This window comes from Amycolatopsis endophytica (assembly GCF_013410405.1).
Lineage (GTDB): Bacteria > Actinomycetota > Actinomycetes > Mycobacteriales > Pseudonocardiaceae > Amycolatopsis_E > Amycolatopsis_E endophytica.
Map to the genome: position 1 here is coordinate 4634173 of NZ_JACCFK010000001.1, position 54042 is coordinate 4688214.

The window sequence follows — 54042 nt, forward strand, 5'->3', positions numbered from 1 at the left end:
ACTCGGGGTTATGCGCAACGTTCTGCCCGGCGCCGCCGGTTTCCCACTCGGCTGTGCGGCCGCCACGGTCGCGGTGATGGTCGCGGTCTTCGCCGGTGCCACCACCCATCCGGGGGTTTCCCTCGCCGCGCTGCTCGCGGTGGCCGCCGTGCTGGCCGCGTTGACGACGGTCGCCGCGGCGCTCGGGACCGCGGTCGTGGGCTGGGGACTGCATTCCGGGTTCGTGCTCGGCAGGGCGGGCGCGCTCGTGTTCACCGGTCCGGCGTGGATCGCGCTCGCCGCCCTGACGGGGACGGTCCCGACCGTGGCGCTGGTGGCAGCGGTCGTCGATCACCGGCGGCGCGCGCTACCGGCGGGTAAGGTGACGGCATGGGTGTCGCCGCCGAGGAACGTCGTCAGTTGAGCCTGCTGCTGGACCGGACCGGGCCCGACGCGCCCACCCTGTGCGAGGGGTGGCTGACCCGGGACCTGGCCGCGCACCTGGTCGTGCGCGAGAGCCGCCCGGACGCCGCGCTCGGCATTCTCCTCCCGCCGCTGGCCGCCTACACCCAGCGCGTGCAGGACGGGATTGCCGCGCAGCCGTGGGCCCGGCTCGTCGACCGCGTCCGCAGGGGGCCCGCGTGGTACTGGCCGACGTCGATCGGCGCACTGGACGAACTCACCAACAGCGCCGAGTTCCTGGTGCACCACGAGGACGTCCGCCGCGGCCGGCCCGGCTGGGAACCACGTCCGGCCGACCCGGTCCGCGACGCCGCCGCCTGGAACGCCGCCCGCCGCACGGGCAAACTGAGCCTGCGCAAGGTGCCGGTCGGCGTCCGGCTGCGCACCACCGACGGACGGGAGACGGTCGCCAAGAGCGGCGCCGAGGAGGTCACGGTCACCGGCGATCCGGTCGAGCTGCTGCTGTTCGTCTTCGGCCGCGACGCGGTGCAGGTCTCCTTCGACGGCGATCCGGGTGCCGTCGACCGCCTGCAGGCCGCGGGGCGCGGGATCTAGCGCTGACCCGCGGCCGGCGCCCGTTCCAGCAGGTGTTCCAGCAGCGTCGACAGCACGTTCTTCGCCGGTTCGCGACGGCGGGCGTCGCAGTGGATCACGGGGATCCGGTCGTCCAGGTCGAGTGCCTCGCGGACCTCGCGTGCGCTGTAGAGCGGGGCGTTGTCGAAGCAGTTGACGCCGACCACGAACGGCAGGCCGCGGTGCTCGAAGAAGTCCACGGCGGGGAAACTGCTGTCCAGCCGCCGCGTATCGGCCAGCACCACCGCGCCCAGCGCGCCCCGCGCGAGCTCGTCCCACATGAACCAGAACCGCTGCTGCCCCGGCGTGCCGAACAGGTACAGCACGAGGTCCGCGTTCAGGGTGATCCGCCCGAAGTCGATCGCCACCGTGGTGGTGGTCTTGTCCGCCAGTCCATCCAGATCGTCCACACCGGACGAGAGGTCGGACAGGACCTCTTCGGTGCGCAGCGGGCGGATTTCGCTGACCGCCCCCACGAGCGTCGTCTTGCCGACGCCGAACCCGCCCGCGACGAGGATCTTCACCGCCGAACCCAGCCGGGGGTCACAGTCTTCGGATGCCATCAAGGACCGCCTGGAGGAGTTCCCGGTTCGGGGCCGCCGTCGCCGGAGGCGGTGGCCGGTGGATGAGGTAGCCACGGTCGATCAGGTCGGACAACATCACCTTCACCACCATCAGCGGCAGGTTCATCAGCGCGGACACCTCCGCCACCGAGCACGGCCGCGTGCACAGCCGTACGATCCGCGCGTGTTCGGGGCTCACGGCCTCGCGCACGCGGTCGGTGACCGCGACCACGAGCGTGATCAGTTCCAGATCGCCACGGGCCGGCCTGCTGCGGCCGCCGGTGAGGAAGTACGGCCGGACAAGGGGGCCGGCCGCGTCGTCGGGACTCATCGCGGACCTGCTCATCGCGAGTCATGGGCCCCGCCGTTCACGGCCTCGGCGACGGGACGCGGCGGCGCCGACAGGGTGGTGCCGACGCGTTTGACCAGGCGGTTCATCTCGTAGGCGACCAGGCCCAGATCGGCCTCGCGCTCCGCGAGCGTGGCCAGGCAGGCGCCCCGCCCCGCCGCCATCACGAACAGGAACACGTTGTCCATCTCGATCAGCGTCTGCCGCACGCCGCCCCCGTCGAAGTGGCGCGCGGTGCCGCGGGACAGGCTCTGGAACGCCGAGGCCACGGCGGACAGGTGCTCACCGTCCTCATCGGACAGATCACGGGATCGGCCCATCAGCAGCCCGTCGGCGGACAGCAGCACCGCCCGGTCGACGGGGGCCACCCGGCCGACGAAGTCGTCGAGCAGCCAGTTGAGGTCCTGGGTCCTACTGGGATGGTCCACTTCTCGTTTCTCCTCTCGCGGGCCACGGGTCGTCGTCGGCACGCCCGCGCCGGGTGCCGTCCTGGTAGGCCGTCATCAGGTTCCGCGCGCGCACGGCCGTGGTCTCGGTGTCGCCCGCGCCAGTGTCCGGTTCCGGTTCGGTGAGCAGCTGCGGGGCGAGACTCGCTCGGCGGCGCCGTTTCGGCAGCGGCGGCCGTTCACCGTCGGCGGGTGGTTCGGCCGCGGGCCAGTTCCGCCGCGGCGGCGGTTCCGGTTCCGCGCTGCGGCTTTCCGGTACGGCCACCGGCAGATGGTCGAACCACTCGGCGGGCGGGTTGCCGTCACCCGCGGCGAGCGCCGAGTTGGGGATCAGCACGACCGCGCGGATCCCGCCGTAGGAGGACTCCACCAGCGACACCCGGATCGAGTGCCGCCGCGCGAGGCGGGCCACCACGAAGAATCCGATGCGTGTGTCCGACGTCAGCGCCATCACGCCGAAGTCGGGCGGATCGCGGAACATCGCGTTGAGGCGGGCGCACTCCTCCTCCGGCATGCCCAGCCCCTGATCGTCGATCTCCACGACCGCGCCCTTGCCGACCGGGTTGCCGCGCACCTCGATGCGCGATTCCGGCGGCGAGAACGAGATCGCGTTGTCGGCCAGTTCGGCGAGCAGGTGCACGAGGTCGGCGACCGCCCGGCCGAGCACCGGCAGCTCGGGCACGGTGCCGAAGGTGATCCGGTTGTACTGCTCGGTTTCGGCGACCGCGCTGCGCACGATGTCCAGCAGCGGCACCGGGTCCCGCCACTGGCGGGTCAGCTGCCCGCCGCCGAGGATGATCAGGTTCTCGGCGTTGCGGCGCTCACGCGTGCTCAGGTGGTCCAGCTGGTAGAGCAGCTCCACCTGGTCCGGGTCGTCGGCGCCGCGCTCGGCCCGGTCGAGCACCTGCAGCTGCCGGTGCACGACGGCCTGGCTGCGCCGTGCGATGTTGAGGAACACCTGGTTGGTGCCCTCCCGCAGGCGCGCCTCGGCAACGGCGGCCGCGACCGCGCTGCGCTGGGCTGTGCCGAACGCGGTGGCGACCTCGCCGACCTCGTCGCCGCCGTAGTCCAGCGCCGGGACCTCGCGTGTCACGTCGACCTGCTCACCGAGCCGGATCCGGTCCAGCACGCGCGGCAGACGGCGGTCGGCCTCGACGGTGTCACGGTGCAGGCGGCGCAGGCGACGGACCAGATCGTTGCCCATCCGCACGGCCAGCAGCAGCACGACGAGCGCGAGCAGCAGGCTCGCGGCCGCGATCACGATCGACCGGAGCAGCGCGTCATCGGCCGAAACCCGTTCCGTGCCCGCGGCCAGCGCGCCGAGGTCACCGAGCCCGAGCGCGCTGATCGCGGCCGAGGAGCGCTGGGCGGCGCCGGTCCACTCCCGCGCGGTCACCGGCAGGGAGGGCGCGGTGGTCGCCGAGGCCGAGCGCGGGTCGAAGCCCTGCCGGATCACCGAATCCTCGACGCGTCCGAGCAGCGCCCACTCCGGTGAGGCGAGCAGCGCCGTGACCTTGTCGCGCTGGGCCTGCGGCAGCCGGTCCCGCAGGGCGAGCAAATCGACGTGGTAGGCGCGGGTGAGCAGGTTGAACTCATCGAGTTCGGCGGCGGTCAGACCATTGTCCTGGTAGGCCGCCGACGCGAGGGCGTGGCTGCGTTCGAGCCAGTCGGACACCGCCATCAGCGCCGAGGCGGTGGAGCGCTGCAGCGCGACGTCCCGGTAGGTCGAGTCCTGGCCGATGGCGTCGGCGGCGACGATCATCGCGTCGGCGATCGAGTTGTAGGTCGCGGAGACCTCCTCGCGGGAGGACTGGCCCTCGTCGAGGCGCTGCCGGATCACCGGCACCTGGCCCATGGACGCGACGAACCGCCCGATGGCGGCACGCGCCCGCGGCGGCACCGCGCCGGCGACCTCGGTCGAGATGGCCCCGAACCGCGTCATCAGCTGCGTGAACCCGGCGCGGGCGCGGTCCAGGGCGGCCCGGTTCTCGACGGTCGGCGCCGCGGCGACGGCCAGGCTGGCGCGGCGCTCCTCGGTCATCAGCGGCATGAACGGCACGGCCATGCTGTACCCGCGGCTGAGCAGCTCCGCGTCCTCGCGTTGCTGCACCGCACGCAGGATCAGGAACGTGTTGATGCCGATGCCCGCGGCCAGCAGCACCACGCTCGGAATGAGCGCGATCGTCAGCACGCGCACCCGCAGGGAAATGCGTTTCGATGATTTTCTCGACAATGATCCGGGCACTTCTTGGCCTTTCGACAACGGCCCCGGAAAGGTGCCGCCGTCGTGCGATCGGAGGAGTCTCAGGGGGTCGAACGGTGTACAGGTCTATCCCACGGATGCCGTCCGAGTCCAGACTTCCGACCCAGTTGCCCCCCTGCTACTTTGCGCTACCGGAATTGCGGAGACTATTTCGGAAAAGAAATGCGCGGTCTTCCCTCGCGGGGGCGCCGCGTCCGTGTCAGCGGGACAACTGGTCGTTGATCTCGGCGATCTGGGCCTGCTGTTCCCGCACGATCTCTCCGGCGAGCGCACGGGTTTCCGCGTGCTCGCCGCGGGAAAGCACGGCGCGGGCCATTTCCACGCCCGCGCCCAGGTGCTGGGCCATGGTGGTGAGCCAGCCGCGGTCGAACTCGGCGCCGTAGGTGTCCTCCAGCGCGGTGATCGTGGTGTCGGGGAGCATGCCGGGCATGGGGTGACCGGCATGCCCGCTCGTTTCGGCGTGCCAGGCCCGCAGCCAGCCGTTCATCCGCGCGATTTCGGCGGTCTCCTCCTCGGCGATCTCGTGCGCGGTGGTGCGTACGAACTCCGACTCGGCCCGCTGTTCGGCGAGCCGGGCCAGCCGCACCGACTGTTCGTGGTGGGGAACCATTTCCTGCGCGAAGCGGATGTCGGCCGCGTTGCCGCCGGTGCTCGCCGGAGCGGTCCCGCAGGCGACGAGCACGAGTCCGAGCAGCACGATCAATGAACGCATCAGTCCTCCGTCGTCGGGGTCGACGGGGGATACGGCTCACCTCCGTAGGCGGTTCACCGTTCTAGAAACCGAAATCCTGCGTCCAGTACCAGCCCGAAGTCGCGACGCCCACACCGAGCTTGTGGTAGGAGCAGTTGAGGATGTTGCGCCGGTGCCCGTCGGAGTTCATCCACATCCGCATGGTCTGCTCGGCCGTCGTGGAGCCCTTCGCGATGTTCTCCGCGCCCGGGCTCGGGTAGCCGGCGGCTGTGATCCGGTCGGCGAAACTCGTGCCTTCCGGTGTGGTGTGGGAGAAGTACCCGCGCGCGGACATGTCGTCGCTGTGTTTCCGGGCGGCCGTGGCGAGCCGGGAGTCGGCGGTGAGCGCGGCGCATCCGGCGGCGGCGCGTTCCTGGTTGACCAGCGCGAGAACCTGGCCTGCCGCGGAGGTGCCGGCTTTCGTGGTGGTCGTGGCACGTTTCGAGGTCGTGCCCGGCCGCGGGGGAGGGGGAGTGGTGGTGCTCGGCGGAGGCGGCGGAGTCGTCGTGGTGGGCGGCGGCGGCGGTGGTGGCGGCGGGGTGGTCGTCGTCGTGGGTGGCGTGCTGCTCGGGACCGGAGGCGGAGCGGGACTCCGCACGGCGGCGGCGTGCACCGGCTGCTCGTCACCGCCGGGAAGGCCATCGAAGGCGAGCACAGCGCCCGCCGCGAGCGCGACGCCGGCCAGCACCGCGAGGGCCACGAACACGGGTCTGCGCCGGAGAATTCGGGGGGACACGAGCGAAGAAATTATCACGGAACGGTAACGGAAAAGCCCTCCGAGTGACGCAACTCCGTTGCTCCGTCCGGCCCCACACCGCCGTGCCCGGCCTCCGCTCCGGCCCGGCGTAGGGTCGGGACGGTGGAGCGGACGGGTGAAAGCGCAGGAAGCCAAGACGCGGCTGTCACATGGTTGGCGGTGGACAGGCTTCCGGTGACGGACGAGCACGGTCTGCTCGCGGGCTCCCTGGAGTGGGAGGACCGGAATCCGTTCGACCGGATGACCGCCGCGCAGTGCAGGAGGGAATCACTGCCGTTGGCAACCGCCGACGAAGCGTTCCGGTCCCTGTCGAAAGTTCAGGTGCTCTGGTGATCGTCCCGCGTGGCGCATCCAGCCCCGGCGGGATCCCGCCGGAGGCGCGGTTGTTCGCGATCCTGCCGGGACAGTGGACGATCAGCCGGACGCTGCCCGGCGTGGGCGGCATGACCGGCGTCGCCCGGTTCCGCGCCGCCGGGCCGGATTTGCTGCACTACCGGGAGGACGGGCACCTCACCCGGCACGACGGGCCGCCCCTGGAAGTCTTCCGCGAGTACCATTACCGCCTGGAGCCGGGCCTGATCCGCATCTGCTTCGCCGAACCCGGACCGCCCCGGACCTTCCACGTGCTGCGCATGGACGGCAAGGTCGCCTCGGACGTGCACCTGTGCGGCCAGGACACCTATACCGGGCACTACGAGTTCCCGGACGACGACCACTTCGCCGTCCGGATGCGGGTCTGCGGGCCCCGCAAGGACTATTCGATCGAGACGACCTACCAGCGCGCCCGGTGACGGTCACAGCGCGCGGGCGAGCAGCATCGTTCCCATCGCCAGCATGGTCGCCGCGACCAGGGCGTCCAGCACGCGCCATGCCCCCGGACGGGACAGCACCCCACTGAGCAGGCGCGCGCCGTAGCCGAGACTCGTGAACCAGGCGAGGCTCGCGGCCATCGCGCCGAGCCCGAAGACCCACCGCAGACCGCCGCGCTCGGCCGCGACCGAACCGACCAGCAGGACGGTGTCCAGGTACACGTGCGGGTTCAGCCAGGTCATCGCCAGGCAGGTGAGCACGGCCGTGCCGGGCGAAGCGGCCGTGGAACCCGCCGTTGTCAGCCCGTGGCCCACCGGCCGGAGCGCGCGCCGCCCGGCGAGAACGCCGTAGCAGATCAGGAAACCGCCACCGGCCAGGCCCACCACGGTGAGGGCGGCGGGCCAGGCGGTGACCGCCGCGCCCAGCCCGGCCACGCCGAGTGCGATGAGCACCGCGTCCGAGGCGGCGCAGATGACGATGACGGCGGCGACGGCGTGCCTTCGCGCGCCCTGGCGCAGGACGAACGCGTTCTGCGCGCCGATGGCGACGATGAGCGACAACCCGGTGCCGAACCCGGCCAGACCGGCCGAAAGGACGTTCACGACCTCCACGGTAAGCAGCGGCATTTGTCCAGAACAGCTAAAGATTTTTACGTATCATTAGCGCTCGTGATGACCGAGTTGCCCGTCGACCAGGTGCGCACGCTGCTCGCGGTCGTCGACGAGGGCACCTTCGACGCCGCGGCCGCGGCCCTGCACGTGACACCTTCGGCGGTCAGCCAGCGGATCAAGACCCTCGAACAGCGGATCGGCCGCGTGCTGCTGATGCGCACCAAACCGGTTCGCCCGACCGCCTCCGGCCAGGTCGTCGTGCGGTTCGCGCGCCAGCTGGCCGCTCTGGACCAGGACGCGCAGCGCGAACTGGGGATCACCGGCGAGTCCGGTCCGGCGCGGCTGTCCATCGCGGTCAACGCCGATTCGCTGGCCACCTGGTTCCTGCCCGCCCTGACGCGGGTGCCGCGGATGTCCGAGGTGTGCTTCGAGCTGTACCGCGAGGACGAGACGCAGACCGCTGAACTGCTGCGCGAAGGGCGGGTGATGGCCGCGGTGACCTCGTCGCCTGCCGCGGTCACCGGCTGCCTCGTGCGCCCGCTGGGGCTCGCGCGCTACCTGCCCGCGGCGAGCCCGGACTTCGTCGACCGCCACCGGACCGGGCCGCTCCGGCGGTGGCTGCCCGGCGCGCCGGTGATCGTCTTCGACCAGCACGACGAACTGCAGGACCGCTTCGTGCGATCACTGGCCCGCGCGGACGCCGCCCGCCACCGCCACTCTGTCCCGACGTCGGAAGGTTTCCGCGACGCCGTGGCGGCCGGCCTCGGCTGGGGGCTGGTGCCGGAACCGCAGGCGCGGCCGCTCCTGGAGTCCGGCGCCCTCGTCGAACTCGACCCGGGACGGCACTGGGACGTGCCGTTGTACTGGCAGCAGTGGAAACTGGACGTGCGGGCCCTCTCGCTCGTCGCGGACACGATCACCTCCGCGGCCGCGGAGGCGCTGCACCCTTTGCCGTCCTGAATGGACGATTTGAACGCCACCAATGCCACGCCGGTGGCGCCGGACGCTACGAATGCGGCATGGCGGAACCGGCGTCAGGGGGACGCCAGGCGGGGTCGCGGCCGATGAACGCGATCAGCTGCTCCTGCGGAGAGGCGTCGCCGGGCACCGGAACCGCCGGGCCGTACTGCCCGCTGTCGCGCAGGAGCGTTTCGATCGGCCGCATGCCCGCGAGGGTGACGGCGCACCGTTCCCGGCCGAGGTCGATGTCGCGGCCGAGTGCCGTGGCCAGGTCCCAGGAGTGCATCCAGACATCGGCGGTGTAGAACTGATCGATCGCCTCGTCCACCGGTTTGTCGCCGGTGTGCGGGTTGCTGAGCACGCGCCCGGCGGGGTCGTCCAGGATGGCCTGGATGTCGGCGACGTGCTGCTTCCAGGCGGCGGCCGGGTCGGCGTCGACGTCCAGGGCGGGCAACTCGATGCCGGCGCCGGTCAGGAAGCCGCGGGGCCATCCGACGAGGTGCTTCACGACATCGAGGGCCGTCCACGCCGGGACCGGGCTGGGCCGCGCCCAGTCGCCGGGTGCGGCGGACTCGACCAGGCCGGTGAACCGGGCCGCGTCGTGCGCGTGCTGCTGGGCGGGCGTCACGTCAGATGCCGTTCGCGAGCAGTTCGTCGAGCTTCTCGTAGCCCTCGTTGACCCCGGTGTCCATTCCGCTGGACAGCATCCCGTCGCGGGTCTCGAAGTCCTTGACCACGCTCAGGGTCGTCAACCGCGTGCGTTCGCCGTCGAGTGCTTCGAAGGTCAGCGTCTCCAGTGCGACCCCGTCCGGCTCGCCGTCGTAGGTGAAGGTCCACACGATCCGCTCGTCCGGCCGGACTTCGTGGAAGCTGCCGTGGAAGGCGGCGATCTCCTGGCCGCCACGGTCGTTGGCGAACGCCCATTCGCCGCCGGTGCGGGCGTCCCACCTGGTGATCCTCGTGGTGAGCGAGCGTGGCCCGATCCACTGCGCGTAGAGCGCGGGGTCGACGTGAGCGCGGAACACGTGCCCGGGCGGCGCGGCGAACTCACGCACGATTTCGATGGTCGGGACCTTTTCGTCCGCCACGATGCGGGTTTCCTGCTGCGATGCGGTCATGATGCGTCCTCCTGCGTCTGGTCCTGGTCGGCGGTCAGGTGGGACAGCACGGCGTCCAGGCGCCGGTACCGTTCCTCGGCTGTGCGGCGGTAGCGTTCGATCCACTTCGTCATCAGGTCGAACACCTCCGCGTCCAGGTGGACGGGCCGCCGCTGGGCCACCTTGGTGCGCGTGACGAGCCCGGCGTCTTCGAGCACTTTCACGTGCTTGGAAACCGCCTGAAGGCTCATGTCGTACGGTTCGGCCAGCTCGCCCACGGACGCGTCCGCGGCGGCCAGCCGGGCCACCAGATCGCGCCGGGTCGGATCGGCCAGCGCCGCGAACACGCGGTTCAGCCGGTCAGTGTCGTCGTCCACCCTGCTTCCTCAACTACTTGATTGAGAAGGACCGTAGGCCCCTCGTCGCGGTGTTGTCAACCAGTAGGTTGATGACGGCTATCCCGCGACGCTCGCCACCGAGAACGCGTCGGCAGGCATCGGACGCTGGAGCCGCCAGGTGATCGCGATCGGCCGTTCACCCCGGTGCTCCACGTACGACGCGGGACCCAGGCACAGGAACGGCGCCGCCCCCAGATCGTCGGTCTTCGTGTCGCGGACGAAGAGCACCACGTGACTGCCCCGGGCGCGGTGGTGCAGGTACCGCTGACCGGTGGGAGAGTCCGGTGCGATGGCGTTCTGCGACTCCCAGTGGAACAACCCGGGGCTGATCGCGTAATCGCGGTACATCGTCGTCGGCGAGAAGTCCTTTTCGCTCTTGCGCAGGTTGATCAGCAGCGCGTCGGTGGCGGTGTCCTCGCACCACGCGACGCCGGACACGTGGTTGCCCGGCACCCGCTTGAGCGTCGCGTAGCCCAGCGCGGCGAGGATCTCCTCGCGGCGGTAGTGGCTGTGGGCGGACAGCGGCACGTGCTGCAACCCCTCGCCCAGGGAGGCCGGGACGTGCCGGGCGCGGTCCAGTCCGAGCGCGACCAGCTCGGCGATCTCCGCGCAGACGGCCGGATGCCGGCGCAGGTGCTCCAGGCCCGCGCGGTAGGACGGGAAAGCGCCCCGCTTCGGCCACACCGTGAACAGCAGCATCCGCGCCAGCCGCTGCTGCCGCTCGCTGAGTTCCTCGTAGTCCGGGCCGTCCGCGGCCACCAGCCGCCGGTACACCTCGGCCCGCTCCGGATCGTCGACGTGCGTGAACGCCGCCATTCGCCGCAGCAGCGGACCTTCGTCCGGGCCGGCGGCTGGAGCGGGCAGCCCCGCGTCCCGCCGCAACCCGGTCCACGAACCGCCGCCGCGGTAGACCTCGACCAGTTCGCGATCGGCCGCGTCCAGGTACGCGGCCAGCGCCAGATCCCCGTGCGAGCGCAGATCGGCGGCCAGCTGAGTCCGGGTGAAGCGCAGCTGGGTGCGGACGTTGTCGAGCACGATCCGCTGCGCCACCCGGTCCAGCACCACCTGGGAACCGGCGGGCAGGAACGGAAAACCCTGCTCGATCTGCCGCTGCAACCCGCGGCGGCTCGCCCCGGTCAGTGCTCGGTACCGCGTGTCGAACCGGAACTCCTTGCGGTGCCTGCCGATGAAGTCCAGCACGGTCAGCACGGCCTTGCCCGGGGCGCGGCGCAGACCACGGCCGAGCTGCTGCAGGAACACCGTCGCACTGTCGGTGGGACGCAGGAACAGCACGGTGTCGACCTCGGGGATGTCCAGGCCCTCGTTGAACAGGTCGACCGCGAACAACGCGGTGACGTCACGGGCCCGCAGCGCCGCGATGGCGCGCTCGCGCTCTCCCGCTGAGCTGTTGCCGGACACCGCCAGCGCGTTGATCCCGGCCTCCCGGAACACTCGCGCCATGTACTCGGCGTGCGCGATGCTCACGCAGAACCCGAGTGCACGCATGGCGCCCACATCGGTCACTTTGTCCCGCAGTTCTTTCAGGACCCGGGCCGCTCGCGCGTCATTGCCGGTGTAGAGGCGTTCCAGGCCCGTGACGTCGTACCGGCCACGCTTCCACTCCACACCGGCCAGATCGATCCCGTCCGCGACGCCGAAGTAGTGGAAGGGGATCAGCAGGTCGGCCGAGAGGGCTTCCCACAGGGGCAGTTCGAACGCCGTCCGCCCGCCGAACATCTCCCGCACGTCACCACCGGTGCTGCGCTCGGGTGTCGCGGTCAGGCCGAGCAGTTCCCTGGGCCGCAGGTGGTTGAGCAACCGCTGGTAGGTCGCCGCCTCGGCGTGGTGGAACTCGTCGACCACGACGACGTCGAAGTGCTCCGGCGGCAGCTTGTCGATCCCGTGCGCGTGCAGGCCCTGGATGCTGGCGAACACGTGACGCCACCGCTCCGGCCGCGCACCACCGACGTAGGTCTCGCCGAACGTCTCATCGATCAGCGTCTCGCGGTAGACGCGCAGCGCCTGCTGCAGGATCTCCTTGCGGTGCGCGACGAACAGCAGGGTCGGATCGCCGTTCCCGCGCAGCTGCCGGTAGTCCAGGGCAGCGATCACTGTCTTGCCGGTGCCGGTCGCGGCCACCACGAGGTTGCGGTGGCGGTCGTGGACCTGGCGCTCCGAATCGAGCGCCTCGAGGATTTCCTGCTGGTGCGGCAGCGGCCGGACCTCCAGCCCGGCGAGGCTGATCGCGGCCGGTGCGGCGCCACGGCGCCCGGCCTGGCGGAGTGCGTCGTCGAAGCGGTCGGCGTCGGTGTCCGGGTCGTAGGGGACGAAGGCGCTGGACTCCCAGTACGTGTCGAAGGTGGCCTCGAACTTGCGCAGCAGGTCGGGAGTGGCGACGCCGGAGAGCCGGACGTTCCACTCCAGGCCTTCGACCAGCGCCGAACGGGACAGGTTCGAACTGCCCACGAAGGCCGTGTCGTAGCCGGAGTTCCGGCGGAACAGCCACGCCTTGGCGTGCAGCCGGGTCGACTGGGTTTCGTAGCTGACCCGGACGTCGGCGCCGAACTGCCGTACCAGCCGGTCGATCGCGGGACGCTCGGTCGCCCCGACGTACGTCGTGGTCAGCACGCGGAACGGGACGCCACGGTCCCGCAGGTCGAGCAGGACCTCCTCGAGCAGGCGGAGCCCGGGCCAGCGGATGAACGCGCACAGCAGGTCGACCCGGTCCGCGCTGGCGAGTTCGGCACGCAGCTCGGCGGACAGGCTGGGCTCCTCCTTGGCGTTGGTGAGCAGCGCCGCCTGGGAGAGCGGGGTGACGGGCCGGATGTGCTTGCGGGCGCCGGTGCCGCTGACCTCGCTCAACGCGATGAGCTGCTGGACCGTGCCGGTGAGCCGGTCGTCCTCGGCGGCCAGCTGACCCAGCACCCGGTTGACCAGCTCCACCCGCCGGGCGCCGTCGGACTCGCCGGCGATCACCCGGCGCACGGCCTCGGCCACGTGACGGGCGATCACCTCCGGAGCGTCCGCCTCGTCGACGATGCCGAACTCCGGGTGCAGCCGCTCGCGCACCGCGTCGAGCGCCCGGTCCAGACGATGCGTCCGGACGGCTTCGTACACCCCGTCGGCCAGCGGCTCCATGGTGATCACTCTGCCACGGGCCGGCGGCGCGAGGGGGTCACTCGGCGAAGATGACCGTGTCGCTCAATGCCTTCGAGGTGTCCAGTTCCATGCCGAGCCCCGGCGACTCCGGCACGCCCAGCTCACCCCGCACCGGGTTCACCGGTGTCCGCAGGAACAGCTGGTGCACCCGGTTCCACTTCACCAGATCCTCCTGGTACGGCGTGTGCACCGGCGACTGGGTCAGCGAGAAGTGCAGCGTCGCCGCGGCGGAGTGCCCGTGGGGGATCGTGATCAGGTCGTGCGCGGTCGCGTGGGCGGCGATCTTGAGGGTTTCCGACAGGCCGCCGCACCAGTAGATGTCGGGCTGGAGCACATCCAGGGCGCCCGCGTCGACGAACCGGCGCAAACCCCATCGCGTGTACTCGTGCTCGGCGCCCGCCAGCGGGATGGTCAACCGCGACCGCAGCAGCGCGTAGCTGTCGATCCGGTCGGGCATCGCGCATTCTTCCAGCCAGCGCGGCCGGTACTCGCCGATCCGCGACGCCAGCTCGGTCACGTACGTGACGTCCATCGACTGCCAGCAGTCGAACATGATGTCGTAGTCGTCGCCGACCGCCTCGCGCACCGTGCGCACCAGTTCGACGTTGCGCCGCAAGCCTTCGTGACCGCTCGCGGGCCCGAAGCGGAAGAACCACTTCTGCGCCCGGTAGCCGAGTTCCTTGAACTCCTTCGCCCGCGCGTGCACCAGCGCCGGGTCGGTCACCGAAAACCCCAGCATCGAGGCGTACGCCGGCACGGACCCGCGCGTCGGACCGCCCAGCAGGCGGAACACCGGCTGCCCCAGCCATTTCCCGCGCAGGTCCCACAGCGCGCAGTCGACGGCGCTGATCGCCAGCATCGTGTTCCCGGCCCGGCCGTGCACCTGGCTGCGGTGCATCTGGTCCCACAGCTTCTCGCCTGCGACCGGGTCCGCGCCGACGAGCAGGCGCCGCAGGTCCTTCGCGACCACGTACGCCACCTGCTCGGGCACCGGCCCGCCCCGGCCCACGAGACCGTCATCGGTCTCGATCTCCACGAAGTGCGACACGAGACGGAACCCGTCCGGGGTCTGCACACCGCCCTCGTGGTCGTCGACGTCCCGGTACTCGGGGTAGACGTCGAGCGGCCGCACCAGCCGCTCCTCCCACAGGTCGCCGTCGGTGGGCAGCACACCCTCCAGACGGCGCAGCCGGACCTCAGCGATGCGCATCCAGGTTCCCCTCCACGGCGGCCGCGGTGACCCGGCGTTCCGCCGAACCCCACAGCCGCACGATGACGGTCAGCACGACGATCGCGAGCACCCCCATCAACGCCAGCCACAGCAGACCGCCGTTGAAGTCACCGGTGCGGTCCCTGATCACGCCGATCACCGCCGGATTGACCACACTGGACAGATTGCCCAGCGCGTTGATGAGCGCGATGCTCCCGGCCGCGGCGGTTCCGGCCAGCAGCGCCGTGGGCAGCCCCCAGAACCCGGGCAGCACCCCGAACACGCCGAAACTGGCCAGGCACAGGGCGATCAGCTTCACCACCGGCTGGTCGATCAGCGCCGCCGCGCTCAACCCGGCCACCGAGATCACCAGCGCCAGGTACAACGCCGCGCTCCGCCGCCCAGGGCGGTCGGCCAGCCGTCCGATGAGGAGCATCCCGGCCAGGCCGAACGCGTAGGGGACCGCCGCGACGAACGTGGTCGCCGTGTCGCTCATCCCGAACGGCTTGAGGATCTGCGGCAGGAACGTGCTGACCGCGCCGTTGAGGTTGGTCAGGCAGTAGTAGCAGAGCGCGAACACCAGGACCTTGGGGCTCAGCAACGACTTCCACAGGCTGTGCTTGCCCGGCGCGACGGCCTCCCGCGCGAGTCGTTCCCGCTCCAGGGTTCCGGTGAGCCACGACTTCTCCTGCGTGGTCAGGAACTTCGCGTCCTCGATGCGCCGCGGCAGCAGAAACGGGACGGCGAGCCCGAGCAGGATCGCGGGCACCGCCTCGATGACGTACATCCACTGCCAGCCGTGCAGGCCCAGCCACCCGTCGAGGTTGAGCAGCAGCCCGGACAGCGGTGTGCCGATCACCAGCGCGATCGGGATGCCCGCGGTGAACCCGGCCAGGATCTTGCCGCGGTGGCCCGCCGGGAACCACTGGGTGAGGAAGAAGATCACGCCGGGGAAGAACCCGGCCTCGGCCGCGCCGAGCAGCGCGCGGGCGACGTAGAGGGACTCGGCGTTCCAGACCAGCGCGTGCAGGCCGGAGATGACGCCCCAGGTGATCATGATCCGGGTGATCCACAGCGGCGCGCCGAAGCGCTGCAGCGCCAGATTCGAGGGCACCTCCAGCAGCACGTACGGCACGAAGAAGACGCTCGCCGCGACCCCGAACGCCGCGGCGCTCAGGCCCAGGTCGGCGTTCATGGTCAGCGCGGCCACGCCCAAATTGGCGCGGTCCAGTATCGCGATCAGGTACCCCGCGACCAGCACGGGCAGCAGGCGGAAGCTCAGCTTCCGCATCACGGCGCTCGGCATCGCAGCAGTCTGGGTCAAGGTGCCCTCCGTTGGACCGGACAGTGTCCGTAAACGTTTCCGGACACGCTGGGCCGGAACGGTACCGGAAACGTTTACGGATCGTCAACGCCCGCTATCATCACCCTGTGGCGGACGTGCGGACCGGGGGGAAGTCAGGGCGGGCGGTCGGCATCAAGGACGTGGCCCGCGAGCTGGGCATGTCGATCGCCACGGTGTCCCGCGCCATGAACGCGCGCGGCGAGGTCAGCGAGGCCACCCGCAGGCTGGTGCTGGAGACCGCCGCCTCGCTCGGGTACTCCGCCAACCAGTCCGGGCGCAGCCTCCGGCGCGGTCGCACCGGCACGGTCGCGCTCGTGATGCCGATCCAGACCGCTCGCACGCAGTCCGGCGAGACGTTCTTCCTCAACGTCTCCAACGGTCTGCAGGAAACGCTGCTCGGCCACGGGCTGAACCTGGTGATCCTGCCCTTCGGCTCGGCCGTGCGGCAGGAGCAGTTCCTGCGGGACGTGGTCGACCGGCACGTCGCCGACGCCTACGTGCTCGCCGACACCCAGCGCGCCGACCCGCGGGTGGACTACCTGCTCGCGCAGCGGGTGCCGTTCGTCAGCCTCGGCCGCACCCGTGCGGACGGGTACTCGTGGCTGGACCTCGACTTCGCCGGGGTCGCGGAGCGGTCGGTGCGGCGGCTGGCCGAACGCGGGCACCGGCGCATCGCCGTCGCCACGGCGGACCGGGACGTCAACAGTGACGCCGAGTTCCTGCGCGGCTACCGGGACGCGGTGACCACGCTCGACGTGGACGACGATGACGCCCTCGTGGTGCGGCTGCCCGACAGCCGCGACAACGGCGACCTCCTCGGCGACCGGCTGCTGGCGATGCCGGACCGGCCGACGGCGGTCGTGCTCGCGCAGGAGACGCTGGCGCCCGGGCTGTACCGGTCACTGCGCGGCCACGGCGTGGAGCCCGGCCGGGATCTCGCGGTGATCGGGTTCCGCGAAAATCCGGTGTGCGCACACCTCGTGCCGGCACTGACCTGTTTCCACGTGTCACTGGAGGATTACGGACGGCGGCTGGGCGAGATCGTCCTGGAACGGTTGTCCGCGGCTCCGCCGGCACCGACCCAGGAAGTGTGGCCGATGGAATTGGTGCCGAAAGAAAGCGATCCGGCGCTGCCTTTCTGATCTCAAAACGGCCCGCGGGCAGGGGAGTAGCAATACTGTCACGAAGCGACAGAAATGCTGCTGGGCCTGCTGAAAGTCTCGGGTTCGAAGATCGGCGCGGACCCCGTTAAACTGTGGCTCTGGTCACCGTTTGGTGATATCCCCGTTGCCCGTTCGTAATCTGGCTTAGGCCTTGCGGAGACGAGGAATCCCCCGTTCTCGTCATCGTGTGCGCCCCCATCGGTCGGCCCCCGACGACCGGTGCGGATGAACGTCGAACAAGGAGACTCCCCCTCAATGGGAAGCCATAATTCAACATCGCGTGTTCCCCGGAAGGTGGCCCTGTTTCCCCCGAACAGGAGCCGCACACGGCACGCGGTGAAACCCCGAAATCTGAACCGGTTCGGTGCGCGCACGTCCGTTTCCGCCGGTCTGCTGATGATGTCCGTGGCAGGCTCCGCGAGCCCGCTCGCCATGGCCAGCACCAACGACGACGCCGCCCAGCCGGCGCCGGCCACCGAGGCGGCCCCGGCCGCCGCTGCCGCTGCCGTCGCGGCGCCGTTGCCGGTCCTCGGCCCGCCGTCGACGTGGGTGGTGACACCACCGGCGCCGCTCCTGACCATCCCCGCCGCCCCCGACCCGGGTTCGGCCGAACCCGCGGCGGCGGAGCCCGCGGCGGCCGAACCCGCCGCTGCGGCGCCGGAGGTCTTCGACACCACCGGTGACCGGCTCGCCGGCTGGATCAACGAGGCCATCCACGTCATGCGCGACAACGGCGTGCCGGTGTCCGGAAAGGACGTCCGGGCGATCCGCACCGTGGTCGACAAGGAGTCCAACGGCGATCCGACGGCCGTGAACCGGTGGGACAGCAACTGGCGCGCCGGCCACCCGTCGAAGGGCCTGATGCAGTGCATCGACTCGACCTTCCGGGCGCACAAGCTGCCGGGACACGACGACATCATGAACCCGGTGGACAACATCATCGCCGGGACCCGCTACACGATCAGCCGCTACGGCGGTTTCGACAAGCACCCGGGCCTGAAGTCCATTCTGAAGGGCAACGGCTACCGCGGCTACTGACGCACACCGCGGGTCCGTCCACACCGGACGGGCCCGCGGTGTCCGGTGCGGGATTTCGTGCTCCGCACCGCCTTCGCCTCGACGGCGACTCCGCTGCGCGTCGAAAAGGACGTCGGCGAGGGACGGATCGAGGCGCGCGACCACCGGCGGCACGGCCACGAGGCGATGTGCGACCTGCTCGCCGAAGTGGGCGGGCACCTGTCGTGCCGCACCGAGCTGCTCTAGCCGCCGTAAGGTTTGGTGATGATCTCCAGCCGGTGGCCGTTCGGGTCGTTCCAGTAGACGCCCCGGCCGCCGTCGTTGTGGTTGATGCGGCCCGGCTCCCGCCCGTACGGATCGGCCCAGTAGTCCAGCGACCGCGCCGTGATCCGCTCGAAGATGCGGTCGAACTCCTCGTCGTCGACGAGGAAGGCGTAGTGCTGCGGGTGCACCGGCTCGTCGGTGCCGATCACGTCCAGCGACACCTCGTTGGAGGTCTGCACGACGAGGAACGGGCCGTAGGGCACCGCGTCCGGCAGGCCGAGGACGTCGGTCAGGAACTTCGCCGTCTCCTCCCTGTCCCGTGCCTCGACGATCGTGTGGTTCAGCTGCACGGCCATGTCCGTTCCCTCCCGCGCGGTTCCGGTGTGACACCGAATGTAGCGCGGTCCGGGCCGACGGGATGACCATCGAGCGTCCCGCGGTTTCGCGCTGCGCCGACGCGTCAACGGCTTGACCTTCGAGCCGGTCGAAGCCCCACGATGAGGGCTCGACCACGAAGGAGAAGCTCATGCGCACCGACCCGATCATGGACGCCATCGGCCACGCCGTCACCGACGGCAGGGCGGGCGACGCCGCCGGCGCCCGCCGCAGGCTCCTCGGCCTGTGGTCCACGATCGGTGTCCTGGGGGACCCGCTGCACCGTTGCACGCTCGCGCACTACCTGGCTGATTTGTGCGACCACCCCGCCGAGGCCCTGACCTGGGACGTCCGGGCACTGGACGCCGCCGACGCGGTCAGCGAGCAGCGCGTGCAGGAGCACCAGGCGGACCTGCACATCGCCGGCTTCTACCCGTCACTGCACCTCAACCTGGCCGACAACCACCGCAGGCTGCACTCGTTCCCCGCGGCGGCCGACCACATCGAGGCAGCACGACGGCACGCGCCGGACCTCCCCGAAGGCCCCTACGGTGACCTCCTCCGCGGGGCCATCGACGAGGTCGCCGAGGCGATCACCCGGCGCGACGCGACGAAGCGAGCGCCGGCGCCCGCGGCGGGGTAGCGGTCAGAACTCGTCGCCGGCCGAGAGTTCCTTTTCGAAGGCGTCGGCCTGCGCCACGATCGACAGCAGGGGCCGCTCGAACTCCTCCCGCAGGTGCAGCGACGTCAGCGGCACGGTGTGCTTGATCAGCGCCACGCGGTCCACGATCGCGGCGCCGCCCACCGTCGCGCGGCCCGCCAGTTCCAGCAGGCGGCGCAGGTCGATCTTGTCGGCCCAGCCCACCGCCGACGAGATCTCCGCCCATTCGGCGCCGTCGTGGTCGGGCAGGTGGTGCACGGTCACCTGCTGCGTGCGGCCGCCGTCCGTGTCCAGCCGGAACCGCAGCCAGTCCTCGCTCTCTTCGAGCACCTCGTACCGGATGCGCACGTAGTTGATCACGTCGGTCCAGATGGTCACCCTCGCCGCCTCTCGCCGCTCGACACGGGCGCCAGCCTAGCGGTCCCCGGCGCCGGTTCGCCGGAGTCATGCCACCGGCGCCGGGGACGGGCGAGGCGGGACCGGCCGGCGCGGGGAGGGACCCCAGGACCGGGTACGGCCGTGCTCGGGCGCCGCCGCGGCCAGCCGCCGGTCCACCGTGGACTGTGGGTGTCCACCGGATCCCGTTCCGCGTGGTCTCTCCCGCACCTGCTACATGTCGTGCTCCCAGCTGCCGCGCGTGTCGACGTCCGCGGCATCCGCCAGTGCCTCCAGCTCCGCGATCTCCTCGCCGGCGAGGTCGATGCCAAGGGCTCGGACCAGCCCGTCGAGGTGACCCGCCTTCGTGACCCCGATGATCGGGGTGGTGCCCTTGGCGATGGCCCAGGCGGTGGCGACGTCGGCGGCGGACGCGCCCCGGTCCTCGCCGATCGCTGCCATCCGGTTCGTCAGCGCCCGGAGCCGGGGCAGCATGCAGTTGTACACGGCCCGGCTGCTGCCCGCCGGCATCGGATGCGCCGGACTGTACCTGCCGGTCAGCGCCCCTTGCTCGAGGACCAGGTAGGAGAAGAACCGCACGTCGTGCGCGCGGCAGTGATCGAGAATGCCCGCACGCTCGGAGCTCCGGTACAGGAGGCTGTAGTGGTTCTGGACCGCCTCCACGCGGAACCCGGCCTCGCCGAGGATCCGGTCGGTCAGCGCGATCTCCGTCAAGTTGTGGTTCGAGACGCCGACATGCCTGATCCTGCCGCTCTCCAGCAGCGGAATCAGCAGCGGCGTCCACTTGGCCAATCGAAGATCCGCTCGGTCACGTCGTCCCACGCCGCGGGCACGCAGATCCCGGCGTTGGCGACGACGACGTCCAGCCCGCCCAGCTCCGCCACCCCGGCGTCGACGGCCTCGCGCAGCTTCGCCAGGTCCCGCACGTCCGCCCGCACCCGCACGGCCCGGCGCCCGGTCTTTTCCACCAGGCTCACGGTCTCGTCGAGATCCGCGGGTGTGGGGGAGGCGTAGGCGACGCTGGGCAGCGTGTCCGCGATGTCCACCACGATCACGTCGGCGCCCTCGTGCGCCAGCCGCACCGCGTCCGCCCGGCCCTGACCGCGCGCCGCACCGGTCACCAGGGCGACCTTGCCCGCGACCCGTCCCGCCACCGTGTGTCTCCTCGTCTCCCGTGCCGTCGCGGGGCTTCGCCGAGCGTGGGCCTGAGTGAGTACTCAGTCAAGGCGCCTTGACGGTTGTCCGTGCCGGTGCGATCCTTCGACGCATATCAGGGACTCTGATGATTGGTGGTTCGATGACGCACCAGCAAGCCGTCCCCGTGCAGGACTCCGGCAGCCGCGAAGCGCGCCGGGTGGCCGTCGCGAGTTTCGTGGGCACCGCCATCGAGTGGTACGACTTCTTCCTCTACGGCGCGGCCGCCGCGCTCGTCTTCGGACCCCAGTTCTTTCCCGCGAGCGACCCTTCGATCAGCCAGCTCGCCGCCCTGACCACGTTCGCGGTCGGCTTCCTGGCCCGGCCGATCGGCGGGATCGTCGCCGGTCATTTCGGCGACCGGATCGGCCGCAAGCGGATGCTCGTCATCTCGCTGCTGATCATGGGCATGGCCACGGTGCTGGTCGGGCTCCTGCCCACCTACGCCCAGATCGGCGTCGCCGCACCGATCCTGCTCGTCGTCCTGCGGCTCGCGCAGGGTGTGGGTGTCGGCGCGGAATGGGGCGGCGCCGCGCTGATGGCGGTCGAACACGCGCCGCCGTCCCGCCGCGGGCTCTACGGCGCGGCACCGCAACTGGGCGTTCCGGCGGGGGCGATCGTGGCGAACCTCGTGCTGCTGGTGGCGTCCACGTCCACGCGGGAGGCATTCGTCGACTGGGGCTGGCGGCTGGGTTTCCTGGTCAGCTTCGTACTGGTGGTCTTCGGCCTGGTGATCCGGCGGCGCCTCACCGAAAGCCCCCTGTTCGCCGAAGCCGCCCGGCACCGGCCCGCCCGCGTGCCGCTGCTGGAGGTGCTGCGCGACCACCCGCTCGCCGTGCTGCGCTCGGTGTTCGTGACCGGCGCGTCCACCGCGATGGGCTACATCATCCTCACCTACATCCTGTCCTACGGCACGGCCGAGGTCGGGTACTCACGCAACGCGCTGCTGGTCGTCGTGATCCTCACCAGTGTCGTGCAGCTCGGCGCGATCTACGGGCTCTCCGGCATGGCCGACCGCTACGGCAGGCGCAAGGTGATCGCCGCGGGCGCGATCGCCCAGGCCGTGGTGGCGCTGCTGTTCTTCCTCGTGTTCGACACCGGGGTGTTCGTGCTGGCGCTGGTCGCGTGCGTCGTCGCGGTGATCACCGTGTCGGCCCAGTACGGGCCGCTGCCCGCGCTGCTGTCCGACCAGTTCCCCACCCGGATCCGCTACAGCGGCGTGTCGCTGGGCTACCAGCTGGGCAACGTCGTCGGCGGCGGGCTCGCGCCGGTGCTGGCGACCGCGATCTTCGCCGCGTCCGGCAGTTCCCTGCTGGTCGGCGCCTACCTGGCAGGCATGGCGCTGCTCGCGCTGGTCGCCGTCGCCTGCACCCCGAGGGCCGGCGCGTGAGCAGGCGCTACTCGCCCGCGCCGTTCGTCAGCGCGCGCTGACCGGTGGCGTAGGAGGCGAGCGACTCGTAGCCGTCCTCCAGGTCGAGGCGGAAGGCCGCGCGGCGGCGGTCGTCCATTCCGGCCAGCATGCGGGCCTCGAACCCGCGGACCAGGGGAGTGCATTCGTCCAGCACCGCGCGGCCCCGGTCGGTGAGCGCGGCGAGGAGGACGCGACGGTTGCGGGGGTCCTCCTCGCGCTGGATCAGGCCGTACTTCTCCAGCGTGAGCACCATGGTGTGCATGGTCTGCGGGCGCACGAACGAGCGGCGCGCCAGCTGCGCCGAGGACAGCCGGTTCCGGTGCCGCAACGCGGTCAGCGCGGTGTACTGCAGGGTGGTCAGCCCGAACGGCCGCAGCGCCTCGTCCATGAGCGAGCGGATCACCAGCTCCAGCCGCTTGACCAGGTAGAGCGTCAGTGGAGCGTCGTCGCCGTCCTCAGTCACCACTCCATGCTGCCACGTGTCCGGAGTGGACCCGCTGGACTGCCGGTGCCGCCTGGCGGGTACCGGACACGGGAGGAGAGGAGCCGCCATGCCGAAACCGCTGTCCGAGCAGGTGGCCGTCATCGCCGGGGCGTCGAGCGGGATCGGGCGTGCCAGTGCGCTCGCCTTCGCGCGGCGCGGAGCGCGGGTGGTGTGCGCGGCCCGCGGTGCGGAGGCCCTGGAATCGCTGGTGCGCGAGATCCGCGACGGCGGCGGGCAGGCCGTGGCCGTGCCCACCGATGTCGCCGATCCGGCGGCGGTCCGCGCACTCGCGGCGGCGGCCGAACGCGAGTTCGGGCACGTCGACACCTGGGTGAACGCCGCCGCGGTCGCCGTGTTCGGCTACGTCGAGGAGATCAGCGACGAGGAGTTCGACCGCGTGATGCGGGTCAACTTCCTCGGCCACGTGCACGGCGTCAAGGCGGCGCTGCCCGCGCTGCGCCGCGCCGGTGGCGGCGTGATCATCGGCATCGCCTCGGTCGAGGGGGTGCGGTCGGTGCCCCTGCACGCGCCCTACACGGCGAGCAAGTTCGCGTTGCGCGGCTTCTACGACACGGTCCGGGTGGAACTCGCCCAGCGCGGCGACCCGGTCACGGTGACCACGATCCTGCCCGCCGCGATCGACACCCCGTTCTTCGAACACGCCCGCAGCAAACTCGGCGCACTGCCGAAACCGCCGCCGCCGGTGTACGCCCCGGAGGGCGTCGCGGACAGCATCGTGTTCGCCGCGGAGCACCCGCGCCGCGAGATCGCGGTCGGCGGGGCGGCGCTGGCGTTCTTCCTCGGTCAGCGGCTGTCACCGGCACTGACCGACGCGGTGTTGTCGGTGCGCCGGCTCGGTTCGCAGGCGTTCCGCAACGACCGCCCGGACAACGGAGTCGACAATGTGGACACTCCGGTGGCGGAGTCCGGCCGGGTGCGGGGGAGCGGGTCCGGCCGGGTGTTCCGGGCCGGGCTGGTCAGCCGGCTGCTCGCCCGCCTGCCACGCCCCGGCGAGCTGGCCACGGCGGCGGTGTCGGGGTTGAACCGGCGGCGCTGACGGTCAGGCGCCTTCGGGTGCGCCGCCGTAGGAGATTTCGTTGCCTTCCGGATCGTGGTAGATGACTTTGCGGACCCCGTTGTCGTAGGTTTCTTGCCTTGTCGGCTGCAGCCCGCGCTCGCCGATGGCGGCGACCCGCTCGTCGAAGTCGGTGACGAACAGCGTGTGGAACGCGTGCCCCGCACGATCCGGCCGCAACTCCACGACGACCGAGCCGTGTTCGGTGACCTCCCACAGGGCCTCCGTGTCACTGACGACGTAGGTCGGCGGGCCACCGAAGAAGCACTCGTACCAGACGAGCGCGGCGGCATGATCGGCGACGGCGATACCGGCGAACAGGTCGAGTGTCATGCCGGGGGATCGTACGGCTGAGTGTCCGGTTCGCGGGCTTTTCGCTGGGCTTCGCGGATGATCTCGGGTTCCGGGACGCCATGCAGGACCAGGGGCGGGATGAGCAGGCCGGACGACCGGTGACCGGTGATCTCCTGCTTGCGCGGGTCCCCGAAGGCGATGGCGCCGGTGTGCGGAAGCTCGAACAGCGGCCGCAGCCCCACGGACAGGGCGCCGAAGTCCGTCACCGGTCCCGGCGTTGCACCCGCGATCGGGCAGACTGGGCGCATGAAGGTGATCGGCCTGCTGGGTGGCATGAGCTGGGAATCGTCGCTGGAGTACTACCGTCTCGTCAACGAGCGGGTGAAAGCGGCGCTCGGTGGGTTCCACTCCGCGCGCACCGTCCTGTACTCGGTCGACTTCGCCGAGATCGAGGCGTTGCAGGTGGCCGGACGCTGGGACGAGGCGGGGGCGGTGCTGGCACGGGCGGCGCGGGCGCTCGAAGCGGCCGGCGCGGACGTCGTCGTGGTGTGCACCAACACCATGCACAAGGTCGCCGGGGACATCGCCGCCGCGGTCGGGATTCCGCTGCTGCACCTCGCCGACGCCACGGCCGCCGCGATCGTCGCCGACGGTCACAAGCGGGCCGGGCTGCTGGGCACCCGCTTCACGATGGAACAGCCGTTCTACCGCGACCGGCTCGCCGCGCACGGGCTCGACGTGCTGGTGCCCGGGCCGGACGACCGCGACCTCGTCCACCGCGTCATCTACGACGAACTCGTCCTCGGCGTGGTGCGGGAGGAATCCCGGGCGGCCTACCGCGGCGTCATCGCGCGGCTCGTCGAGGCCGGTGCGGACGCCGTGATCTACGGCTGCACCGAGATCGAACTGCTCGTCGGGCCCGGCGACAGCGAAGCGCCGACTTTCCCGACCACGCGCCTGCACGCCGAGGCCGCCGCCGATTTCGCGCTCGGCCTGCGCCCGCTTCCCCCGTCCCCGTAAGCTTCCCGGCCCCCGGGGCAGGGCAGTCCCCGATCATGACGACGGGGAGGGGACAAGGGGTCATCACCACCGCGATCCCGTCCCGGCTGGACCGGTTGCCCTGGGCGCGGTTCAACTGGCGGGGTGCTCAAGGGACTCGGCACGGTGTGGATCCTCGACGGGCTCGAGGTGACGATCGTCGGCTCCATCGCCTCCCGCCTGACCGAACCGGGCAGCGGCGCGGGCCTGACCGAGTCCGGCGTCGGGATGGCCGCGGCGTGCTACGTCGCGGGTGCGTGCCTGGGCGCACTGCTGTTCGGTCAGCTCACCGACCGGTACGGGCGCAAGAAACTGTTCCTGGTGACCCTCGCCGTCTACGTCGCCGCGACGGTCGCGACCGCCTTCACGTTCGCGCCGTGGTTCTTCTACCTCGCCCGGTTCGTCACCGGTGCCGGGATCGGCGGCGAGTACGCCGCCATCAACTCGGCGGTCGACGAGCTGATCCCGGCGCGGGTGCGCGGGAGGGTCGACCTCGTGGTGAACGGCACCTACTGGGGCGGTTCCGCGGCCGGTTCGGCCGCCGCGTTGTTCTTCCTGGACACCGCGATCTTCCCGCCGGGCGTGGGCTGGCGGCTCGCGTTCGGGCTGGGCGCGCTACTCGGGGTGCTGATCTTCGTGGTGCGGCGGCACGTCCCGGAGAGCCCGCGGTGGTTGTTCATCCACGGCCGCGAGCCCGACGCGTCGCACATCGTCGGGTCGATCGAAGACGAGGTGCGCCGGGAAACCGGCGCCGAACTCGCCGAGCCGGAGTCGGAGATCCGCGTACGGCAGCGGCGCGCCACGCCGTTCCGCGAGATCGCGCGCACCGCCTTCCGCGACTACCCGCGCCGCACGATTCTGGGCCTGGCCCTGTTCGTCGGCCAGGCGTTCCTCTACAACGGCATCACCTTCAACGTCGGCACCCTGCTCAGCACCTACTACGGGACGTCGTCGGGATTCGTGCCGGTGCTCGTGGCGATCTACGCGGTGGGCAACATGCTGGGCCCGCTGCTGCTCGGGCCGCTGTTCGACACCGTCGGCCGCCGCACGATGATCACGGTCAGCTACCTCGGCTCGGCGCTGCTGTCGGTGCCGCTGATCTGGGTGTTCGTCTCCGGGACCGGCGGGGTGTGGGGCTTCCTGGCGCTGCTCGTGGCGACGTTCTTCCTCGCCTCCGCCGGGGCCAGCTCGGCGTACCTGACGGTCAGCGAGATCTTCCCGATGGAAACCCGCGCGCTGGCGATCGCGTTCTTCTACGTGGTCGGCACCGGGGCGGGCGGCATCGTCGGGCCGCTCCTGTTCGGTTCGCTCGTCGAGTCCGCCGACCGCGGGATGGCCGCCATCGGGTTCGCCGTCGGCGCGGGCGTGATGGCCCTGGGCGGGCTCGCGGAGCTGGCGTTCGGTGTCGATGCCGAGCGGAAATCCCTGGAGGACGTGGCGAAACCGCTCAGCGCGAGCTGACGCCGACGTGCGCGCGGGGTCACGGAGCCGGTGCGGTGCCACCGAGGTGGGCGGGCAGCCACCAGCGGTCTTCGGGGCGCGCGGGGCTCTCCGGATACTCCGCCTGGGCCTTGTCCAGCAGCAGGCTCATCCGGTTGCGCAGCTCGCGGGTCACCACGTCGGGATCGTGCGCGGGCCCGGGCCGGAGCGGCTCGCCCATCAGCACCGAGATCGGCACGTGCCGCTGAGCCAGCCTGCGCGGATGGCCCTTCGTCCACAGGCGCTGCGTGCCCCAGACCGCCATCGGGATCAGCGGCACCCCGGCCTCGGCCGCCATCCGTGCCGCGCCGGACTTGACCTCCTCGACGGTGAACGACGGGCTGATCGTGGCCTCCGGGAACACTCCGACGACCTCACCCGCCCGCAGCCGGTCGACGGCCTCGTCGTAGGCGCCCCGTCCCGCCGCGCGATCGACCGGGATGTGGCCCATGCCGCGCATCAGCGGACCGGAGATCCGGTGGTCGAACACCGGCTTCTTGGCCATGAACCGCACCAGCCGCTTCGCCGGCTGCGCACCCAGCCCGCAGAAGATGAAGTCGAGGTAGCTGACGTGGTTGCACGCGATCACGGCGCCACCGCGTGCCGGGAGGTGCTCGCTGCCCTCGACCCGCAATTTCAGGTCGAGGACCCGGAACATGGTCTTCGCGAACAGGACGACGGGCGGGTACACGAGCTCTGCCATCCCGCCAGGTTACGGGACCGTAGGTTACTTTCGCGTAGGCCCGGTGTGTGACATTCGTCTGGAGCTGGCTACAGCTGTCTCGTCAACGTGAGGTTGCCGCGCAGGGTTCCCGTCCCGTGCGCCTGCCGCTACGCGGGTTCCTCAAGCGCCGGGCTCGCAAGCTCGCAGTCGATGGTGGCCGCCCCGATTTTTGATTGTTTCTGCGCTTCGGATCGGGGTGCGGGCGGGTGGGGTGCTGGGTTGCGTTGCCGGGTGGCGGTGTGGTGGGCGGGTGGTGTCCCGGAAGGGCAAACACGCCAGCCGGAACGGCAAACACGCCAGCCGGAACGGCAAACACGCCGCGCGCGGCGGCGTGTTTGCCGCTCCGGGCGCCGTGTTTGCCGCTCCGGGCGCCGTGTTTGCTGCTCCGGGGCGCGAAACCACGTTCGCGGCCGGCGCCCGGCAGCGACAGGTGGCCCGGCGCGGTGTCTACCGGCCGTTCCTCTCCCGCAACCGATCCCCAGCCGCCACAACACTGAAAGAATCGGGTCCGGGAGACGGCAATCGGGGCGAAGTGAAGCCGGTGCTTGAGAAACCCGCGTAGCGGCTACGTCACGCGAACCGCGCTCAGGAAGTCTTCGCCCGGGCCTGCTCCACCCGCTCCGCGTGCGACGGCGGGTTCGCGGGCACGCCCTCCGGGCGCTGCGACTCCATTTCCTTGCGCAGCACCGGAACGACCTCCTCGGCCAGCAGGTCGATCTGCTCCAGCACCGTCTTCAACGGCAGTCCGGCGTGGTCGATCAGGAACAGCTGCCGCTGGTAGTCGCCCACGTCCTCGCGCATGCTCGCGTACCGGTCGATGACCTGCTGCGGGCTGCCGACCGTCAGAGGGGTCGTCGCGGTGAAGTCTTCCATCGACGGGCCGTGGCCGTAGACGGGGGCGTTGTCGAAGTAGGGCCGGAACTCGTTCCACGCGTCCTGCGAGTTCTTGCGCAGGAACGCCTGCCCGCCCAGTCCGACGATCGCCGTGCCGGCGGGGCCGTGACCGTAGTGCTCCCAGCGCTGCCGGTAGAACTGGACCATCTGCTTCGTGTGCGACATGGGCCAGAAAATGTTGTTGTGGAAAAATCCATCACCATAGTACGCGGCCTGTTCGGCGATTTCCGGGCTGCGGATCGAACCGTGCCACACGAACGGCGGGACACCGTCGAGCGGGCGCGGGGTGGCGGTGAAACCACGCAGCGGCGTGCGGAAGTTGCCCTCCCAGTCGACCACGTCCTCCTCCCACAACCGCCGCAACAGCGCGTAGTTCTCGATCGCCAGCGGGATACCCTGCCGGATGTCCTTGCCGAACCACGGGTAGACCGGGCCGGTGTTGCCGCGGCCCATCATCAGGTCCATCCGGCCGTTCGAGATGACCTGCAGCATCGCGTAGTCCTCGGCGATCTTCACCGGGTCGTTCGTGGTGATCAGCGTCGTCGAGGTGGACAGGACGATGTTCTTCGTGACGCCCGCCAGGTATCCGAGCATCGTGGTGGGTGAGGACGCGACGAACGGCGGGTTGTGGTGCTCGCCGGTCGCGAACACGTCCAGCCCGGCCTGGTCGGCGTGCTGGGCGATGGTCAGCATCGACCGCACGCGCTGGGTGTCGTCCGGCGTCTGCCCGGTCGTCGGATCCGTGGTCACGTCACTCACGGAGAAGATCCCGAACTGCATGTCAGCCTCCTGCTGATCCGGTGTCGACCGGTGAAACGTCTCGCGTGGAAGAATATTCCTCGCGAGACTACCGGAGCATCCCCAGCAGGACGTCACGCAGACCGGGCGACAGGGCGACCGTGTTCGCGGACTCCACCGTGTGGTCGCTGCCGTCGGTGTCCAGCACCAGCCCGCCGGCCTCGCGGACCAGCAGCACCCCCGCCATCGTGTCCCACGGCAGGTTCGACAGGTTCACCGTCGCGTCCAGGCGGCCGTCCGCGACCCACGCCAGATCCGCCGCGGCCGAACCGATCATGCGCACCCGCTCCGCCCGTGACCCCAGCGCCGCCAGCAGGGACAGGCGCAGCCGGTTCTTCGATCCGGCGCCCTCGCCCACGGCGAAATCGCCCACCGACACCATGGCGCGCCCGAGGTCGCGCACCCCGGACACGCCGATCCGCGTCTCGCCCGAGTAGGCGCCGTAGCCTTCGACGGCGGTGTAGACGGCGTCCAGGAACGGCAGGTCGATCGCGGCCACCACGGCGCTGGGCCCGGCGACCAGGGCCAGCGAGATCCCGGTCAGCGGGATGCCACGGGCGAAGTTCGCCGTCCCGTCCACCGGGTCCAGCACCCACCACAGCTCGCCCCGCTCACCGCCGTGCTCCTCACCGACGACCCCGATGTCCGGCGTCTCCCGCGCCAGAAATCCGCGTACTGCCTCCTCCACGGCCAGGTCGATGTCGGTCACCAGATCGCGTTCGGCCTTCTCGGTGACCGACCGCGGCGCACGCGAGGTCACGATGCGCCGCCCGAGAGCGACGGCTTCGCGGGCGACGGGGAGCAGGCCGAGGTGGTCCACGTCAGGACTCCGCGACGTCGAAGGCGTCCACCTGCGGCAGGACGTGCCCGAGCCGGTCGCGCTTCGCGGTCAGGTACCGGATGTTGTCCGCGCTCGCGGGCGCCAGCAACGGCACGCGCGCGGCCACGCGGATCCCGTGCGACTCCAGTGCCGTGATCTTGTCCGGGTTGTTCGACATCAGCCGCACCGACCGCACCCCGAGGTGCCGCAGCACCCGCGCCGCCGGGCCGTAGTCACGCACGTCCACCGGCAGGCCGAGCGTCGTGGCGGAATCGACCGTGTCCAGGCCGCCCTCGTCCTGCAGTACGTGGGTGCGGACCTTCGCCACCAGGCCGATCCCGCGTCCCTCGTGCCCGCGCAGGTACACCAGCACCCCGCTGCCCGCCTCCACGATCGCGTCCAGCGCCGCGCCCAGCTGGTCGCCGCACTCGCAGCGCACGGCGCCGAACACGTCGCCGGTGAGGCATTCCGAGTGCACGCGCACCAGCACGTCGTCGCGCCGCAACCGCCCGTACACCAGCGCCAGATGCTCGGCCCCGTCCCGGAAGGCGACGGCGCGGAACGGGCCGCGGCGCGTGCTCAGCGTGGATTCGGCGATGTCCTGTTCGCGCATGGGTTCCCCTCGTCGTCGACCGGGACCAGCTCGTTCCCGGTATACCTGAAACGATGAATCCGCTCCCGCCGGACACCACCGGCGACGTGCGCGACCGCGAGCCCGCCGTGGCGGTCCTGCCCGTCGGAAGCCTCGAACAACACGGTCCGCACCTGCCGCTGACCACCGACACGCTGATCGCCTGCGCGGTCGCGGGAGAGATCGCGCGGGAGCACGGGTTCTGGCTGCTGCCGCCGGTCACCGTGTCCTGCTCGCACGAGCACGCCGCGTGGCCGGGCACGGTCAGCATCTCGGCGACGACGCTGGTGGCCGTCGTCGAGGACATCGCGGCGTCGCTGCGCGCCTCCGGCGTCGGCAAGCTCGTGCTGGTCAACGGGCACGGCGGCAACCACGTGCTGGCCAACGTCGTGCAGTCCGCGGGCGGGGCGATGGTCCTGTTCCCCGCCTACGGCGAATGGCAGGCGGCCCGCGCCGCCGCGGGTGTGCGGACGAGCAACGACGAAGACATGCACGCCGGTGAGCTGGAGACCTCCATCCTGCTGCACGCCAGCCCGGACGTGGTGCGGCCCGGCTACGCGGACGCGGATTCGGCACCCGGCGATCTGCGCCACCTCCTTTCGCTCGGACTGGCCCCCTACACACAGTCGGGGGTGGCGGGTCATCCGTCACGCGCTTCGGCCGGAAAAGGACGCGCGGTGCTGGCGGCGCTGACCGAGTCCTTCCGCGTGCACCTGCCCGTGCTCGGCGGGTGAGGATGCCCGGCAGTGCCGCGACGAGCGTGAGCACCCCGTAGACGACCGACGTGGTGATCCCCGCGCCGGCGCCCAGCCCGGCGGCGGAGAACGCCACGGCCGAGAAGCCTTCGCGCGGGCCCCAGCCGCCGACGTTGAGCGGAACCGACATCACGACCAGCGCCCCGAGCCCGAGCGTCACGAGCGTGCCCAGCGGCGCCGCCACCCCGGCGACGCGCGCCGAGAGGACGAACATCGTGACGTGCCCGGCGATCGTCACCACCGAGAGCAGCACCACGCCCGCGCCCCGGGTTCCGCCGAACGCGCGCCGCCACGCGGGCCGCAGCGTCAGTGCGGTGGCGACGGCGACAGTCGCGGCGAGCGGCACCAGCAGCGCGGTGGTCCGGCCCAGGCCCGGCAGCAGATCCGGGCGGGCCGCCACCACGAACGCCCCGGCGGCCAGCAGCACGACCTGCCCGGCGAACCGCTCCAGCGCGACGGCCCGCACCCCGCCCGTGAGGTCCCCCTCGCGGCGCCCCTGGCCCACCGCGCGCCCGACGTCGCCGAGGACCCCGGCGGGGAGGACGGAGTTCAGCAGAATGGCGCGGTAGTAGGCCGGTACCGCCGTGGTGAGCCGCAGCGGCAGGCCGAGGGCGCGGCTGACGACACACCACCGGGCGGCGGCCGTGACGGTGGTGAGGAGCCCGAGCCCCAGCGCGAGGACGACCGCGATGGGATCGACGAGCCGCAGCCCGTCGAGGAACACACTGGCACCGGCCTGCCGCACGAGCGCGACGAGAATCGCCGCTCCCGCGATCAGCCGCACCCAGGCCCACACCCGGCGCTTCCCCGAAGCCCCGTTGGGGGAGCGTGGGGCGCGCATCAGGTGGCCCCGATCGCGAGCAGGTCGGTGTGGTGCACGATCGCGCGCAGCTCGCCCGCCTCGCAGGCTTCGAGGCGGCGGCGGACGTAGTCGCGCGTGGGGAGACGCGGGTTCTGGCGCCGGGCCGCCGCCACCCAGCCGCGGAACCACTGGGTGGTCAGCTCCTGCTCGTCCGGGCCGAGGCGCCACGGGCTGGCCGCGCGGTGCACTGTCGCGCCGCGGCGGTCGAACGCCCACGTCGCGTAGGCGACCGCGTCGGGGCCCAGCAGGTCGCCGCGCCGCTGGTGGGCGTCGAAAGCGGCGGCGATCCCGGCGTCGAGCGGGTCTTCCGGCGTCAGCTCGACCCGGCCCGCCACCGACAACGTCAACAGCGCCGGGCACCCGGCCGCCGTGCAGGCGTCCGCGAGTTCATCCACTTCGGACGGAATGAGCAGGTCGAGCAGTGCCGACGTGGTCAGCAGCGAGGTCCCGCGCAGGTCGAGACCGGTGAGGTCGCCCTGCCGCGTCTCGAACGTGACGTCCGGCTCGGTCAACCAGGCGCGGTCGAGCAGGTCCGGGTCACGGTCGTGCAGGATCCAGTGCTGCGGCACCGGCAGCCGGGGAGCCAGCCAGCGCGCCATCGCCCCGGTGCCGCACCCCAGATCCCGGACGAGGATCCGGCCACCCGGGGCATCGGCATGGTTGCTCAGGAGCCGCCGGAGCGGAGCGATCAGCTCGGTCGCCCTGGCGACGGCGTCGGCCGGTTCACGCAGGGCCAGCCAGTCCGGCGCGCATCGGCTGGTGCCGGGGCCGGCGCCGTCCCATCGATTGTCTGCCACCCTCCTCTCACGGCCCGCGGCTCACCCCGGTTCACCGAGGAGCCGGTCCATGTCACCCGCGGCGTCCTCCCAGGTCGGCAGCGAAGCACGGCGCAGGCGAGCCGAGCGGCGCAGTGACGCCCGCAGACCAGGCGAACCCAGCCAGCTCCGCAAAGCCGCGGCCAGCGCGGACACGTCCCCGGGCGGGAACAGCAGTCCGGGCACCGAACCGTCCGCGGCCCGCCCCAACGCATCCTCGCCCGCCGAAGCCAGCACCGGAATCCCCCGCGCCAGTGCTTCGGTGACCACCATCCCGTATGTCTCGGACCGCGACGGCAGCACCAGCAGACCCGCCCGGCCGTACGCGCGGTCCAGTCGCGCGCCGGTGAGGGGACCAGTCAACGTCACGCGAGAAGTCAGGTCGTGCCATGCGATCAGGTCCCGCACCCGCTCGGCGAAGGCGGGGGAGCGGCGCAGCGGCCCGGCCAGCGTGCACGTCCAGTCCAGATCGGCGACCGCCGCCAGCGCCTCGACCAGCACGTCCTGCCCCTTGTGCGGCGTCAGCGACCCCACGCACAGCAGCGCATCGCCCTCGGCGAGTGGCGCGGCGTCCGTGCCGGGAACCACCACGCGCGTGGAAGCCAGCCCGTGGTGGCGCACCAGCCACTGCGCGGTCCGCGCGCTCGTGGTCACCACCGCCCACGCCGCCCGCAGCGTCTCCCGCTCCCGCGCGTCCAGCCCCGGGTCGGCACCCGTCTCCTCGCCCAGCGGCATGTGCACCAGGACCACCAGCCGCAGCCGCCGCGCGTGCGGCACCACGACCTCCGGCACCCCGCACGCGACCAGCCCGTCGAGCACCACCAGCCCGTCCGCGTGCCGCAGCGCGCGGTCCAAGGCCGCTCGCGCGGCGGCGTCCGGATGCGGCCACGACCCCGCGACCGCGACCTGCCGCACCGAACGGCCCAGCGCCGTCAGGCCCGCGACGACCCGACGGTCGTAGACGTTGCCGCCGCTGGGCAGCTCCGGATCGTCGACGTCACCCGGCAGGACGAAGAGCACGATCGTAACTCGCCCAGGCCACGTGCGATTCGTGCAGCGTCACCGAAATCCCGGACAGGCCCCGCGCGCCCGCACCGAACGCGCCTTCGTGCACCCGGTCCGCCAGCCGGTCGGCGATCACCTTCGCCAGGAACTCCGTCGAGGTGTTGAGGCCGGCGAACGCCGGATCGTCGTCGAGGTTGCGGTGGTTGAGGTCACCGAGCACGGCGCCCAGCTGCCCGGTCGCCAGGCCGATGTCGACGACGATGCCGTCCGCGTCCAGCTCCGCGCGGCGGAACGTCGCGTCCACCACGAACGTCGCGCCGTGCAATCGTTGCGCGGGACCGAAAACCTCGCCGCGGAAACTGTGGGCGACCATCATGTGGTCGCGGACGGTGACGCTGAACAAGCGATCCTCCTACGGGTAGACGACGCGGTGGCACAGCGCGGGAAGCGCGCCGGAGGCCAGGTCCGGCAGCACCGAGGGCAGGTCCTCGAACACGCACTCGCCGGTGACCAGTGTGTCGAAGGCCGGGTCGGCGAGCAGGTCCAGCGCGAGCGCGAGCCGGTCGCCGGACGTGCGCCGCGACCGCCGGGCCGGGGAAACCATCCCGACCTGGCTGCCGCGGATCGACAACCGCCGCGAGTGGAAGAACTCACCCAGCGGCACGGTCACCCGCCGGTCGCCGTACCAGCTCAGCTCGATCACCTCGCCTTCCGGCGCGAGCAGTTCCAGTGACCGCGTCAGACCGGCGTCCGTCCCGCTGGTGTGCACGACGAGGTCGCATCCGGGTTCGGCCTCGTCCGGCAGCGCGAACCCGGCACCCAGGCGGGAAGCGACCGCGGCCCGCGCCGGATCGAGGTCGACCAGCTGCACCCGCACCGCCGGGAACCGGGCGAGCAGCGCCGCGACCGCGCAGCCGACCATGCCGCCGCCGACCACCGCGATCCGGTCGCCGATCAGCGGCGCCGCGTCCCACACCGCGTTCACCGCGGTCTCGACCGTGCCGGCCAGGATCGCCCGCCCCGCCGGCACACCGTCGGGCACCACGGTCACCGCGTTCGCGGGCACCACGAACCGGGTCTGGTGCGGGAACAGGCTGAACACCGTGCGGCCCAGCAGGTCCGGCGGCCCCTGCTCGACCACGCCCACGTTGAGGTAGCCGTACTTCACCGGCCCCGGGAAGTCGCCCTCCTGGAACGGCGCGCGCATCAGTTCGTGCTGGCTTTCCGGCACCCCGCCGCGGAAGACGAGCGTCTCGGTGCCGCGGCTCACGCCCGAGAACAGCGTGCGGACCCCGGCCTCGCCCGGCCCCGGCTCGGGCACCGTGACCTGCCGGATCTCACCCACGCCGGGTGAGCTGAACCAGAACGCCCGTGCGGCACGTGTCATGGGTCAGACCTCCGGCGAAGGGAACGCGGTCGCGATGATCGTCCAGACCCAGCGTGTCACGATTCCGGCCCGCCAGGAACTGTCCGTGGCCGCGTGCGCCCTGCTCGTGCTGCTGAACACGCTCGCGATGACCGTGGGCCTGGACCCGCTGGGCTGGCTCGCCGGCGCCGGGTACGGAATGGCGCTGTGGGCGCTGCTCGCCGCCGCGTTGCGCCGCGGCGGCCGCCCGGCGCTGAGCCCGGCCGACCACGTGACCCTGACCCGCGCCACGCTCGTCGGCGGAGTCGTCGCACTGGTGGTCACCGGAATCGCGGGCCCGGTGCTCGTCGTGCTCGCGGCGGTGGCGCTCGCGCTGGACGCCGTCGACGGTCGCGTCGCCCGCCGCACCGGAACCGCCTCGCCGCTGGGCGCGCGCTTCGACATGGAGGTCGACGCCTTCCTCATCCTCGTGCTCAGCGCCGCCGCGGCGGTGTCGCTGGGGCCATGGGTGCTGGCGATCGGCCTGATGCGCTACGCGTTCGTCGCCGCCGGATGGGCGATGCCGTGGCTGCGCGGCCCGCTGCCGCCGGACCTGGCGCGCAAAGCGGTCGCCGCCGCGCAGGGCATCGCACTGGTCGTCGTGGTCGCGGACGTGCTGACCTGGTCCTGGACCGTGGCCGCCGGAGCGCTCGCGGCGCTGGGGTGGTCGTTCGGGCGGGACGTGATCCGGCTGTGGCGCACCCGGTGATCGCGCGACGGGTGGCGGACGTCCTCGCGTGCGTGCTGGTGTTCGCCGCGCTGGTCGTGCCGGGCAACCCGCACCTGCTCGGGCCGGGAGCGTTCCTGCGGATCCCGGCGGAGGCGCTGGCCGGGATCGCGCTGGTACTGGTCCTGCCCGCGCGGGCGCGCCGGATCGTGGCCGCCGTGGCGGGCGCGTTCCTCGGCGTGCTCACCCTGGTGAAGATCGCCGACATCGGGTTCTACCGCGCCTTCGACCGGCCGTTCAGCCTGGTGTTCGACTGGTCCTTCGCCGGCCCCGCGCTGAGCCTGCTCGGTGGGGCCGCGCGGGTCGCCACCGTGGCTGGGGTGGTGCTGGCCGCCATCGCCCTCGTGGCGCTGACGACGCTCGCGGCCGTGCGGTTGGCGCGCCTGGCCGCGGACCACCGCGCGACCTCGGCGCGGATCGTCGTCGTGCTCACGGCCGGCTGGATCGCGGCCGCGCTGACCGGCGCGCCACTGGCCGCGCGCACGACCGCCGCGCTGGCCTACCGTGAAGTCCGTGCCGTCGCCTCGGATCTGGCCGACCAGCGCGAGTTCGCCGCCGAAATGGCCACCGACGCCTTCCGTGACACCCCATCGGACAGACTGCTGACCTCGTTGCGGGGCAAGGACTTCCTGCTCACCTTCGTGGAGAGCTACGGACGGGTCGCCCTCGACGACCCCGGCGTCACCGCGCTCCTCGACGCCGCGACCGTCCGCCTGCGCGCCGACGGGTTCAGCGCGCGCAGCGCCTTCCTCGCATCCCCGACGAGCGGTGGGGGCAGCTGGCTCGCACACTCCACAATGGAATCCGGGCTGTGGGTGGACAACCAGCAGCGCTACTCCACGTTCACCGCCGGCGACCGGCTGACGCTCTCCGGTGCCTTCGCCCGCGCGGGCTGGCGCACCGTGAACGTCCAGCCGGAAAACGGGACCGACTGGCCCGAGGGCGCGGTCTACGGCTTCCAGAAGATCTACGACGCGCGCAACCTCGGCTACCGCGGCCCGAACTTCTCCTACGCGACGATGCCCGACCAGTTCGCGCTCGGCGCGTTCCAGCGCGCGGAGATGACGCCGGGACACCCGCCGGTGATGGCCGAACTCGATCTGGTGTCCAGCCACTGGCCGTGGGCGCCGCTACCGGCTCCGGCCGACTGGAACTCGATGGGCGACGGCTCGGCGTTCACCCCCACGGGCCCGTCGGTCGACGAGGTGTGGTCGGACCCCGCGCGCGTGCGCACCGCCTACGGTGACTCGATCGAGTACTCCTTGTCGGCGCTCGTGTCCTACGTCGAAACCTACGGCGACGACGATCTGGTGCTCGTGTTCCTCGGCGACCACCAGCCCAACACCTCCGTCACCGGTGAGGGCGCGGGCCGGGACGTGCCGGTGACGCTGGTGGCCCGCGATTCCGCCGTGCTCGGCAGGGTGGCCAGGTGGGGCTGGCACGACGGACCACGGCCGGGTCCGGACGCCCCGGTCTGGCCGATGAACGCTTTTCGCGACCGGTTCCTCGGCGCCTTCGGGCCTTGACCGCGCTGCGAGACGCGGAGTTGTCTGGAACCATTCCAGACACGGCAGTGCACGGCGAGGAGGGATTTCAGGCATGAACGAACCGAACCGGCTGTTCACCACCACCGATGCGGGAATTCCCGTCGAGAGCGACGAGCACTCCCTGACGGCGGGGCCGGGCGGCCCGATCCTCTTGCAGGACGCGTACCTCATCGAGCAGATGGCCCAGTTCAACCGCGAGCGGATTCCCGAGCGGCAGCCGCACGCGAAGGGCAGCGGCGCGTTCGGGCGGTTCGAGGTGACCGCCGACGTCAGCCGGTACACGAAGGCGGCGTTGTTCCAGCCCGGCGTGAAAACCGACCTGGTCGCCCGGTTCTCGACCGTCGCCGGGGAGCGGGGCAGCCCGGACACGTGGCGCGACCCGCGCGGCTTCGCGGTGAAGTTCTACACCAGCGAAGGCAACTACGACATGGTCGGCAACAACACGCCGGTCTTCTTCGTGAAGGATCCGATGAAGTTCCAGCACTTCATCCGGTCGCAGAAACGCCGCGCCGACAGCAACCTGCGCGACCACGACATGCAGTGGGACTTCTGGACCCTGTCCCCGGAGTCGGCGCACCAGGTGACCTGGCTGATGGGCGACCGCGGCATCCCGCGCACCTGGCGGCACATGAACGGTTACACCTCGCACACCTACATGTGGGTCAACGCGCGGGGCGAGGAGTTCTGGGTCAAATACCACTTCAAGACCGACCAGGGCATCGAGTGCTTCACGCAGCACGAGGCCGACCAGATGGCCGCCGCGGACACCGACTACCACACGCGTGACCTGTTCGAGCACATCGCGGCGGGCGATTTCCCGAGCTGGACGCTGTACGTGCAGATCATGCCGTACGAGGACGCGGCGGGCTACCGGTTCAACCCGTTCGACCTGACGAAGGTGTGGCCGCACGGCGACTACCCGCTCATCGAGGTCGGGCGGATGACGCTGGACCGCAACCCCACCGACAACCACGCGGAGATCGAACAGGCCGCGTTCCAGCCGAACAACCTGGTGCCCGGCATCGGGCCCAGCCCGGACCGCATGCTGCTGGCGCGGCTGTTCTCCTACGCCGACGCCCACCGCTACCGCATCGGCGCGAACTACCAGCAGCTGCCGGTGAACGCGCCGGTCGTGCCGGTGCACTCGTATTCCAAGGACGGCGCGATGGCCTACCGCAAGGTCACCGATCCGGTGTACGCGCCCAACTCCCACGGCGGCCCGGCCGCGGACACCGAACGCCACGGCAGCCCACCCACGTGGGAGACCGACGGGCGGATCGTGCGGTCGGCCTACGTCTCCCACGCCGAGGACGACGACTGGGGCCAGCCGGGCACGATGGTCCGCGAGGTGCTCGACGACGCGGCCCGCGACCGCTTGGTCGACAATGTGGTCGGGCATCTGCTCAACGGCGTCACCGAACCGGTGCTCCAGCGTGCCTTCGGCTACTGGCACAACATCGACGAGAACATCGGCGACCGCATCGAGGACGGCGTGCGGGCCAAGCAGGACGAGAAGGACCCGAAGGCCGCCGAGCAGGCCAACCCGGCCCGCAGCAGCATGCAGCACAAAGCCTGACGACGCGCCCGGGAGCGTGGGACTCGCGGACGGCGCGAGTCCCACCTTCCGGCGCGTGAGTTCCGCGGTCGGGGTCAGTGGGGGGCGGGTGCGGGCTCCAGCAGCAGGACCGGGATCTGCCGGTCGGTCTTCTCCTGGTACTCCGCGTAGGGCGGGAACGCCTCGACCGAGCGCTTCCACCACACCTCGCGCTCGTCGCCGGTGGCCTCGCGCGCGATCATGTCGAACACCTGCTCGCCGTCACGCACCTCGACCCGCTGATCGGCCAGCGCGTTGAGGTACCAGACCGGGTTCTTCGGCGCGCCACCCAGCGACGCCACGGCCGCGTAGACGCCGTCGTGCTCGACGCGCATCAGCGGCGCCTTGCGCAGTTTGCCCGACTTCCGGCCGACGGTGGTCAGCACGATCACCGACAGCCCCTGCATCGACACGCCCTCCGTGCCACCGGAACTCTCGATCTGCTCGACCTGCTTGCGGGAGAAGTCCATCGTGCTGGGTTCGTACTCGCCTGTCAGCGGCATGCGGCCGTCCTTTCGTCGAAGATCGTCCTCGAACAGCCGCAACGCGGTCACCGCCCCGGTGATTCCCGGATCGCGGGCTCGGCCAGGTGCTCCCGCATGAACTGTGTCAGCCAGTGCTGCGCCGGGGTGCGGGCGTGGCTGTGCCGCGTGTATACCGAGACCTGCGCGGGCTCGATGTCCATCGGCAGTTCCAGCAGCCGCACCCGGTGATCCGTCGCGAAGACCTCCGCCACCAGCCGGGGCACCATCGCGACCAGTTCACTGTCCTGCACCAGGTAGGGCAGCGTGGAAAACCGTGTCACCTCCAGCACGATCCGGTCCAGCAGGCCACGCGCCTCCAGCGCCCGCCGGGGGCCTTCGTGGCCCGCGGGCCCGAACACCGCGATGTGCCGTTCCGCCGTCAGCTCCTCCAGCGACATCCGGGTGCCGCGCAGCCGGGGGTGGCGCGCGGCGACCATGCCGACGTAGCCCTCCGAGAACAACGGGATCCGCGCCACCCGCTGCGAGGTGATCAGCGGCGAGGCCACGAACGCGTCGATCTCGCCGCGGCCGAGCTGGTCCACCGCGCTGTCCACGTCCAGTGGCCGGACCGTCAGCGTGACGCCGGGCGCCCGCGACGGCAGTGCCGCCATCAGACGCGGCAGCAGCGACACCTCGCCCAGGTCCGACAGGCACAGCGTGAACCGGGCACGCGCGGTCGCCGGATCGAACGAGTGGGCGCCGCTGACCGTGGATTCGATTTCGGCCAGCGCGTGGTGCAGCGGCGGGTACAACGCCTGCGCCGTCGTGGTCGGTACCAGCCCGCGACCGCCGCGGCGGAACAGTTCGTCGGAAAACCGGCGGCGCAGCTTCTGCAGGCTGTAGCTGACCGTCGGCTGCGTGACGTGCATCGACTCGGCGGTGGCCGTCACGCTGCGGGTTTCGTAGAGCAGCACGAAGGTCCGGACGAGGTTCAGGTCGAAGTCACGCATCATCGATCCCGTCTATGCGGCAGGCCGGCAACATTGATTGGAGCATGTCCGGGTGATCTGCCACGCTCGGGGGAACCCGCCGTCGAGGAGGACATCGCGCATGCCGACCGTCCGCGAGATCGCCCACGAGTTCCTGGAACGCCGTGGTCTCACCACGATCTTCGGCAACCCCGGCTCGAACGAGCTGCCGTTCCTGGCCGAGCTGCCGGACACCTTCGACTACGTCCTCGGCCTGCACGAGGGTGTCGTCGTCGGGATGGCCGACGGGTACGCGCAGGCCACCGGACGCCCGGTGCTGGTCAACCTGCACGCGGCCGCCGGATCGGGCAACGCGATGGGCGCGCTCACCAACTCCGTCCACTCCCGCTCACCCCTGGTGCTCACCGCGGGCCAGCAGGTGCGGTCGGCGATCGGCATGGACGCGATGCTCGCCAACCAGGACGCCACCCAGCTCATGCGCCCGCTCGTCGGCTGGGCCGGCGAACCGAGCTGCCCGGCCGACGTGCCGCGCTCGCTCGCGCAGGCCGTGTTCGAAGCCGAACTGCAGCGGCGCCCCACCTATCTGTCCGTGCCCTACGACGACTGGACCGCCGACCTCGACGACAACGCCGCCGCCACCCTCGACCGCACCGTCCGGCGCGGCCTGGCCCCCGGTCAGGGCCAGCTCGACGACCTCGCCGCCCGGTTCGCCGCCGCCCGCGACCCGGTGCTGGTGCTCGGCGGCGACGTCGACGCGCTCGGCCTGTTCGACCGCGCCGTGGCCTTCGCCGAGCACCTCGCGCTGCCGGTGTGGGTCGCGCCGTCGCCGCACCGGCTGCCCTTCCCCAACCGCCACCCGCTCTTCCGCGGCGTGCTGCCCGCCGGGATCGGCGCGGTGTCCTCCGCGCTCGCGGGGCACGACCTGGTTGTCGTGCTGGGGGCGCCGGTGTTCCGCTACCACCAGCACGTGCCCGGGCCGTTCCTGCCCGAGGGGGCCGAGCTCGTGCAGGTCACCGACGATCCCGCCGCCGCCGCCCGCGCGCCGGTGGGGGAGTCCCTGGTCGCCGGCCCCGGCCCGGTCCTCGACGGCCTGCTCGCCCGGCTGCCCGCCCGAGAACCGGGGGAGACCGCCTTCGTGCCGAACCCCGAGCCCGGCACCGGTGAGCGGGCCCTGCATCCGGAGCAGGTGTTCGCCGCGCTGCGCGACACCCAGCCCGCCGACACCAGCTACGTCGTCGAGTCCACGTCCACGAACTCGGCGTGGTGGCGCCAGATGGACCTGCGCCGTCCCGGCTCGTACTTCTGGCCCGCCGCCGGTGGTCTCGGGTTCGGGATGCCCGCGGCGGTCGGCGTGGCGATGGGCCTGCCCGGGCGGCAGGTCGTCGGGGTGATCGGTGACGGGTCGGCGAACTACGGCATCACCGCGCTGTGGACCGCGGCGCGGTACCGGGTGCCGGTGACGTTCGTGATCCTGCGCAACGGCACCTACGGCGCGCTGCGCTGGTTCGCCGGTCTGCTGGGCACCGAGGACGTGCCGGGCACCGAGATCCCGGGCATGGACTTCACGGCGATCGCCGCCGGGTACGGCGTCCCGGGGACCACCGTGTCCGATGTGGACGATCTACGGGCCCAGCTCAAGACCACACCGGCCGGACCGCGCCTGATCCAGGTCGACACCGAACTCACCACTCCCTAGTTCCCCCATCCCGCAAGGAGTACGGCAATGACGACGTCTCCCTCCCGCTCGGCCTGGACGGCGGTGCTGTGCTGGCTGACCGTCCTGATCGAGGGCTACGACCTGGTCGCGCTCGGCGCCACGATCCCCACGCTGCTCAAGGGGCACCACCTCGGGTTCACCGCCGCCGGGGCGACCGCGGTGGCCACCGTGTCGCTGGTGGGTGTCGCGGTCGGCGCGGCCGCGCTCGGCCCGCTGTCCGACCGGCTCGGACGGCGCGTGATGCTGATCGGCTCGGTGCTGCTGTTCTCGGTGTTCACGCTGGTGCTGCCGCTCGCGCCGAACGTGGCGACGTTCGGCGTGTTCCGGTTCGTGGCCGGGATCGGCCTCGGCGCGTGCATGCCGGTGGCGCTGACGGTGATGTCGGAGAACCTGCCCGCGCGGCGCCGGGCCAGCGCCAGCACGTTCACGATGACCGGCTACCACGTGGGCGCGGTGCTGACCTCGCTGCTGGCGCTGGCCGCGGTGGAGAACTGGCACGTCCTGTTCTACGGCGGCGGGATCGCGGGACTGCTCGTCGTGCCGCTGATGTGGTGGAAGCTGCCGGAGTCGGCGGCCTTCCTGGCGGCGAAGGAGCAGCCCGGCGCCGGGAAGTTCAGCCTGCGCGACCTGCTCGGCCCGAAGTTCCGGCGCATCAGCATCGCCGTGTGGACCGGATCGTTCATGGGACTGCTGCTGGTGTACGGGCTCAACACGTGGCTGCCGCAGCTGATGCGGACCGCGGGCTACCCGCTGTCGACGTCGATCACGCTGCTGCTGGTGCTCAACATCGGCGCGATCATCGGACTGGTGCTCGCGGGCACGATCGCCGACCGCTTCGGCATCCGCCCGATCGCCCGGATCTGGTTCGCCACCGGCGCGGTGCTGCTGGCGCTGCTCAGCCTGAAGATCGGCAGCAGCTTCGTGCTCAACGGGCTCGTGCTGCTGACCGGCGTGTTCGTGTTCTCCGCGCAGGTGCTCATCTACGGCTACGTCGCGCAGGCCTTCCCGGCGCAGGCCCGCGGCTCGGCGCTCGGCATGACCTCCGCGGTCGGACGTCTGGGCTCCATCCTGGGCCCGTTCGTGACCGGCGCGCTCGTCACGGCCGGTGTGGCCTACCCGTGGGGCTTCTACTTCTTCGCGGTCGTGGCGGCGCTGGGGCTGGGGGCGATCCTGTTGCTGGGCGGCGGAAAGCGCGAGGCACCGGCTCCTGAGGCGGCGGAGCTGGGGTCACCGGGCCAGGAACGGCTCCAGCACTGAGAGCAGCGCCTCCGGCCGGTCGAGCGGGATGATGTGCCCACAGTCCTCGATGACGTACGAGGTCAACTCGTCCGTGAACGGGCTCAGCTGGCGGGCGAGCGCGTCGCCGACCGGGTGCGCCCCCACCGCCAGAGTCGGGACCGTCAGCCGGTGCACCCGTGTCGCGGCTTCGAGTTGCCGGGCGCTTTCCGGGAGGGCGCGGTAGTAGGAGAACGCGCGGCGCGGCGCGGCCGGGCCCGTGCAGGCGCGGACGAACGCCTCCCGGACGGCCACCGTGGCGCAGCGTTCCCCGCACGCGCCGAGGATGCCGAGCGCGTCCTCGGCGAGGGTCGCGGCGTCGTAGCCGACCTCGGCGTCGCTGCCGGTCCAGCGCATGTCGGGGGCGAGAACCCGGTACCGTGTCGCGAGAACGCCGATGATTTCCCGCCACACCTGCCAGGTGTGTTGGAAGCCGTGGAGCAGCAACACTGCCGGGACCGCCCCGGCCATCGCCACGGTGGTCTCGATGCCGTTCGTCCGGACACGCCGCAGTTCGGCGGGCACAGCGGAACTCCTCGGTAGGTGGTTACCGGGACGGCTTCGCCACGCGCCGGGCCGAGGACACCGTGCCGCCCCACGTGCACTACCGGCTCACCGGCCTCGGCCTGTCGCTGGAGGCCGCGCTCGCCGTGGTCCGCGAGTGGGCCGAGGCACACAGGGCCGAGATCGACCGGAACCGGAGTTGAACGGCGTTCCGGGGGTGGGCCGGGAAATCGTGTCGCAACTGTGTCGAACCCGCCATTACGCAGGTAGTCCGCCAGAAAGCACCCGAAAACGCGATCTCCAGGTTGCCCGTTTCCACCCCTTCCGCAACGGTAGGTCGACCAATGATTTAGGTTTGACCCGTTCGGGTTAACGAATTCGGAAGGGAGGCCGCGCCGCTCGCGACGGCGCGTGCATATGTCTGCTGACTCTGAGTCTGAGGTCCGCGCGAGAGTTCCCGAGGAAACCGGTGTCGCCGGTCACCACCCGGACGAGCACGTCCCTCCGGTCGTCGCGGCAGACAAGCCCCCCGAGACCGACCGCACCGTCTTCGGCGTGGCCGCCGTCCTGGCGCTGGCGATCATCCTGTGGGGGATCATCTCGCCGACGAGCCTGGCCGACGTGGCGGGCACCGTGCTCAACGACGCGGTCATCCCGTACGGCGGCTGGGCGTTCGTGCTGGTGGCGAGCGGGTTCGTGGTGTTCGCCGTGACGCTGGCGATCAGCCGCTACGGTCGCATCCGGCTGGGCCAGGACGGTGAGAAGCCCGAGTTCCGGACGTCGTCGTGGATCGCGATGATGTTCAGCGCCGGCATGGGCATCGGCCTGATGTTCTTCGGCGTGTACGAGCCGGTGTCGCACCTGGCCAGTCCGCCACCGGGCACCGTCGCCCCGAACTCGGACGACGCCGTGCACACCGCGATGGCCACGACGCTGTTCCACTGGACCGTGCACCCGTGGGCGATCTACGCGGTCGTCGGCCTCGCCATCGCCTACAGCACGTTCCGCCGCGGCCGCAGCCAGCTGATCAGCTCGGTGTTCGCGCCGCTGTTCGGCAAGCGCCGCACCGAGGGCCCGCTGGGCAAGGCGATCGACGTGATGGCGATCTTCGCGACGCTGTTCGGGTCGGCCGCGTCGCTGGGCCTGGGCGCGCTGCAGGTCGGCGGCGGCATGGCCTCGGTCGGCTGGATCGACAACCCGGGCACCGGTCTGCTGGTCGCGATCATCGCGATCCTGACCGTGGCGTTCATCGCCTCGGCCGTCTCCGGCGTCGCCAAGGGCATCCAGTGGCTGTCCAACATCAACATGGTGCTGGCCGCGCTGCTCGCGGTGTTCGTGCTGGTCGTCGGCCCGACCGTGCTGATCCTCAACCTCGTTCCGAACGCGATCGGCGACTACTTCCGCGAGCTGGCCGAGATGTCGGGCCGGTCCGGCGTCACGGGTGGCGCGGAGATGCAGACCTGGTTGTCCGGGTGGACGGTCTTCTACTGGGCCTGGTGGATCTCCTGGACGCCGTTCGTCGGCATGTTCATCGCGCGCATCTCGCGCGGCCGCACGATCCGCCAGTTCATCATCGGTGTCATCGCGGTGCCGAGCGTGGTGAGCCTGATCTGGTTCGCGATCTTCGGTGGCGCGGCGATCGACAAACAACGCTCCGGCGTGGACATCGCCGGGGCCGGCAGTTCCGAATCGGCGACGTTCGAGCTGCTGCAGCACCTGCCGTGGTTCGTGCCGATGGCGGTACTGGTGATGATCCTGGTGTCGATCTTCTTCGTCTCCGGCGCCGACGCGGCCTCGGTGGTGATGGGCACGTTGTCGCAGAAGGGCGCCGTCGATCCGCACCGGAACCCGGTGATCTTCTGGGGTGTGCTGACCGGGGCGGTCGCGGCGGTGATGCTGCTCGTCGGCGGGGAGGACGGGCTCACCGGTCTGCAGAACCTCACCATTCTGGTGGCCGTGCCGTTCGTGTTCGTGATGATCGGGTTGTGCATTTCGCTCTACCGCGACCTGCGCACCGATCCGATGATCATCCGGGAACGCGAGATGCTGCGGTCGCTGGGGGAGATCCACGACGAGCGCACCGGCGAGGAGCGCAAGCACCGGCGGCTGCGGCACCGCAAGGCATGACCGGACGGGGCCACCCGGGGCGGAACCGGGTGGCCCCGTCGGCTCAGCTCAGGCCGAGCGCGTCCATCGCCTCGCCGGCCATCGCGGCCTCGCCCTGGGCGTTGGGGTGCACGACGACCGGGTTGCTGCCCTGCAGGACCGGCTCGATCCACCGCACGTCCGGCGCCTGGCAGGCGTCGTGGCCCTCGGAGGCCTCCGACATGTCGACATAGGTGACACCGGTCGCCTCGGCCGCGCGGCCCACCGCGTCGTTGAGCGTCGCCTGGAGGCCGCGCAGGTAGGGGACGTCGCCGTCCGCGACGGGCATCTTGTCGAAACAGCCGGTCGTGGCGGGCAGGATCCACGGGTATCCGAGGATCGCGACGTCGGCGGCGGGTGCCTTGTCCCGCACCGCTTCCAGTGCGCTCACGAGTGCCGGGTAGGTCGTGTCGCGGATGGTGTCCTCGAAGTAGGAGCCGTAGATGTCGTGGCAGGGGCTGCCCTGGCCGAGCGCCAGGATGCCGGCGCTGCCGCAGGCCAGGATGGCGCTGATGAACACGCCGCTGTCGTTGCCGCCGATGGTCATGGTGACCACGTCGGTGTCCGCGCCCAGGGCGTCCACCTGCGGCGGCACGCCCGGGTACTGGGCGGCGGTGAAGTGCCTGGTCTCCGCGGCGCCGCACGTCACGTCCGTCAGGCTCGCGCCGGTCTCGGCGGCGATGACGTGCGGGTAGTTGAGGCTCGACCGCAGGCACAGGGGCGAGGCGTCCGGATCGGAGGGCTGGACACCGGAGGCGGCGCTGTAGGAATCGCCCAGTGCCACGTACTCCAGGGAGTCGGCGTGGGCGGCGGGTGCGGCGGACAGGACCGCGGCGACGGTGGTGACGGTGGCGGCGAGGGTGGCGCCGAGACGGCGAGGCGGCATTGCTTGACTCCCGGGCTTCGTTGACGGGACACCGATACCTACTGGCGAGTAGGTACGCTGATCGTGGGGGAACGGCGCGTTCTTGTCAATGCCCGGCTCCTGCCACGGGTTGTCCCGGGCTGTCCCGCGGGTTCACCGGCTGTTCGCCGGGATGGAGCACGCTGGGCCGGGACACGTCCGGGACGGAGGAGCGGTATGGAGTTCAGGCATCTCGTGTCGTTCCTGGCGATCGCCGACGAGCTGCACTTCGGCCGCGCCGCCGCCCGGTTGCACCTGACCCAGCCCTCGCTGAGCCAGCAGCTGCAACGGCTCGAACGCACCCTCGGCGTCGAGCTGGTCGCGCGCACCTCCCACGACGTGCGGCTGACCTCGGCGGGCCGCGCCTTCGAGGTCGAGGCGCGCGCGATCGTCGCCCGCGTCGAGAAGGCCGCCCAGTCGGCGCGGGAGGCCGCCGCCGGGCGCACCGGCACCGTCAGCGTCGGTTACAACTTCCCCGCGGGCCGGCACATCCTGCCCGCGACACTGACCAGGATGCACGCCGAGCACCCCGGCGTGACCGTGAAACTGGCGGAGCGGCGCACCGGACCGCAGCTGGCCGCCCTCGCCGACGGCACGCTGGACGTCGCGCTCGTCTACGGCCGCCCGGTCACCGGCGGATTCCGGTACCGGCGCCTGCTGCGCCTGCCGATGGTCGCCGTCGTCGGAGCAGGCCACGAATGGGCGGGCCTGCCGGGCGTGCCGTTCGCGGAGCTGGCGCGGCAGTCGTGCATCCTCTTCGACCGCGACCAGTGCCCGGCGATGTATGACGCGATCCTCGCGGCCGCGGAACGCACCGGCATCCGCCTGACCGTGGCGCAGGTGGTCGACGACCCGGCCGGGACGGGGATCCTGGTGTCGGTGACGCCGCTCGTCGGGTTCGCCTCCGCCTCGCGGGGCATGTTCGCCGGGTCCGTGCCCGGCGGGGTCCGGCCGGTGCGGCTCTTCGACCCGGTCCCGGCGATCGACCTGTACGCCGTGTGGCGCGACGCGCACACCACCCCGTTGCAGGAGGCTTTCCTCGACTGCCTCGAGACGGCCGGCCCGTTCCGGGTACCCGCGCCGTAACGCCGCCCGGACCACTGGCGACAAGCTCATCGACCCGTCGCCGTCCCGATCGGAGCGACCCGATGCCAGGGTCCGGCCCGCCTGGACGTGCCTCGGCGGGGTGCTGATCGGCGCGCCGCGGCCGCGGCGCCCGCCTGCCACAACGCGCCGCTCGAAGGAGCCCCGTTCTACGTGCAGACCACCGAGCAGGGCGTGAACACGCGTGGCGGCGCGGGCAGGCAGTTCGAGCAGGTGGGCCGCTTTCCCCCCCGTCCCGCACGGTCGGCATCGACGGCTACTGCCTTGGCGAACCGCCCGGCGACCTCACGCCGGCGCCGCATCTGCCCGACCGCCGCTGGCTCCGGGTGCACGGGCTGGCCGGCCAGTACGTCCCGGCGGCGTTCGTCGGCTTCCAGGGCGGCGAAGCACCCCTGGGCGAACCCGAGGGCACCTGTCCCGGCGCCCTGCCCGCCGAGCAGGACGCCCGCACCTACGTGCAGGCGGGCCAGTCCAGCGATCGCCACCGTTTCCCGGTCGCCTGCGACCTCGGCGCGGTCAACCCGTTCCCGTCCGGCGCGACCGGCGACGCCTGGCTCGCCGCCGCGGTGTGCTTCGCGGGCAACGCCCCGCAGAACGGCTCCGCGCGGATTGCCGACGTCACGATCACCGACGGCAGGGCGGTCGCGGCGATCCCGGTCACGAAGTTCGTTCCGGACGATATCCGTACCCACCTCGAAGAAGTGGCCTGCGCCCGCTCCGTGGCGCCGTCCGGGTGATCGCCCACCTCAGGGGCGGTAGCGGGCCCGGATGTGGAAACGCTCTCCCTGGGGTCCGAGGATGCTCAGGAACTCCACGGGCCGCGCGTCGGCGTTGCCGAACCAGTGGGGGAGGTGGGTGTCGAACTCGGCGACCTCTCCCGCGGCGAGCACGAGGTCCTCCTCGCCCAGCACGACGCGCAACCGTCCATTCAGGACGTACAGCCAGTGGTAGCCCTCGTGGGAACGCGGGTCCGGTTCACGGTCGTTCGCCCCGGCGGGCAGGATCTGCTTGAACGCCTGCAACCCGCCGGGTTTGCGCGTCAACGGTACGACCGTCATGCCGTGCCGGGTGAACGGACGGGGGTAGACCCGCGGATCGCCGCTGGCCGGGGCGCCGACCAGCTCGTCCAGCGGCACCTGGTGCGCCCGTGCCAGGGGGAGCAGGAGTTCCAGGCCCGGTTTGCGCTGCCCGGATTCCAGTCGGGACAAGGTGCTGACCGGGATCCCGGTGCTCTCCGACAGGGCGGCCAGCGTGGCCCCGCTGCGGCGGCGCAGCTCGCGCAGGCGCGGGCCGACTGCGGCCAGTACGGCGTCGAAGTCTTCGGTCATGCCTCCACTGTGCCCGCGGTTTTGCGGTTTCCGCACAGAACTTTGTCAACCCGGCTCCGCGCGATAGGCAGTGCCGATCGTCCGTTCGGTCCTGTCCGCGCGGACCTGCGGGCGAGGCCGGGCGGCGGTCATGCTGAGGAGCGGTTACGGCAGATCGGAGAGGTCCATGCAGCTCACTGTTCTCGGGTGCCGGTCGGGGATGCCCGCCGCCGGGTCACCCAGCTCCGGCTACCTCGTGGAGACCGGGCGGACCCGCCTGTTGCTCGACTGCGGCCCGGGCATCGCGACCGCGTTGTCCGCGTCGGCGGGGCCGCTGGACGGTGTGGTGATCACCCACCTGCACCTGGACCACTGCCACGATCTGCTGCCGCTGGGCAAGTCGCTGCTCCGGCCGTTGCTGCGCTTCCCGGGCGCGCCCGAGCCCGGCGGCGAGTTCGAACGGGTGCCGCTGCTCGTCCCGGCCGGGGCGAAGGAGCTGTTCGAGCGGTGGGCGCTGCTGTTCCCGATCTCGTCGATGCCGGTGCTGAACCGGGCCTTCGAGGTGGCCTTCGACGTGCGCGAGTACGAGCCGGGGGAGCGGTTCGAGCTCGGTGACTGCGTCATCGAGCTGCACGGGCTGGTGCACGCCAGCCCCAACTGCGGGATCCGCGTGTCGCACGGTGATCGCACACTGGCCTACACCGGTGACACCGGTATGACCGACGCGCTGGTGAAGCTGGCGGCGAACGCCGACGTCCTCCTGAGCGAGGCGACGCTGCGTGAGGCCGACCAGACTGACCACGGCCACCTCAGCGCCGCCGAGGCAGGCCGGGTGGCCGCGGCCGCCGGGGCGGGGGAGCTGGTGCTGACCCACTTCGTCTCCACGGACCCCGCGTGGCTGCACGGCCTGCTGACCGAGGCGACCGCGGAGTTCGACGGCCCGGTCCGCCTGGCCGAACCCGGGATGCGGATCTAGAGCAGCCCCGCGGCGCGGAAGAGGCGGTCGTAGATCTCGCGGATCACGTCCTGCTTGCGCGCGTTGTAGTCCATCACGCGCCCGCCGCCGGGGACCGCGGCCCGTTTGGCGTTCTCGTAGCGCTCGCGGTCGGCGGGAGAGGTGCGCAGCCAGTCGCGGAACATGCGGTGCCGGATGGTTTCCGGGCAGTCCGGTCCGAACACGTGCAGGTTGACGCGTGGCCGCTCCAGCCGCAGGCAGCGGTGCTCGTGGAACGAGGGCTCGCGGACGGTGAGGTCGTAGCCGAGCCGTTCGAGCGGGGGCAGGTAGGTGTCCTCGTCCCGCGGATCGGCGACGGTGAGGTCGATGTCGATGACGTCCTTCGCCGCGAGGCCGGGGACCGACGTGGAGCCCACGTGCGCGAGGTCCAGCACCGCGTCGCCGAGCGCCCCGCGGATCGCGGCCGCGACGGTCTCGTAGCGGTGCGGCCAGTCCGGGTCGTAGCCGACGATGACCACCGTCTCGGGCGCGGGCGGGCCGTGCACCCACGGGTTCTCGTCCGGGTCCGGGTCGTGGTGACGGGTGATCTCCTCGTTCGTGGGCACCGTCGAACGCTACCGCTCGCGCCTTGTCTGCTCTATATTCAGAGAATGGTGAAACTGGATCGGGTGCTCAGCCGTCCGGGCGCCGAGATCTCCTTCACGGACACGGCGCGGACGGGACCGGCGGTGGTGCTCACGCATGGGGCCGGTGTCGACCACGCGATGTTCGACGCGCAGATCGCCGTGCTGAGGGCACGGGGTTTCCGCGTGATCGCGTGGGACCTGCGGGGACACGGAGCGTCGGCGCTCGCCAGGGGCACCAGGTTCACGGCCGCCGACGCGCTCGGCGATCTCACGGCGCTGCTGGACGCGTGCCAGGTCGACGGGGCCGTGCTCGTGGGACATTCTCTCGGTGGCAACCTCGCGCAGGCGTTCACGCGCGATCACGCGGACCGGGTGCGGGGCCTCGTCGTGATGGACTCGACCTGGAACGCCGGCCCGCTGTCGGGGTTCGAGCGCTTCGCGCTGCGGCTCGCGGCTCCCGCGCTCGCCGTCATCCCCGCCCGCACACTTCCCGGTCGCATGGCGCGGGCGTCGGCGGTGTCCCCGGCCGCGATCGCCCGGACCGAAGCGGTCTTCGCGCGCATGCCCAAGGACAGGTTCCTCGACGTGTGGAGAGCCACCGTGTCGTTCGTCGAGCCGGATCCCGGCTACCGGTCGCCGGTGCCGCTCGCGCTGGTGCGGGGCGCACGGGATCGCACGGGCAACATCGCCACCGCGATGCCCCGCTGGGCCGCCGTCGAAGGCGTCACCGAGCACGTCATCCCGGGCGCGGGCCACATCGTGTCCCTGGACGCACCCGACGCCACCTCGGATGTGCTGGTGCGAACTCTCGACGAGTGGGGCGTCACGGCAACGGATCGGCGAGGAGTGCCCGGATGAGTCCCGGCGAGCAGCAGTTCGTGAACGCGATGGGCGACACCCTCGCCACCTGGAACCTTCCGCGCGCGACCGGGCGCGTGTACGGGTACCTGCTGTTGCGAGGCGACGCGTCGAGTTCGGAGCGGCTGCGCGCCGATCTGTCCCTCAGCTCCGGTGCGGTGAGCACGGCGATCCGTGAGCTGGTCTCGTGGGGCCTGGCCCGCACCCTTCCGCAGCCGGGGAGCCGGCGTCTGCTCGTCGAGGCCGCGGGCGGCTTCGAACAGCTCCTCGCCGCGAGCCACGAACGGATCCGGACGTTCATCCGCACACTCCAGGCCGCGGAACAGCTGACCGGGGACGCCCACGCCACGCGCCGCCTCCACGAGGTCATGGATCTGTTCCGGACCTACGTCGAGGCGGGCGAAGAAGTCCTGCGTGGACGCGGGCGGGCCTGACCCGGGAACCCGGCGGTCAGTTCTTCGCCTGGTACGCCTCGATGACCTCGGACGGGATGCGGCCGCGATCGGAGATGTCGAAACCGTTGTCGCGCGCCCAGGCCCGCACCGCGGCGTTCTGCTCACGGTCCGATTTGGACGGGCTCGCGGGCGCCGCGGCCGCCGTGCGGGCCGTGTTGCCGTTCGTGGCGCGGCGTTTGCGGCCGCCGGTCCGGCGGGCATGCCCGACGAACTGGGCCAGGGTGTCGCGCAACTCCGCCGCGTTGTCGTCGGACAGATCGATTTCGTAGCTGACCCCGTCGAGCGCGAACTCGACCGTCTCGTCGGCCTCGGAACCATCCAGATCGTCCACCAAGGACACCACTACTGACCGCGCCATGTCTCCCGCCCGTGCTCGCCAACTTCGGATTCCGCTGGTTTTCGAGTGGAACGTAGCACGTCAATTTCGTCGGAGTGACCGCCGCCGTCCTCGTCGGCGCGCCGCGGCCGACCGGCTGCGCACACCTGGCGCTTGACGTGGCTCAGTTCACCCGCCTATCGTCCAAAACCGCTATACGGTTTTTGAAACCGCAGAACGGTGTGTTGGAGGATGGATGGCTGAGCCCGGGGTGCGCGTGCTGGGGCGCGCGTGCGACGTTCTGGATTGCTTCACCGAGGCCGAACCCCGTCTGAGCGTGGCGGACCTGCGCGCTCGGACGGGGTTGCCCGCGACCACCGTCGCGCGGATCGTGTCCACCCTCCTGCAGGAGGGGCTCCTGGTCCGGGAGGGGGACTCCTACCGCGTCGGGCTGCGGGTGCTGGTCTGGAGCGCCCCGGCGCGCTCGGGGTCGAGCCTGCTCGGGGTCGCGCGGCCGTTCGTCGAGCAGCTGCGGGACGTCACGGGGGAGAGCGCCGGCGTCTACGTGCGTCAGGACGCCACCCGCGTGCTCGTCGAGTCGGCGGCCTCCCGCCACTCGGTGATCTACCGGGGCTACGTCGGCCAGGTGCTGCCGCTGCACGCCGGCGCGGCGGGCAAGTGCTTCATGGCCTTCGACGAGAGCGCGCTCGCCACCGCGCTCGCCGCCGGCCTCGAGCGCTACACCGATTCGACCGTCGTCACGCGCGACGAGCTCGACCGCCAGCTCGCGCAGGTGCGCGAGCGCGGCTGGGCCTTCACCGAGAGCGAGCGGGAGATCGGTCTCAACTCGGTCGCCGCGCCGGTGCCGGGGTTCGACGGCAGGCCGGAGGCGGCACTGGCGATCGGCGGTCCCTCGTTCCGGCTCGACCGCGAGGAGGCCGAGCGCGTCGGCCCGATCGTCGCCGCCACGGCGCGGGCCATCGCCGCGCGCATGGGGCACGTCCCGGCCGAGGAGCCCGCCGATGTCTGACGCTTCCGTCCTTTCCGGACTCCTGCGCCGGGAGCGGCTGCTCGTCGCGCCCGGTGTCTACGACGGGCTGTCGGCCGCCGTCGCCGCTCGGGCCGGTGCCGAAGCGGCCTACGTGTCCGGCGCGGCCGTCTCCGCCGCCGAAGGACTGCCCGACATCGGGCTGACCACCGTCACCGAGATCGCCCGCGCGATCGCCGTGACCCGGCGCCACCTCGACGTTCCGGTGATCGCCGACGCCGACACCGGGTTCGGC

64 protein-coding genes and 1 pseudogene (1 of these 65 only partly in view) are annotated in these 54042 nt (G+C 71.4%); 29 read left to right on the forward strand and 36 right to left on the reverse strand.

Annotated elements, in window-relative coordinates; translation table 11 throughout:
• The first annotated feature begins 10 nt into the window (after positions 1-10).
• Both HNR02_RS22810 and HNR02_RS22815 read left to right on the forward strand, forming a co-directional pair.
• A complete protein-coding gene (locus HNR02_RS22810; protein ID WP_179775167.1) occupies positions 11-403 on the forward strand; it encodes a hypothetical protein in 393 nt (130 codons plus the stop codon).
• Positions 370-996, forward strand: coding sequence for a TIGR03085 family metal-binding protein (locus HNR02_RS22815; protein ID WP_179775168.1), 627 nt, complete (start codon positions 370-372; stop codon positions 994-996). The genes HNR02_RS22810 and HNR02_RS22815 overlap by 34 nt, the downstream gene beginning before the upstream one ends.
• Here the strand turns inward: HNR02_RS22815 and HNR02_RS22820 are convergent.
• From HNR02_RS22820 to HNR02_RS22845, 6 genes are all read right to left on the reverse strand, one after another.
• Positions 993-1577, reverse strand: coding sequence for a GTP-binding protein (locus HNR02_RS22820; RefSeq protein ID WP_179775169.1), 585 nt, complete (start codon positions 1575-1577; stop codon positions 993-995). The two genes, HNR02_RS22815 and HNR02_RS22820, sit on opposite strands and share 4 nt — an antisense overlap.
• Positions 1558-1908: a DUF742 domain-containing protein gene (locus HNR02_RS22825; RefSeq protein WP_246338618.1), complete on the reverse strand. Its 351-nt coding sequence runs from the start codon at positions 1906-1908 to the stop codon at positions 1558-1560. Before HNR02_RS22825 ends, HNR02_RS22820 begins: the two co-directional genes overlap by 20 nt.
• A gap of 11 nt (positions 1909-1919) precedes the next feature.
• Positions 1920-2354, reverse strand: a complete 435-nt coding sequence (locus tag HNR02_RS22830; RefSeq protein ID WP_179775171.1) for a roadblock/LC7 domain-containing protein — start codon at positions 2352-2354, stop codon at positions 1920-1922.
• Entirely contained in the window at positions 2338-4605 is a 2268-nt protein-coding gene (locus HNR02_RS22835; protein ID WP_179775172.1) for a sensor histidine kinase, read from the reverse strand. The genes HNR02_RS22830 and HNR02_RS22835 overlap by 17 nt, the downstream gene beginning before the upstream one ends.
• Before the next feature lie 229 nt (positions 4606-4834).
• Positions 4835-5347: a DUF305 domain-containing protein gene (locus tag HNR02_RS22840; RefSeq protein ID WP_179775173.1), complete on the reverse strand. Its 513-nt coding sequence runs from the start codon at positions 5345-5347 to the stop codon at positions 4835-4837.
• A gap of 61 nt (positions 5348-5408) precedes the next feature.
• The gene (locus HNR02_RS22845; RefSeq protein WP_312861094.1) at positions 5409-6101 is read right to left on the reverse strand and encodes a CAP domain-containing protein; all 693 of its coding nucleotides are present in this window, start codon (positions 6099-6101) and stop codon (positions 5409-5411) included.
• Positions 6102-6224: 123 nt separating this feature from the next.
• Here HNR02_RS22845 and HNR02_RS22850 point away from each other — a divergent pair, with 123 nt between their 5' ends.
• Both HNR02_RS22850 and HNR02_RS22855 read left to right on the forward strand, forming a co-directional pair.
• Entirely contained in the window at positions 6225-6455 is a 231-nt protein-coding gene (locus HNR02_RS22850) for a type II toxin-antitoxin system VapC family toxin (RefSeq protein WP_179775174.1), read from the forward strand.
• On the forward strand, positions 6452-6913 hold the full coding sequence (locus HNR02_RS22855; protein WP_312861095.1) for a DUF6314 family protein: 462 nt from the start codon (positions 6452-6454) through the stop codon (positions 6911-6913). The genes HNR02_RS22850 and HNR02_RS22855 overlap by 4 nt, the downstream gene beginning before the upstream one ends.
• A gap of 3 nt (positions 6914-6916) precedes the next feature.
• Here HNR02_RS22855 and HNR02_RS22860 read toward each other — a convergent pair whose 3' ends face one another.
• The gene (locus tag HNR02_RS22860) at positions 6917-7558 is read right to left on the reverse strand and encodes a LysE/ArgO family amino acid transporter (protein ID WP_179775175.1); all 642 of its coding nucleotides are present in this window, start codon (positions 7556-7558) and stop codon (positions 6917-6919) included.
• Between the two features lie 45 nt (positions 7559-7603).
• On the opposite strand from HNR02_RS22860, the gene HNR02_RS22865 reads away from it, so the two are divergent.
• Positions 7604-8503, forward strand: a complete 900-nt coding sequence (locus tag HNR02_RS22865) for a LysR family transcriptional regulator ArgP (RefSeq protein ID WP_179775176.1) — start codon at positions 7604-7606, stop codon at positions 8501-8503.
• Positions 8504-8549: 46 nt separating this feature from the next.
• Here HNR02_RS22865 and HNR02_RS22870 read toward each other — a convergent pair whose 3' ends face one another.
• The 6 genes from HNR02_RS22870 to HNR02_RS22895 all read right to left on the reverse strand — a co-directional run bounded on the left by HNR02_RS22870 (position 8550) and on the right by HNR02_RS22895 (position 15673).
• Positions 8550-9131, reverse strand: coding sequence for a maleylpyruvate isomerase family mycothiol-dependent enzyme (locus HNR02_RS22870; protein ID WP_179775177.1), 582 nt, complete (start codon positions 9129-9131; stop codon positions 8550-8552).
• A gap of 1 nt (position 9132) precedes the next feature.
• A complete protein-coding gene (locus tag HNR02_RS22875; protein WP_179775178.1) occupies positions 9133-9621 on the reverse strand; it encodes an SRPBCC family protein in 489 nt (162 codons plus the stop codon).
• Positions 9618-9977 (reverse strand): ArsR/SmtB family transcription factor, encoded by a 360-nt coding sequence (locus tag HNR02_RS22880; RefSeq protein ID WP_179775179.1) that lies wholly within the window; start codon positions 9975-9977, stop codon positions 9618-9620. The genes HNR02_RS22875 and HNR02_RS22880 overlap by 4 nt, the downstream gene beginning before the upstream one ends.
• A gap of 78 nt (positions 9978-10055) precedes the next feature.
• Entirely contained in the window at positions 10056-13136 is a 3081-nt protein-coding gene (locus HNR02_RS22885; RefSeq protein ID WP_179775180.1) for a DEAD/DEAH box helicase, read from the reverse strand.
• A gap of 37 nt (positions 13137-13173) precedes the next feature.
• A complete protein-coding gene (locus tag HNR02_RS22890; protein WP_179775181.1) occupies positions 13174-14367 on the reverse strand; it encodes an enolase C-terminal domain-like protein in 1194 nt (397 codons plus the stop codon).
• On the reverse strand, positions 14354-15673 hold the full coding sequence (locus HNR02_RS22895; RefSeq protein WP_218903043.1) for an MFS transporter: 1320 nt from the start codon (positions 15671-15673) through the stop codon (positions 14354-14356). Before HNR02_RS22895 ends, HNR02_RS22890 begins: the two co-directional genes overlap by 14 nt.
• Before the next feature lie 125 nt (positions 15674-15798).
• On the opposite strand from HNR02_RS22895, the gene HNR02_RS22900 reads away from it, so the two are divergent.
• The 3 genes from HNR02_RS22900 (at position 15799) to HNR02_RS22910 (ending at position 18138) form a co-directional block, all read left to right on the forward strand.
• Entirely contained in the window at positions 15799-16854 is a 1056-nt protein-coding gene (locus HNR02_RS22900; RefSeq protein ID WP_179775182.1) for a substrate-binding domain-containing protein, read from the forward strand.
• Between the two features lie 357 nt (positions 16855-17211).
• Positions 17212-17913, forward strand: coding sequence for a transglycosylase SLT domain-containing protein (locus HNR02_RS22905; RefSeq protein ID WP_312861096.1), 702 nt, complete (start codon positions 17212-17214; stop codon positions 17911-17913).
• Positions 17914-17958: 45 nt separating this feature from the next.
• Positions 17959-18138, forward strand: a complete 180-nt coding sequence (locus tag HNR02_RS22910) for a hypothetical protein (protein ID WP_179775183.1) — start codon at positions 17959-17961, stop codon at positions 18136-18138.
• On the opposite strand, the gene HNR02_RS22915 is transcribed toward HNR02_RS22910, so the two are convergent.
• Positions 18135-18512: a VOC family protein gene (locus HNR02_RS22915; RefSeq protein ID WP_179775184.1), complete on the reverse strand. Its 378-nt coding sequence runs from the start codon at positions 18510-18512 to the stop codon at positions 18135-18137. The genes HNR02_RS22910 and HNR02_RS22915 overlap by 4 nt on opposite strands.
• A 170-nt stretch (positions 18513-18682) precedes the next feature.
• Here HNR02_RS22915 and HNR02_RS22920 point away from each other — a divergent pair, with 170 nt between their 5' ends.
• Positions 18683-19174 carry a hypothetical protein gene (locus tag HNR02_RS22920; protein ID WP_179775185.1) on the forward strand — a complete coding sequence of 164 codons (492 nt, stop codon included), beginning with the start codon at positions 18683-18685 and terminating at the stop codon, positions 19172-19174.
• A 3-nt stretch (positions 19175-19177) separates the two neighbouring features.
• On the opposite strand, the gene HNR02_RS22925 is transcribed toward HNR02_RS22920, so the two are convergent.
• The 3 genes from HNR02_RS22925 to HNR02_RS22935 form a co-directional block, all read right to left on the reverse strand.
• Complete coding sequence (locus HNR02_RS22925; protein ID WP_179775186.1) at positions 19178-19570, reverse strand: hypothetical protein; 393 nt, start codon at positions 19568-19570, stop codon at positions 19178-19180.
• A gap of 231 nt (positions 19571-19801) precedes the next feature.
• Complete coding sequence (locus tag HNR02_RS22930; protein WP_246338619.1) at positions 19802-20380, reverse strand: aldo/keto reductase; 579 nt, start codon at positions 20378-20380, stop codon at positions 19802-19804.
• Positions 20356-20742 carry an SDR family NAD(P)-dependent oxidoreductase gene (locus HNR02_RS22935; protein WP_312861097.1) on the reverse strand — a complete coding sequence of 129 codons (387 nt, stop codon included), beginning with the start codon at positions 20740-20742 and terminating at the stop codon, positions 20356-20358. The genes HNR02_RS22930 and HNR02_RS22935 overlap by 25 nt, the downstream gene beginning before the upstream one ends.
• Before the next feature lie 143 nt (positions 20743-20885).
• Between HNR02_RS22935 and HNR02_RS22940 the strand changes: the two genes are divergently transcribed.
• Positions 20886-22172: an MFS transporter gene (locus HNR02_RS22940; RefSeq protein WP_179775187.1), complete on the forward strand. Its 1287-nt coding sequence runs from the start codon at positions 20886-20888 to the stop codon at positions 22170-22172.
• Between the two features lie 7 nt (positions 22173-22179).
• Here the strand turns inward: HNR02_RS22940 and HNR02_RS22945 are convergent, their stop codons facing one another.
• The gene (locus HNR02_RS22945) at positions 22180-22659 is read right to left on the reverse strand and encodes a MarR family winged helix-turn-helix transcriptional regulator (protein ID WP_312861098.1); all 480 of its coding nucleotides are present in this window, start codon (positions 22657-22659) and stop codon (positions 22180-22182) included.
• 85 nt (positions 22660-22744) lie between these two features.
• Between HNR02_RS22945 and HNR02_RS22950 the strand changes: the two genes are divergently transcribed.
• Complete coding sequence (locus HNR02_RS22950; protein WP_179775189.1) at positions 22745-23734, forward strand: SDR family oxidoreductase; 990 nt, start codon at positions 22745-22747, stop codon at positions 23732-23734.
• Between the two features lie 3 nt (positions 23735-23737).
• On the opposite strand, the gene HNR02_RS22955 is transcribed toward HNR02_RS22950, so the two are convergent.
• Both HNR02_RS22955 and HNR02_RS22960 read right to left on the reverse strand, forming a co-directional pair.
• Entirely contained in the window at positions 23738-24085 is a 348-nt protein-coding gene (locus HNR02_RS22955; RefSeq protein ID WP_179775190.1) for a VOC family protein, read from the reverse strand.
• Positions 24082-24312 carry a hypothetical protein gene (locus HNR02_RS22960; protein ID WP_179775191.1) on the reverse strand — a complete coding sequence of 77 codons (231 nt, stop codon included), beginning with the start codon at positions 24310-24312 and terminating at the stop codon, positions 24082-24084. Before HNR02_RS22960 ends, HNR02_RS22955 begins: the two co-directional genes overlap by 4 nt.
• 40 nt (positions 24313-24352) lie before the next feature.
• Between HNR02_RS22960 and HNR02_RS22965 the strand changes: the two genes are divergently transcribed.
• Together HNR02_RS22965 and HNR02_RS22970 are read left to right on the forward strand one after the other, a co-directional pair.
• Entirely contained in the window at positions 24353-25066 is a 714-nt protein-coding gene (locus HNR02_RS22965) for an aspartate/glutamate racemase family protein (RefSeq protein WP_179775192.1), read from the forward strand.
• Between the two features lie 123 nt (positions 25067-25189).
• Entirely contained in the window at positions 25190-26545 is a 1356-nt protein-coding gene (locus tag HNR02_RS22970) for an MFS transporter (RefSeq protein ID WP_312861099.1), read from the forward strand.
• A 19-nt stretch (positions 26546-26564) separates the two neighbouring features.
• Here the strand turns inward: HNR02_RS22970 and HNR02_RS22975 are convergent, their stop codons facing one another.
• Entirely contained in the window at positions 26565-27266 is a 702-nt protein-coding gene (locus HNR02_RS22975) for a lysophospholipid acyltransferase family protein (RefSeq protein WP_179775193.1), read from the reverse strand.
• A gap of 271 nt (positions 27267-27537) precedes the next feature.
• Here HNR02_RS22975 and HNR02_RS22980 point away from each other — a divergent pair, with 271 nt between their 5' ends.
• Positions 27538-27849 (forward strand): hypothetical protein, encoded by a 312-nt coding sequence (locus tag HNR02_RS22980; RefSeq protein ID WP_179775194.1) that lies wholly within the window; start codon positions 27538-27540, stop codon positions 27847-27849.
• 23 nt (positions 27850-27872) lie between these two features.
• Here HNR02_RS22980 and HNR02_RS22985 read toward each other — a convergent pair whose 3' ends face one another.
• The 3 genes from HNR02_RS22985 to HNR02_RS22995 form a co-directional block, all read right to left on the reverse strand.
• Entirely contained in the window at positions 27873-28961 is a 1089-nt protein-coding gene (locus HNR02_RS22985; protein WP_179775195.1) for an LLM class flavin-dependent oxidoreductase, read from the reverse strand.
• A gap of 67 nt (positions 28962-29028) precedes the next feature.
• Positions 29029-29799, reverse strand: coding sequence for an inositol monophosphatase family protein (locus HNR02_RS22990; RefSeq protein ID WP_179775196.1), 771 nt, complete (start codon positions 29797-29799; stop codon positions 29029-29031).
• A 1-nt stretch (position 29800) separates the two neighbouring features.
• Positions 29801-30412 (reverse strand): GTP cyclohydrolase II, encoded by a 612-nt coding sequence (locus tag HNR02_RS22995; RefSeq protein ID WP_179775197.1) that lies wholly within the window; start codon positions 30410-30412, stop codon positions 29801-29803.
• Positions 30413-30465: 53 nt separating this feature from the next.
• Here HNR02_RS22995 and HNR02_RS23000 point away from each other — a divergent pair, with 53 nt between their 5' ends.
• Positions 30466-31164, forward strand: coding sequence for a creatininase family protein (locus HNR02_RS23000; RefSeq protein ID WP_179775198.1), 699 nt, complete (start codon positions 30466-30468; stop codon positions 31162-31164).
• A 22-nt stretch (positions 31165-31186) separates the two neighbouring features.
• Here the strand turns inward: HNR02_RS23000 and HNR02_RS23005 are convergent.
• From HNR02_RS23005 to HNR02_RS23025, 5 genes and pseudogenes are all read right to left on the reverse strand, one after another.
• Positions 31187-32026, reverse strand: a pseudogene (locus HNR02_RS23005) (lysylphosphatidylglycerol synthase domain-containing protein); the annotation flags it as partial.
• Complete coding sequence (locus tag HNR02_RS23010) at positions 32026-32844, reverse strand: class I SAM-dependent methyltransferase (protein ID WP_179775199.1); 819 nt, start codon at positions 32842-32844, stop codon at positions 32026-32028. The gene HNR02_RS23010 and the pseudogene HNR02_RS23005, both read right to left, overlap by 1 nt.
• A 21-nt stretch (positions 32845-32865) precedes the next feature.
• Positions 32866-33882, reverse strand: a complete 1017-nt coding sequence (locus HNR02_RS23015; RefSeq protein ID WP_179775200.1) for a glycosyltransferase family 4 protein — start codon at positions 33880-33882, stop codon at positions 32866-32868.
• On the reverse strand, positions 33860-34270 hold the full coding sequence (locus HNR02_RS23020) for a 6-pyruvoyl trahydropterin synthase family protein (protein ID WP_179775201.1): 411 nt from the start codon (positions 34268-34270) through the stop codon (positions 33860-33862). The genes HNR02_RS23015 and HNR02_RS23020 overlap by 23 nt, the downstream gene beginning before the upstream one ends.
• Positions 34271-34279: 9 nt before the next feature.
• Positions 34280-35254 (reverse strand): zinc-dependent alcohol dehydrogenase, encoded by a 975-nt coding sequence (locus HNR02_RS23025; protein WP_179775202.1) that lies wholly within the window; start codon positions 35252-35254, stop codon positions 34280-34282.
• A 34-nt stretch (positions 35255-35288) separates the two neighbouring features.
• On the opposite strand from HNR02_RS23025, the gene HNR02_RS23030 reads away from it, so the two are divergent.
• From HNR02_RS23030 to HNR02_RS23040, 3 genes are all read left to right on the forward strand, one after another.
• A complete protein-coding gene (locus HNR02_RS23030) occupies positions 35289-35981 on the forward strand; it encodes a CDP-alcohol phosphatidyltransferase family protein (protein ID WP_179776073.1) in 693 nt (230 codons plus the stop codon).
• Positions 35966-37525, forward strand: coding sequence for a sulfatase-like hydrolase/transferase (locus HNR02_RS23035; protein WP_179775203.1), 1560 nt, complete (start codon positions 35966-35968; stop codon positions 37523-37525). The genes HNR02_RS23030 and HNR02_RS23035 overlap by 16 nt, the downstream gene beginning before the upstream one ends.
• A 73-nt stretch (positions 37526-37598) precedes the next feature.
• On the forward strand, positions 37599-39122 hold the full coding sequence (locus HNR02_RS23040; protein WP_179775204.1) for a catalase: 1524 nt from the start codon (positions 37599-37601) through the stop codon (positions 39120-39122).
• A 74-nt stretch (positions 39123-39196) separates the two neighbouring features.
• On the opposite strand, the gene HNR02_RS23045 is transcribed toward HNR02_RS23040, so the two are convergent.
• Complete coding sequence (locus HNR02_RS23045; RefSeq protein WP_179775205.1) at positions 39197-39643, reverse strand: nitroreductase family deazaflavin-dependent oxidoreductase; 447 nt, start codon at positions 39641-39643, stop codon at positions 39197-39199.
• Between the two features lie 47 nt (positions 39644-39690).
• Positions 39691-40617: a LysR family transcriptional regulator gene (locus HNR02_RS23050; RefSeq protein WP_246338620.1), complete on the reverse strand. Its 927-nt coding sequence runs from the start codon at positions 40615-40617 to the stop codon at positions 39691-39693.
• Positions 40618-40714: 97 nt separating this feature from the next.
• Between HNR02_RS23050 and mdlC the strand changes: the two genes are divergently transcribed.
• Positions 40715-42289, forward strand: a complete 1575-nt coding sequence (mdlC, locus tag HNR02_RS23055) for a benzoylformate decarboxylase (RefSeq protein ID WP_179775206.1) — start codon at positions 40715-40717, stop codon at positions 42287-42289.
• A 27-nt stretch (positions 42290-42316) separates the two neighbouring features.
• Positions 42317-43567, forward strand: coding sequence for an MFS transporter (locus tag HNR02_RS23060; protein WP_179775207.1), 1251 nt, complete (start codon positions 42317-42319; stop codon positions 43565-43567).
• Here the strand turns inward: HNR02_RS23060 and HNR02_RS23065 are convergent.
• Positions 43538-44110, reverse strand: coding sequence for an alpha/beta fold hydrolase (locus HNR02_RS23065; RefSeq protein ID WP_179775208.1), 573 nt, complete (start codon positions 44108-44110; stop codon positions 43538-43540). The two genes, HNR02_RS23060 and HNR02_RS23065, sit on opposite strands and share 30 nt — an antisense overlap.
• A 62-nt stretch (positions 44111-44172) precedes the next feature.
• Between HNR02_RS23065 and HNR02_RS36960 the strand changes: the two genes are divergently transcribed.
• Both HNR02_RS36960 and HNR02_RS23075 read left to right on the forward strand, forming a co-directional pair.
• A complete protein-coding gene (locus tag HNR02_RS36960; protein ID WP_446680329.1) occupies positions 44173-44292 on the forward strand; it encodes a winged helix-turn-helix transcriptional regulator in 120 nt (39 codons plus the stop codon).
• A gap of 214 nt (positions 44293-44506) precedes the next feature.
• Positions 44507-46216, forward strand: coding sequence for a BCCT family transporter (locus tag HNR02_RS23075; protein ID WP_179775209.1), 1710 nt, complete (start codon positions 44507-44509; stop codon positions 46214-46216).
• Positions 46217-46259: 43 nt separating this feature from the next.
• On the opposite strand, the gene HNR02_RS23080 is transcribed toward HNR02_RS23075, so the two are convergent.
• Positions 46260-47120 carry an SGNH/GDSL hydrolase family protein gene (locus HNR02_RS23080; RefSeq protein ID WP_179775210.1) on the reverse strand — a complete coding sequence of 287 codons (861 nt, stop codon included), beginning with the start codon at positions 47118-47120 and terminating at the stop codon, positions 46260-46262.
• A gap of 195 nt (positions 47121-47315) precedes the next feature.
• On the opposite strand from HNR02_RS23080, the gene HNR02_RS23085 reads away from it, so the two are divergent.
• Complete coding sequence (locus HNR02_RS23085) at positions 47316-48224, forward strand: LysR family transcriptional regulator (protein ID WP_179775211.1); 909 nt, start codon at positions 47316-47318, stop codon at positions 48222-48224.
• A gap of 344 nt (positions 48225-48568) precedes the next feature.
• Positions 48569-48979 carry a hypothetical protein gene (locus HNR02_RS23090; protein WP_179775212.1) on the forward strand — a complete coding sequence of 137 codons (411 nt, stop codon included), beginning with the start codon at positions 48569-48571 and terminating at the stop codon, positions 48977-48979.
• Positions 48980-48988: 9 nt separating this feature from the next.
• Here the strand turns inward: HNR02_RS23090 and HNR02_RS23095 are convergent, their stop codons facing one another.
• Positions 48989-49570, reverse strand: a complete 582-nt coding sequence (locus HNR02_RS23095) for a helix-turn-helix domain-containing protein (protein WP_179775213.1) — start codon at positions 49568-49570, stop codon at positions 48989-48991.
• Positions 49571-49736: 166 nt separating this feature from the next.
• Here HNR02_RS23095 and HNR02_RS23100 point away from each other — a divergent pair, with 166 nt between their 5' ends.
• A complete protein-coding gene (locus HNR02_RS23100) occupies positions 49737-50525 on the forward strand; it encodes an MBL fold metallo-hydrolase (RefSeq protein WP_179775214.1) in 789 nt (262 codons plus the stop codon).
• Here HNR02_RS23100 and HNR02_RS23105 read toward each other — a convergent pair.
• Positions 50522-51109, reverse strand: coding sequence for a GrpB family protein (locus tag HNR02_RS23105; protein ID WP_179775215.1), 588 nt, complete (start codon positions 51107-51109; stop codon positions 50522-50524). The genes HNR02_RS23100 and HNR02_RS23105 overlap by 4 nt on opposite strands.
• Positions 51110-51154: 45 nt before the next feature.
• Here HNR02_RS23105 and HNR02_RS23110 point away from each other — a divergent pair, with 45 nt between their 5' ends.
• A complete protein-coding gene (locus HNR02_RS23110; protein ID WP_179775216.1) occupies positions 51155-51988 on the forward strand; it encodes an alpha/beta fold hydrolase in 834 nt (277 codons plus the stop codon).
• On the forward strand, positions 51985-52422 hold the full coding sequence (locus tag HNR02_RS23115; RefSeq protein ID WP_179775217.1) for a GbsR/MarR family transcriptional regulator: 438 nt from the start codon (positions 51985-51987) through the stop codon (positions 52420-52422). The genes HNR02_RS23110 and HNR02_RS23115 overlap by 4 nt, the downstream gene beginning before the upstream one ends.
• 16 nt (positions 52423-52438) lie before the next feature.
• On the opposite strand, the gene HNR02_RS23120 is transcribed toward HNR02_RS23115, so the two are convergent.
• On the reverse strand, positions 52439-52801 hold the full coding sequence (locus HNR02_RS23120) for a histone-like nucleoid-structuring protein Lsr2 (protein ID WP_179775218.1): 363 nt from the start codon (positions 52799-52801) through the stop codon (positions 52439-52441).
• 214 nt (positions 52802-53015) lie between these two features.
• Between HNR02_RS23120 and HNR02_RS23125 the strand changes: the two genes are divergently transcribed.
• Positions 53016-53789 carry an IclR family transcriptional regulator gene (locus HNR02_RS23125; protein WP_179775219.1) on the forward strand — a complete coding sequence of 258 codons (774 nt, stop codon included), beginning with the start codon at positions 53016-53018 and terminating at the stop codon, positions 53787-53789.
• Positions 53782-54042, forward strand: partial view of an isocitrate lyase/PEP mutase family protein gene (locus HNR02_RS23130; RefSeq protein WP_179775220.1) — the 5' portion only. It continues 594 nt past the right edge of the window; the window shows 261 of its 855 coding nt (coding positions 1-261); the start codon lies at positions 53782-53784; its stop codon lies beyond the right edge, outside the window. The genes HNR02_RS23125 and HNR02_RS23130 overlap by 8 nt, the downstream gene beginning before the upstream one ends.

Coding starts and splice junctions, on each gene's coding strand:
- HNR02_RS23100 (WP_179775214.1), top strand. CDS start 49,737: ATGCAGCTCACTGTTCTCGGGTGCCGGTCGGGGATGCCCGCCGCCGGG.
- HNR02_RS23080 (WP_179775210.1), bottom strand. CDS start 47,120: ATGCCGCCTCGCCGTCTCGGCGCCACCCTCGCCGCCACCGTCACCACC.
- HNR02_RS22915 (WP_179775184.1), bottom strand. CDS start 18,512: ATGGCCGTGCAGCTGAACCACACGATCGTCGAGGCACGGGACAGGGAG.
- HNR02_RS22940 (WP_179775187.1), top strand. CDS start 20,886: ATGACGCACCAGCAAGCCGTCCCCGTGCAGGACTCCGGCAGCCGCGAA.
- HNR02_RS22860 (WP_179775175.1), bottom strand. CDS start 7,558: ATGCCGCTGCTTACCGTGGAGGTCGTGAACGTCCTTTCGGCCGGTCTG.
- HNR02_RS22815 (WP_179775168.1), top strand. CDS start 370: ATGGGTGTCGCCGCCGAGGAACGTCGTCAGTTGAGCCTGCTGCTGGAC.
- HNR02_RS23040 (WP_179775204.1), top strand. CDS start 37,599: ATGAACGAACCGAACCGGCTGTTCACCACCACCGATGCGGGAATTCCC.
- HNR02_RS22875 (WP_179775178.1), bottom strand. CDS start 9,621: ATGACCGCATCGCAGCAGGAAACCCGCATCGTGGCGGACGAAAAGGTC.
- HNR02_RS23125 (WP_179775219.1), top strand. CDS start 53,016: ATGGCTGAGCCCGGGGTGCGCGTGCTGGGGCGCGCGTGCGACGTTCTG.
- HNR02_RS23000 (WP_179775198.1), top strand. CDS start 30,466: ATGAATCCGCTCCCGCCGGACACCACCGGCGACGTGCGCGACCGCGAG.
- HNR02_RS23045 (WP_179775205.1), bottom strand. CDS start 39,643: ATGCCGCTGACAGGCGAGTACGAACCCAGCACGATGGACTTCTCCCGC.
- HNR02_RS23110 (WP_179775216.1), top strand. CDS start 51,155: ATGGTGAAACTGGATCGGGTGCTCAGCCGTCCGGGCGCCGAGATCTCC.
- HNR02_RS22820 (WP_179775169.1), bottom strand. CDS start 1,577: ATGGCATCCGAAGACTGTGACCCCCGGCTGGGTTCGGCGGTGAAGATC.
- HNR02_RS22955 (WP_179775190.1), bottom strand. CDS start 24,085: ATGACACTCGACCTGTTCGCCGGTATCGCCGTCGCCGATCATGCCGCC.
- HNR02_RS23025 (WP_179775202.1), bottom strand. CDS start 35,254: ATGACACGTGCCGCACGGGCGTTCTGGTTCAGCTCACCCGGCGTGGGT.
- HNR02_RS22995 (WP_179775197.1), bottom strand. CDS start 30,412: ATGCGCGAACAGGACATCGCCGAATCCACGCTGAGCACGCGCCGCGGC.
- HNR02_RS22975 (WP_179775193.1), bottom strand. CDS start 27,266: ATGGCAGAGCTCGTGTACCCGCCCGTCGTCCTGTTCGCGAAGACCATG.
- HNR02_RS22950 (WP_179775189.1), top strand. CDS start 22,745: ATGCCGAAACCGCTGTCCGAGCAGGTGGCCGTCATCGCCGGGGCGTCG.
- HNR02_RS22885 (WP_179775180.1), bottom strand. CDS start 13,136: ATGGAGCCGCTGGCCGACGGGGTGTACGAAGCCGTCCGGACGCATCGT.
- HNR02_RS22865 (WP_179775176.1), top strand. CDS start 7,604: ATGACCGAGTTGCCCGTCGACCAGGTGCGCACGCTGCTCGCGGTCGTC.
- HNR02_RS22920 (WP_179775185.1), top strand. CDS start 18,683: ATGCGCACCGACCCGATCATGGACGCCATCGGCCACGCCGTCACCGAC.
- HNR02_RS22810 (WP_179775167.1), top strand. CDS start 11: ATGCGCAACGTTCTGCCCGGCGCCGCCGGTTTCCCACTCGGCTGTGCG.
- HNR02_RS22985 (WP_179775195.1), bottom strand. CDS start 28,961: ATGCAGTTCGGGATCTTCTCCGTGAGTGACGTGACCACGGATCCGACG.
- HNR02_RS23060 (WP_179775207.1), top strand. CDS start 42,317: ATGACGACGTCTCCCTCCCGCTCGGCCTGGACGGCGGTGCTGTGCTGG.
- HNR02_RS22825 (WP_246338618.1), bottom strand. CDS start 1,908: ATGAGTCCCGACGACGCGGCCGGCCCCCTTGTCCGGCCGTACTTCCTC.
- HNR02_RS23085 (WP_179775211.1), top strand. CDS start 47,316: ATGGAGTTCAGGCATCTCGTGTCGTTCCTGGCGATCGCCGACGAGCTG.
- HNR02_RS23115 (WP_179775217.1), top strand. CDS start 51,985: ATGAGTCCCGGCGAGCAGCAGTTCGTGAACGCGATGGGCGACACCCTC.
- HNR02_RS22840 (WP_179775173.1), bottom strand. CDS start 5,347: ATGCGTTCATTGATCGTGCTGCTCGGACTCGTGCTCGTCGCCTGCGGG.
- HNR02_RS23095 (WP_179775213.1), bottom strand. CDS start 49,570: ATGACCGAAGACTTCGACGCCGTACTGGCCGCAGTCGGCCCGCGCCTG.
- HNR02_RS23120 (WP_179775218.1), bottom strand. CDS start 52,801: ATGGCGCGGTCAGTAGTGGTGTCCTTGGTGGACGATCTGGATGGTTCC.
- HNR02_RS23030 (WP_179776073.1), top strand. CDS start 35,289: ATGATCGTCCAGACCCAGCGTGTCACGATTCCGGCCCGCCAGGAACTG.
- HNR02_RS22895 (WP_218903043.1), bottom strand. CDS start 15,673: ATGCCGAGCGCCGTGATGCGGAAGCTGAGCTTCCGCCTGCTGCCCGTG.
- HNR02_RS23075 (WP_179775209.1), top strand. CDS start 44,507: ATGTCTGCTGACTCTGAGTCTGAGGTCCGCGCGAGAGTTCCCGAGGAA.
- HNR02_RS22890 (WP_179775181.1), bottom strand. CDS start 14,367: ATGCGCATCGCTGAGGTCCGGCTGCGCCGTCTGGAGGGTGTGCTGCCC.
- HNR02_RS23050 (WP_246338620.1), bottom strand. CDS start 40,617: ATGATGCGTGACTTCGACCTGAACCTCGTCCGGACCTTCGTGCTGCTC.
- mdlC (WP_179775206.1), top strand. CDS start 40,715: ATGCCGACCGTCCGCGAGATCGCCCACGAGTTCCTGGAACGCCGTGGT.
- HNR02_RS22965 (WP_179775192.1), top strand. CDS start 24,353: ATGAAGGTGATCGGCCTGCTGGGTGGCATGAGCTGGGAATCGTCGCTG.